The sequence below is a fragment of the Massilia rhizosphaerae genome, assembly GCF_016093545.1.
Classification (GTDB): domain Bacteria; phylum Pseudomonadota; class Gammaproteobacteria; order Burkholderiales; family Burkholderiaceae_D; genus Telluria; species Telluria rhizosphaerae.
Genome location: NZ_JADKYX010000004.1, coordinates 284526 through 341957 on the forward strand (window position 1 = coordinate 284526; position 57432 = coordinate 341957).

The 57432-nt window shown below is 65.9% G+C and carries 52 protein-coding genes (2 of these 52 running past the window's edge); 41 read left to right on the forward strand and 11 right to left on the reverse strand.

Annotation, left to right across the window (positions count from 1 at the left end; all coding sequences use genetic code 11):
• From ISF28_RS09000 to ahpF, 5 genes are all read left to right on the forward strand, one after another.
• A protein-coding gene (locus tag ISF28_RS09000) for a CheR family methyltransferase (protein ID WP_198116822.1) crosses the window boundary here: on the forward strand, positions 1-501 show its 3' portion. It extends 330 nt beyond the left edge of the window; 501 of the gene's 831 nt are visible here — the last part of the coding sequence; its start codon lies off the left edge, out of view; its stop codon occupies positions 499-501.
• Positions 498-1112 (forward strand): chemotaxis protein CheB, encoded by a 615-nt coding sequence (locus ISF28_RS09005; RefSeq protein WP_198116823.1) that lies wholly within the window; start codon positions 498-500, stop codon positions 1110-1112. The genes ISF28_RS09000 and ISF28_RS09005 overlap by 4 nt, the downstream gene beginning before the upstream one ends.
• Entirely contained in the window at positions 1109-2326 is a 1218-nt protein-coding gene (locus ISF28_RS09010) for a hybrid sensor histidine kinase/response regulator (RefSeq protein WP_198116824.1), read from the forward strand. Before ISF28_RS09005 ends, ISF28_RS09010 begins: the two co-directional genes overlap by 4 nt.
• A gap of 109 nt (positions 2327-2435) precedes the next feature.
• Complete coding sequence (gene ahpC / locus ISF28_RS09015; RefSeq protein WP_198116825.1) at positions 2436-2999, forward strand: alkyl hydroperoxide reductase subunit C; 564 nt, start codon at positions 2436-2438, stop codon at positions 2997-2999.
• Between the two features lie 225 nt (positions 3000-3224).
• On the forward strand, positions 3225-4802 hold the full coding sequence (gene ahpF, locus ISF28_RS09020) for an alkyl hydroperoxide reductase subunit F (protein WP_198116826.1): 1578 nt from the start codon (positions 3225-3227) through the stop codon (positions 4800-4802).
• Between the two features lie 35 nt (positions 4803-4837).
• Here ahpF and ISF28_RS09025 read toward each other — a convergent pair whose 3' ends face one another.
• Positions 4838-5176, reverse strand: a complete 339-nt coding sequence (locus ISF28_RS09025; protein ID WP_198116827.1) for a type II toxin-antitoxin system RelE/ParE family toxin — start codon at positions 5174-5176, stop codon at positions 4838-4840.
• 3 nt (positions 5177-5179) lie between these two features.
• Positions 5180-5479, reverse strand: coding sequence for a type II toxin-antitoxin system Phd/YefM family antitoxin (locus tag ISF28_RS09030; protein ID WP_198116828.1), 300 nt, complete (start codon positions 5477-5479; stop codon positions 5180-5182).
• 78 nt (positions 5480-5557) lie between these two features.
• On the opposite strand from ISF28_RS09030, the gene yddG reads away from it, so the two are divergent.
• Positions 5558-6463 (forward strand): aromatic amino acid DMT transporter YddG, encoded by a 906-nt coding sequence (gene yddG / locus ISF28_RS09035; RefSeq protein WP_198116829.1) that lies wholly within the window; start codon positions 5558-5560, stop codon positions 6461-6463.
• Positions 6464-6479: 16 nt separating this feature from the next.
• Here the strand turns inward: yddG and ISF28_RS09040 are convergent, their stop codons facing one another.
• Together ISF28_RS09040 and ISF28_RS09045 are read right to left on the reverse strand one after the other, a co-directional pair.
• The gene (locus ISF28_RS09040) at positions 6480-7727 is read right to left on the reverse strand and encodes a glycoside hydrolase family 30 beta sandwich domain-containing protein (protein WP_198116830.1); all 1248 of its coding nucleotides are present in this window, start codon (positions 7725-7727) and stop codon (positions 6480-6482) included.
• A 402-nt stretch (positions 7728-8129) separates the two neighbouring features.
• Entirely contained in the window at positions 8130-8576 is a 447-nt protein-coding gene (locus ISF28_RS09045) for a response regulator (RefSeq protein WP_198116831.1), read from the reverse strand.
• A gap of 549 nt (positions 8577-9125) precedes the next feature.
• Here ISF28_RS09045 and ISF28_RS09050 point away from each other — a divergent pair.
• The 6 genes from ISF28_RS09050 to ISF28_RS09075 all read left to right on the forward strand — a co-directional run bounded on the left by ISF28_RS09050 (position 9126) and on the right by ISF28_RS09075 (position 17851).
• The gene (locus ISF28_RS09050; protein ID WP_198116832.1) at positions 9126-10850 is read left to right on the forward strand and encodes a RecQ family ATP-dependent DNA helicase; all 1725 of its coding nucleotides are present in this window, start codon (positions 9126-9128) and stop codon (positions 10848-10850) included.
• 18 nt (positions 10851-10868) lie between these two features.
• Positions 10869-11909 carry a ligase-associated DNA damage response exonuclease gene (locus tag ISF28_RS09055; RefSeq protein ID WP_198116833.1) on the forward strand — a complete coding sequence of 347 codons (1041 nt, stop codon included), beginning with the start codon at positions 10869-10871 and terminating at the stop codon, positions 11907-11909.
• Positions 11902-13536: an ATP-dependent DNA ligase gene (locus ISF28_RS09060; RefSeq protein ID WP_198116834.1), complete on the forward strand. Its 1635-nt coding sequence runs from the start codon at positions 11902-11904 to the stop codon at positions 13534-13536. Before ISF28_RS09055 ends, ISF28_RS09060 begins: the two co-directional genes overlap by 8 nt.
• The gene (locus ISF28_RS09065) at positions 13533-16031 is read left to right on the forward strand and encodes a ligase-associated DNA damage response DEXH box helicase (protein ID WP_198116835.1); all 2499 of its coding nucleotides are present in this window, start codon (positions 13533-13535) and stop codon (positions 16029-16031) included. Before ISF28_RS09060 ends, ISF28_RS09065 begins: the two co-directional genes overlap by 4 nt.
• Positions 16028-16687, forward strand: a complete 660-nt coding sequence (pdeM, locus tag ISF28_RS09070; protein WP_198116836.1) for a ligase-associated DNA damage response endonuclease PdeM — start codon at positions 16028-16030, stop codon at positions 16685-16687. The genes ISF28_RS09065 and pdeM overlap by 4 nt, the downstream gene beginning before the upstream one ends.
• 69 nt (positions 16688-16756) lie before the next feature.
• Positions 16757-17851: a glycine zipper 2TM domain-containing protein gene (locus ISF28_RS09075; protein ID WP_198116837.1), complete on the forward strand. Its 1095-nt coding sequence runs from the start codon at positions 16757-16759 to the stop codon at positions 17849-17851.
• A gap of 81 nt (positions 17852-17932) precedes the next feature.
• Here the strand turns inward: ISF28_RS09075 and ISF28_RS09080 are convergent, their stop codons facing one another.
• The 3 genes from ISF28_RS09080 to ISF28_RS09090 all read right to left on the reverse strand — a co-directional run bounded on the left by ISF28_RS09080 (position 17933) and on the right by ISF28_RS09090 (position 20379).
• Positions 17933-18727: a Crp/Fnr family transcriptional regulator gene (locus ISF28_RS09080; RefSeq protein WP_198116991.1), complete on the reverse strand. Its 795-nt coding sequence runs from the start codon at positions 18725-18727 to the stop codon at positions 17933-17935.
• A 413-nt stretch (positions 18728-19140) separates the two neighbouring features.
• On the reverse strand, positions 19141-19785 hold the full coding sequence (locus tag ISF28_RS09085; protein WP_036232923.1) for a response regulator: 645 nt from the start codon (positions 19783-19785) through the stop codon (positions 19141-19143).
• A gap of 129 nt (positions 19786-19914) precedes the next feature.
• Entirely contained in the window at positions 19915-20379 is a 465-nt protein-coding gene (locus tag ISF28_RS09090; protein ID WP_198116838.1) for a universal stress protein, read from the reverse strand.
• Positions 20380-20748: 369 nt separating this feature from the next.
• Between ISF28_RS09090 and ISF28_RS09095 the strand changes: the two genes are divergently transcribed.
• The 20 genes from ISF28_RS09095 (at position 20749) to ISF28_RS09190 (ending at position 43548) form a co-directional block, all read left to right on the forward strand.
• Positions 20749-21624: a protein phosphatase CheZ gene (locus ISF28_RS09095; protein WP_198116839.1), complete on the forward strand. Its 876-nt coding sequence runs from the start codon at positions 20749-20751 to the stop codon at positions 21622-21624.
• On the forward strand, positions 21624-23531 hold the full coding sequence (locus tag ISF28_RS09100) for a chemotaxis protein CheA (protein ID WP_198116840.1): 1908 nt from the start codon (positions 21624-21626) through the stop codon (positions 23529-23531). Before ISF28_RS09095 ends, ISF28_RS09100 begins: the two co-directional genes overlap by 1 nt.
• A gap of 226 nt (positions 23532-23757) precedes the next feature.
• A complete protein-coding gene (leuC, locus tag ISF28_RS09105; RefSeq protein WP_198116841.1) occupies positions 23758-25158 on the forward strand; it encodes a 3-isopropylmalate dehydratase large subunit in 1401 nt (466 codons plus the stop codon).
• A gap of 62 nt (positions 25159-25220) precedes the next feature.
• The gene (locus ISF28_RS09110) at positions 25221-25343 is read left to right on the forward strand and encodes an entericidin A/B family lipoprotein (RefSeq protein ID WP_082577193.1); all 123 of its coding nucleotides are present in this window, start codon (positions 25221-25223) and stop codon (positions 25341-25343) included.
• Positions 25344-25345: 2 nt separating this feature from the next.
• Positions 25346-25993 (forward strand): 3-isopropylmalate dehydratase small subunit, encoded by a 648-nt coding sequence (gene leuD / locus ISF28_RS09115; RefSeq protein ID WP_198116842.1) that lies wholly within the window; start codon positions 25346-25348, stop codon positions 25991-25993.
• 12 nt (positions 25994-26005) lie between these two features.
• Positions 26006-27076, forward strand: coding sequence for a 3-isopropylmalate dehydrogenase (leuB, locus tag ISF28_RS09120; protein WP_198116843.1), 1071 nt, complete (start codon positions 26006-26008; stop codon positions 27074-27076).
• Positions 27077-27174: 98 nt separating this feature from the next.
• Positions 27175-28299: an aspartate-semialdehyde dehydrogenase gene (asd, locus tag ISF28_RS09125; protein WP_198116844.1), complete on the forward strand. Its 1125-nt coding sequence runs from the start codon at positions 27175-27177 to the stop codon at positions 28297-28299.
• 269 nt (positions 28300-28568) lie between these two features.
• Positions 28569-31607 carry a motility hub landmark protein FimV gene (locus tag ISF28_RS09130; RefSeq protein WP_198116845.1) on the forward strand — a complete coding sequence of 1013 codons (3039 nt, stop codon included), beginning with the start codon at positions 28569-28571 and terminating at the stop codon, positions 31605-31607.
• A 12-nt stretch (positions 31608-31619) separates the two neighbouring features.
• Positions 31620-32417 (forward strand): tRNA pseudouridine(38-40) synthase TruA, encoded by a 798-nt coding sequence (gene truA / locus ISF28_RS09135; RefSeq protein WP_198116846.1) that lies wholly within the window; start codon positions 31620-31622, stop codon positions 32415-32417.
• Positions 32418-32601: 184 nt separating this feature from the next.
• Entirely contained in the window at positions 32602-33297 is a 696-nt protein-coding gene (locus ISF28_RS09140; RefSeq protein ID WP_198116847.1) for a phosphoribosylanthranilate isomerase, read from the forward strand.
• Entirely contained in the window at positions 33278-34522 is a 1245-nt protein-coding gene (gene trpB, locus ISF28_RS09145; protein ID WP_198116848.1) for a tryptophan synthase subunit beta, read from the forward strand. Before ISF28_RS09140 ends, trpB begins: the two co-directional genes overlap by 20 nt.
• A gap of 41 nt (positions 34523-34563) precedes the next feature.
• Positions 34564-35361, forward strand: a complete 798-nt coding sequence (gene trpA, locus ISF28_RS09150; RefSeq protein ID WP_198116849.1) for a tryptophan synthase subunit alpha — start codon at positions 34564-34566, stop codon at positions 35359-35361.
• A gap of 280 nt (positions 35362-35641) precedes the next feature.
• Positions 35642-35923, forward strand: a complete 282-nt coding sequence (locus ISF28_RS09155; protein WP_198116850.1) for a hypothetical protein — start codon at positions 35642-35644, stop codon at positions 35921-35923.
• A gap of 161 nt (positions 35924-36084) precedes the next feature.
• On the forward strand, positions 36085-36957 hold the full coding sequence (gene accD, locus ISF28_RS09160; protein ID WP_198116851.1) for an acetyl-CoA carboxylase, carboxyltransferase subunit beta: 873 nt from the start codon (positions 36085-36087) through the stop codon (positions 36955-36957).
• 86 nt (positions 36958-37043) lie between these two features.
• Positions 37044-38342 (forward strand): bifunctional tetrahydrofolate synthase/dihydrofolate synthase, encoded by a 1299-nt coding sequence (folC, locus tag ISF28_RS09165; protein WP_198116852.1) that lies wholly within the window; start codon positions 37044-37046, stop codon positions 38340-38342.
• A gap of 11 nt (positions 38343-38353) precedes the next feature.
• Positions 38354-39295: an SPOR domain-containing protein gene (locus ISF28_RS09170; protein ID WP_198116853.1), complete on the forward strand. Its 942-nt coding sequence runs from the start codon at positions 38354-38356 to the stop codon at positions 39293-39295.
• 19 nt (positions 39296-39314) lie between these two features.
• Complete coding sequence (locus tag ISF28_RS09175) at positions 39315-39803, forward strand: CvpA family protein (protein WP_198116854.1); 489 nt, start codon at positions 39315-39317, stop codon at positions 39801-39803.
• A 36-nt stretch (positions 39804-39839) separates the two neighbouring features.
• Positions 39840-41363: an amidophosphoribosyltransferase gene (gene purF / locus ISF28_RS09180; RefSeq protein ID WP_198116855.1), complete on the forward strand. Its 1524-nt coding sequence runs from the start codon at positions 39840-39842 to the stop codon at positions 41361-41363.
• A gap of 31 nt (positions 41364-41394) precedes the next feature.
• Positions 41395-42636: a cystathionine gamma-synthase family protein gene (locus ISF28_RS09185; RefSeq protein WP_198116856.1), complete on the forward strand. Its 1242-nt coding sequence runs from the start codon at positions 41395-41397 to the stop codon at positions 42634-42636.
• 126 nt (positions 42637-42762) lie between these two features.
• Positions 42763-43548, forward strand: coding sequence for a tetratricopeptide repeat protein (locus ISF28_RS09190; protein WP_198116857.1), 786 nt, complete (start codon positions 42763-42765; stop codon positions 43546-43548).
• Positions 43549-43569: 21 nt separating this feature from the next.
• Here ISF28_RS09190 and ISF28_RS09195 read toward each other — a convergent pair whose 3' ends face one another.
• Positions 43570-44274 carry a hypothetical protein gene (locus ISF28_RS09195; RefSeq protein WP_198116858.1) on the reverse strand — a complete coding sequence of 235 codons (705 nt, stop codon included), beginning with the start codon at positions 44272-44274 and terminating at the stop codon, positions 43570-43572.
• Positions 44275-44430: 156 nt separating this feature from the next.
• On the opposite strand from ISF28_RS09195, the gene ISF28_RS09200 reads away from it, so the two are divergent.
• Positions 44431-45066, forward strand: a complete 636-nt coding sequence (locus ISF28_RS09200) for a class I SAM-dependent rRNA methyltransferase (protein ID WP_198116859.1) — start codon at positions 44431-44433, stop codon at positions 45064-45066.
• A 64-nt stretch (positions 45067-45130) separates the two neighbouring features.
• Here the strand turns inward: ISF28_RS09200 and lexA are convergent, their stop codons facing one another.
• Positions 45131-45787: a transcriptional repressor LexA gene (gene lexA, locus ISF28_RS09205; protein WP_198116860.1), complete on the reverse strand. Its 657-nt coding sequence runs from the start codon at positions 45785-45787 to the stop codon at positions 45131-45133.
• Positions 45788-46007: 220 nt separating this feature from the next.
• On the opposite strand from lexA, the gene rpsF reads away from it, so the two are divergent.
• The 8 genes from rpsF (at position 46008) to pulA (ending at position 54326) form a co-directional block, all read left to right on the forward strand.
• Positions 46008-46391 carry a 30S ribosomal protein S6 gene (gene rpsF, locus ISF28_RS09210; protein ID WP_036232978.1) on the forward strand — a complete coding sequence of 128 codons (384 nt, stop codon included), beginning with the start codon at positions 46008-46010 and terminating at the stop codon, positions 46389-46391.
• A 37-nt stretch (positions 46392-46428) separates the two neighbouring features.
• Positions 46429-46719 (forward strand): primosomal replication protein N, encoded by a 291-nt coding sequence (gene priB / locus ISF28_RS09215; RefSeq protein ID WP_198116861.1) that lies wholly within the window; start codon positions 46429-46431, stop codon positions 46717-46719.
• A gap of 42 nt (positions 46720-46761) precedes the next feature.
• Positions 46762-47052 carry a 30S ribosomal protein S18 gene (gene rpsR / locus ISF28_RS09220; protein WP_020656854.1) on the forward strand — a complete coding sequence of 97 codons (291 nt, stop codon included), beginning with the start codon at positions 46762-46764 and terminating at the stop codon, positions 47050-47052.
• A gap of 45 nt (positions 47053-47097) precedes the next feature.
• Positions 47098-47550 carry a 50S ribosomal protein L9 gene (gene rplI / locus ISF28_RS09225; RefSeq protein ID WP_198116862.1) on the forward strand — a complete coding sequence of 151 codons (453 nt, stop codon included), beginning with the start codon at positions 47098-47100 and terminating at the stop codon, positions 47548-47550.
• A 110-nt stretch (positions 47551-47660) separates the two neighbouring features.
• Entirely contained in the window at positions 47661-49046 is a 1386-nt protein-coding gene (locus tag ISF28_RS09230; protein ID WP_198116863.1) for a replicative DNA helicase, read from the forward strand.
• A 97-nt stretch (positions 49047-49143) separates the two neighbouring features.
• Positions 49144-49770 (forward strand): DUF47 domain-containing protein, encoded by a 627-nt coding sequence (locus ISF28_RS09235; protein WP_056440441.1) that lies wholly within the window; start codon positions 49144-49146, stop codon positions 49768-49770.
• Between the two features lie 22 nt (positions 49771-49792).
• On the forward strand, positions 49793-50803 hold the full coding sequence (locus ISF28_RS09240) for an inorganic phosphate transporter (protein ID WP_198116864.1): 1011 nt from the start codon (positions 49793-49795) through the stop codon (positions 50801-50803).
• A gap of 442 nt (positions 50804-51245) precedes the next feature.
• Positions 51246-54326: a pullulanase-type alpha-1,6-glucosidase gene (gene pulA, locus ISF28_RS09245; RefSeq protein WP_229518960.1), complete on the forward strand. Its 3081-nt coding sequence runs from the start codon at positions 51246-51248 to the stop codon at positions 54324-54326.
• Between the two features lie 42 nt (positions 54327-54368).
• Here the strand turns inward: pulA and ISF28_RS09250 are convergent, their stop codons facing one another.
• Together ISF28_RS09250 and ISF28_RS09255 are read right to left on the reverse strand one after the other, a co-directional pair.
• Entirely contained in the window at positions 54369-56765 is a 2397-nt protein-coding gene (locus ISF28_RS09250; RefSeq protein ID WP_229518961.1) for a GspE/PulE family protein, read from the reverse strand.
• A protein-coding gene (locus ISF28_RS09255; protein ID WP_198116866.1) for an MBL fold metallo-hydrolase crosses the window boundary here: on the reverse strand, positions 56762-57432 show its 3' portion. It continues 232 nt past the right edge of the window; only the last 671 of its 903 coding nucleotides appear in the window; its start codon lies beyond the right edge, outside the window; it ends in the stop codon at positions 56762-56764. The genes ISF28_RS09250 and ISF28_RS09255 overlap by 4 nt, the downstream gene beginning before the upstream one ends.

Below are 57432 nucleotides of genomic sequence, written 5' to 3' on the forward strand. Positions count from 1 at the left end.
AGCACGGGCGAAGAAGTGTATTCGCTCGCGATCCTGCTGCACGAGGAGGGCTTGCTGGAGCGCACGCAGATGTACGCGACCGACATCAATCCGGATGCGCTGGAAGCGGCGCGGCGCGGCGTGATGCCGCTGGAAAAAATGCGCGCGTACACCGAGAATTACCAGAAGGCGGGCGGCATGCGCGCATTTTCCGACTATTACACGGCCGCGTACGGCGGCGCGCTGTTCGACCGCGCCCTGACCGAGAACGTCACGTTCGCGGACCACAGCCTGGCCACGGACAGCGTGTTCGCGGAAACGCATTTCATCAGCTGCCGCAACGTGATGATCTACTTTAACCGGCGCCTGCAGAACCGCGTGCTGGGCCTGTTCCACGACTCGCTGTGCCACCGCGGCTTCCTGGGCCTCGGCAGCAAGGAAAGCATCGACTTTTCCACGTACGCCCAACGCTTCGAGCCGCTCGCGCGGCGCGAGCGCATCTTCCGCAAGGGGGCCGCATGACAGCCGCCGCCGAGACGCTCAGGACGGCCCTGCGCGGGCGCCGCTTCGAGGCCGTCGTGATCGGCGGCTCGGCCGGTGGCGTCGACGCCCTCGTCGCCTTGCTGCCGGCGCTGCCGGCCGGCTATGCCTTGCCCGTGTTCTGCATCCTGCACCTGCCGGGCGACCGCGACAGCCGCCTGGCCGAGTTATTCGACGAGCGCCTGCCCGTGCCCGTGAAGGAAGCGGCCGACAAGGAAGAGATCGCGCCGGGTACCGTGTATTTCGCCGGTCCCGGCTACCACCTGTCCGTCGAGCGCGATCGCACTTTCTCGCTCAGCTGCGAGCCGCCGGTCCACTTCGCGCGGCCGGCCATCGACGTGCTGCTGGAGTCCAGCGCGGACACCTATGGCCCGGCCCTGGCCGCCATCCTGCTCACGGGCGCCAACGAGGACGGCGCCGACGGCATGGCGACCGTCCGCGCCCGCGGCGGCTTCACCGTCGTGCAGGACCCGCTCGATGCCCAGGTGCCCACGATGCCCGCGGCCGCCATCCGCCGTTGCAAGCCGAACCTGATACTGCCTCTGGCGCGCATCCACGCCTTGTTGCCCATGTTGGAGATGAATGAACCATGAGCGCACACGACCCTAGCAAACTGCTGATCGTCGACGACCTGCCGGAAAACCTGCGCGCCCTCGACGCCCTGATCCGCGACGACCAGCGCCTCGTGTTCCAGGCCCAGTCCGGCGAGGAAGCCCTGTCCCTGATGCTCGAACACGAGTTCGCGCTGGCCATCCTGGACGTCCAGATGCCGAGCATGGACGGTTTCGAACTGGCCGAGCTGATGCGCTCGACCTCGCGCACGCGCAACATCCCGATCGTGTTCGTGTCGGCCGCCGGCCGCGAGCTGAACTATGCCTTCAAGGGGTACGAGACGGGCGCCGTCGATTTCCTGTACAAGCCGCTGGACCCGGACGCGGTGCGCAGCAAGGTCCAGGTATTCGTCACGCTGGACCAGCAGCGGCGCGAGATGCGGCGCCAGATGGAGGCGCTGGAGGCGGCGCGGCGCGAGCAGGAAGTGCTGCTGGGCGAGCTGAACGCGACGCAGGCCGAGCTGCAGCGCTCGCTGCGCATGCGCGACGAATTCATGTCCCTCGTCGCGCACGAGCTGCGCACGCCGCTCAACACGCTGTTCCTGGAAACCCAGATGCGCAGCCTGCAACTGAAGCGCGGCAATCTCCCCGCATTCAATCCGGAGCAGATGAGCAGCATGATCAAGCGCGACGAGCGCCAGATCAAGGCCATGATCCGCCTCATCGACGACATGCTGGACGTGTCGCGCATGAAGAGCGGGACCCTGTCCATCCGGCCGGGCAAGGTCGAGCTGATGGCCTTGCTGGAGCGCGTGGTGAACGATTTGTCGCTGCAGGCCGCCGCGGCCAATGCCAACGTCGAGCTGGCGCCGCATCAGCCCGTCGAAGGCTATTGGGACGAATTTCGCATCGAGCAGGTCGTCGTCAACCTGCTGACCAATGCGCTGCGCTACGGTGGCGGCGGGGCGGTGGAGGTCAGCGTGCACGACGAAGGCTGCAACGTCCGCATCGCCGTGCGCGACCACGGCAAGGGCATCGCGCCCGATTACATCGATCGCATCTTCGAACCGTACGAGCGGGGCACGAAAAGCGGCGAGCCGAAGGGCCTCGGCCTGGGCCTGTACATCTCGCGCCAGCTCGCGATGTCGCACGGCGGCCAGCTGACGGTCGAGAGCACGCCGGGGCAGGGCGCCTGCTTCAGCCTCATCCTGCCGTGCACGGAAGCGGCCCTGCAGCCGGCTGCGGCACCCGCGTGACGATAGCTAAAATTAATTAATAAAATCTGTTCAATCAATTTCACATGGCTCGGTGTGCGAGGTATAGTACGCACCTGAGCTTTTTTTAACCCCGAAAGAGGAGTACTGCATGTCCATCATCAACACCGAAATCAAGCCGTTCAAAGCAACCGCTTACCACGCAGGCAAGTTCATCGACCTGACCGAAGCCGATTTCAAAGGCACGTGGTCGGTCCTGATGTTCTACCCGGCGGACTTCACCTTCGTCTGCCCGACCGAACTGGAAGACCTGGCTGCTTTCCAGCCGGAGTTCGACAAGATGGGCGTGAAAGTCTATGGCGTGTCGACCGACACCCACTTCGCCCACAAGGCATGGCACGACACGTCGGAAGCGATCAAGAAGGTCAACTACCCGCTGATCGGCGATCCGACCGGCCTGCTGTCGCGCAATTTCGAAGTCATGATCGAAGAAGAAGGCCTGGCCCTGCGCGGCACCTTCGTGATCAATCCGGAAGGCCAGATCAAGGTCATGGAAGTGCACGACAATGGCATCGGCCGTGATGCGTCGGAACTGCTGCGCAAGGTCAAGGCAGCCCAGTACGTCGCAGCGCACCCGGGCGAAGTCTGCCCGGCCAAGTGGACCGAAGGCGCCGCAACGCTGAAGCCGTCGCTGGACCTGGTCGGCAAGATCTGATCTGGTTGCAACCGTAATACCGTAGCGCCGTAGTACCAGGCGCGGACCGCGAGGGGCGGTCCGCGCCCGCCCCCTCCCCACGAGCCCGCGTGACCCGGGCCCGCCACCGCAAGACAGGCGATCTAACCAGTCGATCTGCCGGTCCAGATTCACTATTTAGATTTCATGTTGCATCCGCATGTGCGCTGCATCGGCCTGAACACGACTGAACGAAAGGATACGATCATGCTCGAACAAGACCTGAAAAACCAACTCGCCGGCTACCTGCAACGCGTCCAGCAACCGTTCGAGATCCATGCTTCGCTCGACGACAGCGACACCTCCCGGCAGATGCTCGACCTGTTGCAGACCATCCAGGGCCTGCGCGCCGACAAGATCACGCTGCGCACGGACGGCACCGACGCCCGCAAGCCGTCGTTCACCCTGCAACGCGCCGGGACCGGCACGAGCCTGCGCTTCGCCGGCCTGCCGCTGGGCCACGAATTCACGTCGCTCGTGCTGGCGCTGCTGTGGACGGGCGGCCACCCGCCGAAGGTCGAGCAGGACGTCATCGACACCATCAAGGGGCTCGACGGCGATTACGAATTCGACGTCTACATGTCGCTGACCTGCCATAACTGCCCGGACGTCGTGCAGGCGCTGTCGTTGATGGCCATCCTGAATCCGCGGGTGAAGACGACCGTGATCGAAGGCGGCGCGTTCCAGGCCGAAGTCGATGCGCGCAAGGTGATGGCCGTGCCGATGGTGTTCCTGAACGGCGAGATGTTCGGCTCGGGCCGCATGATGATCGAAGAGATCGTCGCCAGGCTGGACAAGGGCGCCGGCGCCCGCGACGCCGCCAAGCTGAACGCGAAGGACCCGTACGACGTGCTGATCGTCGGCGGCGGCCCGTCGGGCGCGGCGGCGGCCGTGTATGCGGCCCGCAAGGGCATCCGCACCGGCATCGCGACGGAACGCTTCGGCGGCCAGGTGAACGACACGATGTCGATCGAGAACTACATCTCCGTGCTGGAAACGGACGGACCGAAGTTCGCGGCCGCGCTGGAAGCCCAGGTGCGCCATTACGGCGTCGAGATCATGACGCAGCAGGCCGCGGCGAAGATCATCCCGCCGTCGCGCCCGGGCGAACTGGTCGAGGTGCAGTTCGCGAACGGCGGCTCGCTGAAGTCGAGCACCGTCATCCTGTCGACGGGCGCGCGCTGGAGGAACGTGAACGTGCCGGGCGAGCAGGAATACAAGAACGCCGGCGTGAACTACTGCCCGCACTGCGACGGCCCGCTGTACAAGGGCAAGCGCGTGGCCGTCATCGGCGGCGGCAACTCGGGCGTGGAAGCGGCGATCGATCTGGCCGGCATCGTCGAACACGTGACCTTGCTGGAATTCGCGCCGCAGCTGAAGGCGGACGCGGTGCTCGTCAACAAGGTCGAGAGCCTGGCCAACGTGACGATCCACGTGAACGCGCAGACGACGGAAATCACCGGCGACGGCAGCAAGGTGAACGGCATCAAGTTCAAGGACCGCATCAGCGGCGAGGAACATCACGTGCTGCTTTCCGGCGTGTTCGTCCAGATCGGCCTCGTGCCGAACACCGAGTTCCTGAAGGGGACGGTGGAACTGTCGCGCTTCGGCGAGATCGTCGTGGACGCGCACGGCCGCACCAACGTGCCGGGCGTGTTCGCGGCGGGCGACGCGACGACGACGCCGTTCAAGCAGATCGTGATCGCGGCGGGCGAGGGGGCGAAGGCGGCGTTGTCCGCGTTCGATTACCTGATCCGGATGCCGGTCGCGGTGGAAGCGGCGTAAGCTGCATGGTCCGGGCGGCGCGCCGCCCGGTATCGTCACGTGGCGCGAATGATGCGCCGGTAGAGCAGGGACTGGAAATCCTGCGTGCTGCCGAACACCATGTGGACCGTTATCTTCCGTTTGTCTTCGTCGACGTCGTACAGGAATTTGGTGTGGCGTTCGTGCGAATAAATCCGGTAGTTCGTCTTGCCGAGCGCCAGCAGTTCCGGCACGACGACGCCCATATGGGGTTGCGTCGCCAGCAAGTCCAGCTTTTCGGTGATGGCGGCGTAGCTTTCCCGGGCTGTGTCCTCCCCCCACTTGTGCATCACGTACAGCGTGTTTTCGATGATGTCTTCCTTGGCCGAGTCCAGGATGTCGACAGCGTAGGGCATGGATTACCCGGCTTTCTTCTTCCGTGCCGCGCCCCCGAAGATGGCCGCTTCCATGTCGCGCTTGGCCTGCTCCAGAGGGGTCACCTTGCCGGCGGCCTTTTCCTTCTCGCCCAGATTCACCAGTTTCAGCAGGGCATTCGTTTCCTGCGAACGGTAGTATTCTTCGAAGCTCACGCACACGAAAGCCGGGAGCCCGTTCTGGGTGATGACGACGGCCCCTGCCTCTTCCTGCAACTCCCTGGCGACATCGGCCGTGTTGGTCTTGAGGTAAGAAATCGGGCGAAAACGCTTGGCAACTTCCATGGCGGCTCCCTGTCGGGCTTGATGCTAAATTAGGACAGAATTCAGTGTATGCTTATCAGTCCTACAGGTCAACCGACAATGAAAAACACGAACAAGGCCACGCTGATCGGACTGACGGCCGTCCTGCTGTGGAGTGCCGTCGTGGGCCTGATCCGCGGCGTCAGCGACCGCCTGGGCCCGACGGGGGGCGCCGCCTCGATGTACAGCGTGGCGTCCGTGTTCCTGCTGCTGTCCGTGGGACCCGTGACACTGCGCGAATTCCCGCGCCGCTATCTGATCTGGGGCAGCCTGCTGTTCGTCAGCTACGAGCTGTGCCTGGCGCTGTCCATCGGCTATGCCGACACGGCGCGCCAGGCCATCGAGGTCGGCATGGTCAACTACCTGTGGCCGACGTTCACCATCGTCGCCGCCATCCTGTTCAACCGCCAGAAGGCCAATCTCCTGATCGTGCCGGGGTTCGTGCTGTCCATCGTCGGCATCTGCCGGGTGCTGGGCGGGGCGCAGGGCTTCGATCCCGTCGGCATGCTGCACAACGTGCGCAATAATCCGCTCAGCTATGGCCTGGCGTTCGCCGGTGCCGTGATCTGGGCCGCGTATTGCACGGTGACGGCGCGGCTCGCGGGCGGCAAGAACGGCGTGACCTGGTTCTTCGTCCTCGTGGCCGTCACGCTGTGGATCAAGTACCTGCTGCAGGGCGGCGGGCGCATGGCGTTCAGCGTGGACGCCGTCGTCTACCTGCTGCTGGCGGGCGCCGCGATGGGATTCGGCTACGGCGCGTGGAATGTCGGCATCCTGCACGGCAACGTGACGATCCTGGCCGGCGCCTCCTACTTCATTCCCGTGCTGTCCGCGGCACTGTCGGCGATGCTGCTGCGCGTGCCGCTGTCGCTGCCCTTCTGGGAGGGCGCGGCAATGGTGTGCGGCGGTGCGCTCCTCTGCTGGTTGGCGACGCGCCCCGGGCGCACCCGGCAAGCCGCCACCTAGGAGCGCTTTCCGATTTTTATTGGCTGACGAACGTGTTGATGCTGCCCGGATCGATGTACGCGGTCGCGACCCCGCCCGAGACAGTGTACTGGCCCGCATAGCCGTCGTTGTCGACCGACGTGGTGCGGTACTTCGTGAAGGCGGGGGCGGCGCTGCCGACCTGCAGCTGGAGCAGGCGCTGGGACGTGCCGTTGTTGATCGCGACCACGACCAGCTTCCCGGCGCTGCTCTTGAACGCCGTGACGTAGACGTCGGCGTACGGCTTTTCCGTCGCCGCGATGCGCACGTAGCCGGGACGCACGTATTTCGCGAACTGCGCCATGATGTAGCCGCGCTTGCTGACGTTGCCGTCCTCGGTCAACAGGCCGTACGAGCGGCGGATGTACCACCAGACGTAGGCGTTGTAGTTGGCGACCATGCTGTTGTGCAGTTCCAGCGCCACCGGCATCGCCTTCGTCCAGTCGTTCGCGTCGGACGTGCTGTCGGTGTAATGCTCCGTCATCCACACTTCCTTGCCCTTGGACCGCGCCAGCGGATAGTCGCTCGGGCTCACGCCGTACAAGTGGCCGGCGACGATGTCGAATTGCGGCGCGGCCGTCGCGCTGTTCAGGATCGGGTCCGTCAAGGTCTTGCTGAAGTTGAAGGACTCGGTCGCGATCACCTTGTACGTGCCGAAACGCGAACCCTGGCCGGCCAGGAAGTTGATGAATTCGGTCGAATTCCACAGGCAGCTCTCGTAGGTGCCCGGGTCGAAGTCCGGCTCGTTCTGGATCGAGATGCCGTAGAGCGCCGCGCCGCCGGCCTGCATGGCGCCGGCGAAATTCAGCAGGTGCGTGGCGTAGTCGCCATAGTGGCTCGTGGACAGCCGCCCGGAGATGAGGCTGTTGTTGGTCTTCATGCTTGCCGGCGGGGTCCACGGCGTCGCGAACAGGATGGCGCCCTTCGCCTTGGCGAGCTGCGCCGACGCCAGTTGCAGGGACCACTTGCTCGGATCCGGATCGATGCGCATGCGCATGATGGTCAGGCCGATCTGGCCGGGCCCCGTGCCGAAAGCGGCGTCGACCTGGGCGCCGGTCAGTTCGGGGGCCCAGCCGGCCCCGCCGAAGCCGCCGAAGCCGCGGATGGTCTGGTATGTGGTGCCTGGGTTGACGGCGACCGTCTGCGCCGACGCACAGGGGGCAAAAGCGGCAGAGGCGGCAAGGGCGCCGAGGAAGAGCGTCGTCGACGCGACGCGGCGGGTGGTGCGCGAAAAAGCATGGGGCATGAACGTCTCCGTGGTTCGGTGGGTGGCCCGGGCGCGGGCGGCCCGGGAGTTCACTGCGTGTGCTGCTTTTGCTGCGGCCCCGGTCCGGGATCGCCGGCGGGACGGGACGCGTGACGCCCGTGCCGCCGGGTGGGGCGCGAGGTCACGTCGGAAATCGGATTGCCGCGTACGCGGTCAGCGCGGGGGAAGGCAGGGCGTCGCAATCGGCGCCGGAACGGGCCGGCGGTGCGGGGCGGTGCGATACGGCATGTCTCCTCCGTGGATGGTGGGGAACCGCATTATTGTTGTTCACTGTTATTTCACAATTTTATGTTTGCGATAACAGTTTGGTTGCGCCTATCTTATGCCCCGGCTCATGCGGGATCAAACCAAAGATTATTAGCGACCATTCATTTATTGTATTTATGCTGAGCGGGCGGCCATCGCATCGCGCGCGTGGCGCCGCCGCTGGCCGTCGCGCCGCTCGTAGCGAACGGCGGGCGGCACCGGCCGCGCACCCATGCCGTCCAGGCCGAATTCCAGCGCGTGGCGCAAGCCGCGGACGGTGGCCGGCTTGGTGACGGTGGCGCTGAATGCGCGGTACAGCGGCGGGAACGGCTCCTCGTCGTCCAGCAGGAGGATCGTGGGGGTGTCGGGCGCGAGGCGGGAGAGTTCGCCCGGCAGGGCGCGGCGATCGCCGGCGGCGTGCGCGCTGGCGGTGAGGATCACGTCGAAGTGCAGCGCTCGCGTGGCGTTCAACGCCGCCTGGGCCGTCGTCGTCTCGGCCACGAGATAGCCGAGCGACTTGAGCAGCGCGGCACTGTGGCGGCGCGCGGCCGGGTCATCGTCGAATAACAGAGCGTACTTCATGGATGAGTCCTCCTGCCTCAGGTATGGCGGCCCCTTTCGTATTGTTCAACTGCTAATTTGTAACAAATATGCAACCGCTGCGGCAGCGTGTGCTGAGACGGATCAGGCGGGGAGTGATGGACGCACAGAGGCGAGCCGGCACACTGCCGGCCGCACGCTGTTCAGGCGGGCAGAGACATCCGATTGCGCCAACGCGGCGCGGCGGGGCGGCTCTGCGGCATCAATGGAAGAGCAGCAGCGGCGCTCCGACGAGCGCGTCGGTTTCGCACAGCAGCCATGTCGCGACTCCGGTGAGGGCGATATAGGCCAGGGTCCAGGCTGTCGGGAAGATGCGGATCATGATGACCTCCGAAGGCGCATGTCTGTCGAGTTGATGTCATCTTAGATCATGTGCTTCAGGGAAACTATCGGCTGGCAATCCGTCGTGTTGTAGGATTACACCTCGTCGTGTGTCGGGGTGGTCGTGGTAGCTCGTCGTAGCGATCCTACGGCGGCTGTAGGTTGCGTCCTATGGCGCATGGCCGTGCTCAGGCTTAGAGTGGGTTTATCATGACGACCCACGATCCCCGCCTTCTCCATAAAGGTGTGCTTGCGGTCCGCCGCAACACCATCCGCCGCCTGCTGCACACCGTGTTCGGCATCGACCACCTGCGCGACGGCCAGCAACGCGTGATCGACAGCGTCCTCGACGGCAGGGACACGCTGGCGATCATGCCCACCGGCAGCGGCAAGTCGCTGTGCTACCAGATCCCCGCCCGCATCCTCGATGGCATGACGGTCGTCGTCTCGCCGCTGATCTCGCTGATGAAGGACCAGCTGGAAAAGCTCGAGGCACTCGGCATTCGCGCCGAGCAGGTCAACAGCAGCCTGTCGGCCGATGAGGAGAGGGCGGCGCTGGCCGCCGTGCGCGAGGGCCGCTGCGAGATCGTGTTCTGCACGCCCGAGCGCCTCGCCATGCCCGAATTCGTCGACGTGCTCAAGGGCGTGAAGATCGATCTCGTCGTCGTCGACGAAGCCCATTGCATCTCGCAATGGGGCCACGACTTCCGCCCGGCCTATCTCGAGATGGCCGGCGCGATCGAGGCGCTGGGCCGCCCGCCCGTGCTGGCGCTGACGGCCACGGCGACCGAGGACGTCATCGAGGACATCGGCCGCCAGCTCCTCGGCCAGCATCGCCATCCGCGCATGCACGTCATCAACACGGGCATCTACCGGCCGAACCTGCAATACGGCGTCGTCCAGGTGACGAACCACGACGAGAAGCTGCGGGAGGCGCTGCGCCTCGTGCGTGAAACGAAGGGCACGGGCATCGTCTACGCGGCCACCGTCAAGGCGGCCGAGGAGATGCACCAGGTGCTGGTGGACGCGGGCGAATCCGTCGCGCTGTACCACGGCAAGCTGCACGCCGCCGAGCGCAAGGCCAACCAGGACCTGTTCATGAACGGGGAGCGCCGCGTGATGGTGGCGACGAACGCGTTCGGCATGGGCATCGACAAGGCGGACACGCGCTTCGTCATCCATTTGCAGATCCCCGCGAACCTGGAAGCGTATTACCAGGAATCCGGCCGCGCGGGCCGCGACGGCAAGGACGCCCGCTGCACCCTGCTGTTCCTGCAGGACGACAAGCGGGTGCAGCAGTTCTTCCTCGTGAAGCACTATCCGGCGGCGGACGAGATCCGCGCCGTGTACGAGGCCGTGCGCGCGCTGGCAGAAAACGAGGGCGCGACGCCGGAGCGCGTGGACGAGGTGATCGGTGACTTGGGCGGACCGCACCTGAAGGTCTGCCTGAAACTGCTGAAGGACGCGAAGCTGTTGCGCCAGAACCGCAAGCTCGCGTACGTCATCGGCAGCGCGGCGCCGGACGGCAAGCTGTTCGCGGCGATGGCCGAGGTGTACCGCCAGAAGCAGGAACGCGACAGGGAAGCGCTGGAACAGATGGTATCGTATGCCGTCAGCGGTTTCTGCCGCTGGAAGCTGCTGCTCGATTACTTCGGCGACGAGGTCGAAGGCTTCGAGAAGTGCTGCCGCTGCGACAACTGCCTGAATCCGCCGGCCGCCGTGCTGACGGAGGAAATCGACATCCGCGACGACGAATTCGACCGCGAAGAGGAAGACGAGGCGAGCGCCGGCCCCGCCTTCGACACCGGCGCGCGCGTGACGGTGCCCAAGTATGGCGAAGGCGTCGTGCTGTCCGTCGCGGGGGACCAGGTCCACATCGAATTCCCGGACGGCGAACAGCGCGCCTTCGTCGCCGAATTCGTCACGCCCGCTTGACAGGAGGGCACCGACCGCATGGGAGACATGGTCGTCGTACGCAAGGAGGGCCTGTACTGTGTGCCGGGCCAGTTCTACATCGACCCGTGGCGGCCGGTGGACCGGGCCGTCATCACCCATGCGCACGGCGACCATGCGCGCTGGGGCAGCAAGCACTATCTCGCGTCGAACCAGAGCGTCGGCATCCTGAAGTCGCGCCTCGGCCAGGACATCGACATCGAGGGCCTGGACTACGGCGCGCGCATCGTCCACAACGGCGTGACGGTCTCGCTGCACCCGGCCGGCCACGTGCTGGGGTCGAGCCAGGTCCGCATGGAGTACCAGGGCGAAGTGTGGGTCGCGTCGGGCGACTACAAGGTCGAGCCGGACGCCACCTGCGCGCCGTTCGAGGCCGTGCGCTGCCACACCTTCATCACGGAATCCACGTTCGGGCTGCCGATCTACCGCTGGGATCCGCAGCAGGACGTATTCGACGACATCAACCGCTGGTGGCGCCGCAATGCCGGCGAAGGCCGCACGAGCGTCCTGTATGCCTACGCGTTCGGCAAGGCGCAGCGGCTGCTGTGCGGGCTCGATCCGACCATCGGTCCCATCGTCTGCCACGGCGCCGTCGAGCCGTTGAACCGCATCTACCGCGCGGGCGGGGTGGCCCTGCCGCACACGCGGCTCGTCAGCGAAACGGACAAGGCGGACCTGAAGACGGCGCTCGTGCTGGCGCCGCCGTCGGCCTCGGGCTCGCCGTGGACGCGCCGCTTCGGCGATTATTCCGACGCCTTCGCCAGCGGCTGGATGCTGCTGCGCGGCGCGCGCCGCCGGCGCGGCGTCGACCGCGGCTTCGTGCTGTCCGACCATGCCGACTGGCCCGGCCTGATGGATGCGATCCACGCCACCGACGCGCACCAGGTCATCGTCACGCACGGCTCGATTCCCGTGATGGTGCGCTGGCTGTGCCAGATCGGCCTCGATGCGAAGGCGTTCGACACGGAGTACGGCGAGGAGGACGACGAAGCCGTGACGGCGACGCCGGGCGAGCCCGTGGAGGAGGCGAAGGATGCGTGAATTCGCCCGCCTGTACGCCGAACTCGACGAAACCACCGCCACCAACCGCAAGCTTGAGGCGCTGCAGAATTACTTCGCCAGCGCCGCCCCGGAAAACGCCGCGTGGGCCGTGTACTTCCTCGCGGGCGGCAAGCCGCGCCAGGCCGTGCCGAGCAAGTTGATGCGCCAGTACGCGATCGAATACGCGGGCCTGGACGACTGGCTGTTCGACGAATCGTATGCGGCCGTGGGCGACATGGCCGAGACCATCGCCCACATCCTGCCGCCGCCCAAGCGTCACGGCGACGTGGGCCTCGCCGCCTGGATGGAAGATCGCATCGGGCCCTTGCGCGGCGCCGATCCGGGCACGATCCGCGCGGCCCTGTTCTCGTACTGGGACGAGCTGACGTGGCGCGAACGCTTCCTGTTCGTGAAGCTGATCGGCGGCGGCTTTCGCGTCGGCGTGTCGAAGCTGCTCGTCACGCGCGCGCTGGCATCCATCGCCGCGGTGGATTCGAAGTTGATCGCGCAGCGCCTGATGGGCTGGACGGACGGCCGCGTCAAGCCGACGGCGGCCGGCTTCCTGCAACTGATCGCGGCGCAAACCGACGACGAGCACAAGCTGCGCGGCGGCCAGCCGTATCCGTTTTTTCTCGCGCACCAGTTGCAGGGCGACCCCGCCGCTGCTTTAGGCGATATGGGACACTGGCAGGTCGAGTGGAAGTACGACGGCATCCGCGCCCAGCTCGTGCGGCGCGGCGGCCAGAACTACCTGTGGTCGCGCGGCGAGGACCTGATCACGGAACGCTTTCCGGAGCTCGCCGGCCTCGTCCTGCCGGAGGGGACCGTCGTCGACGGCGAGGTGCTGATCTGGACGCAAGGCGACGCGCCGGCGCCGTTCGCCGACCTGCAGAAGCGCATCGGCCGCAAGACCTTGTCCGCCAAGCTGCTGGCCGAATTGCCGGCCGTGCTGCTCGCCTACGACCTGCTGGAACTGGACGGCGTCGACACGCGCGCGCTGCCCCAGCACGAGCGGCGCGCGCTGCTGGAGACGCTCGTCACGGGCGCCGCCCAGCCGCAGCTGCGGATATCTCCGCTGGTGACGGCCGACAGCTGGGACGACCTCGGCAAGCTGCGCGCGGAATCGCGGGCGCGCGGCGTCGAAGGCATGATGCTCAAGGCACGGAATGCGCAGTACGGCGTGGGCCGCACGAAGGACGTCGGTACATGGTGGAAGTGGAAGATCGATCCGTATGCCGTCGACGCGGTGCTGATCTATGCGCAGGCGGGCAGCGGCCGGCGCGCGTCGCTGTACACGGATTACACGTTCGCCGTGTGGGACGGCGAGGGCGAGGCGCGCCGGCTGGTGCCGTTCGCGAAAGCCTATTCCGGCCTGACGGACGCGGAGATCGCCCAGGTCGACAGCACGATCCGCAAGACGACGATCGAGAAGTTCGGACCCGTGCGCTCCGTGCGGCCGACGATGGTGTTCGAGATCGGCTTCGAGGGCATCGCCTTGTCGACCCGCCACAAGGCCGGCATCGCCGTGCGCTTCCCGCGCATCCTGCGCCGGCGCGACGACAAGACGGTCGAGCAGGCGGATACGCTCGATACCTTGAAAGGCTTGCTGGGAGCCGTGACGCCATGACGAAGACGCAGGCGGAAGCGGCCGTCGACGCCTGGTTCGCGGCACGCCGCTGGAAAGTCTTCCCGTTCCAGCGCGCCGTGTGGAAGGCCGCGCTGGCCGGCGAATCGGGCCTGCTGCACGCGAACACGGGCGCGGGCAAGACGTATGCCGTGTGGTTCGCCGCGCTGCTGCGGGGCGCCAGCCGCACCCGGCGCGCCAACAGGAGCCACGGCGTGGGCCTGCGCCTGCTGTGGATCACGCCGATGCGCGCGCTGGCGGCGGACACGCAGCGTTCGCTGGAAACGTCGGCGGCCGAACTGGGCGCCGCGAGCCCCGACGTCATCGGCACGTGGACCATCGGCGCGCGCACGGGCGACACGGGCGCGGCCGAGCGCGCGCGCCAGTCGAAGGCGCTGCCCGGCACATTGATCACGACGCCGGAAAGCCTGTCGCTGCTGCTGTCGCACGCGGCCGCGCGCGACCAGTTCAAGCACCTGGACATGATCGTCATCGACGAGTGGCACGAGCTGATGGGCAGCAAGCGCGGCGTGCAGGTGCAACTGGCGCTGGCGCGGCTGCGGCGCTGGAATCCGGGGCTCGTCGTGTGGGGCCTGTCGGCGACGATGGGCAATCTGGGGGAGGCGCGCGCCGTGCTGCTGGGCGATCCGGACGCCGGCGTGCTCGTCGAAGGCGACCTGAAAAAACAGATCGTCGTCGACTGCCTCGTGCCGGACAACGTGGCGCGCTTTCCGTGGGCGGGCCACCTGGGCCTGCAGATGCTGCAGCCGGTCATCCGCGAGATCGAGAACCACGAGGCGACCCTGATTTTCACGAACACGCGCTCGCAATCGGAGCTGTGGTACCAGAACCTGATCGAGGCGCGGCCGGATTGGGCCGGCCTCGTCGCGCTGCACCACGGCTCGCTCGACCGCGTCGTGCGCGAATGGGTCGAGACGGGCCTGAAGCGCGGCGACCTGAAGGCCGTCGTGTGCACGGCGAGCCTCGACCTCGGCGTCGATTTTCTGCCCGTCGAGCGCGTGCTGCAGGTCGGCAGCGCCAAGGGCATCGCGCGCCTGCTGCAGCGGGCGGGCCGCAGCGGGCACGCGCCGGGCCGCATCTCGCGCGTGACGCTCGTGCCCACGAACAGCCTCGAATTGCTGGAAGCGGCCGGCGCGAAACGGGCCGTGGCCACGCGCCGCATCGAGGCGCGGCAGGTGCCGAACAAGCCGTTCGACGTGCTCGTGCAGCACCTCGTCACCGTCGCGCTGGGCGGCGGCTTCCGGTCCGGGGACCTGTACGAGGAGGTGCAAGGCGCGTGGTCGTACCGGCACCTGACGGCCGAGGAATGGCAATGGGCGCTGGATTTCGTCGCGCGCGGCGGCCAGAGCCTGACGATCTATCCCGAGTACAAGCGCGTGCTGCCGGACGAGGAAGGCGTCTACCGCGTGCCCGACGTGAAGATCGGCCGGCGCCACCGCATGGGCATCGGCACGATCGTGTCGGACGCGCAGATGCAGGTGAAGTACGTGAGCGGCGGCCGCATCGGCAGCGTGGAGGAATCGTTCATCGGGCGCATGAAGCCGGGCGACCGTTTCCTGTTCTCCGGCCGCGTCCTGGAACTCGTGCGCGTGCACGAGATGACGGCGTTCGTGAAGCGCTCGGACTCCACGCGCGGCGCCGTGAGCCGCTGGCAGGGCACCAAGATGCCGCTGTCGTCGGAGCTCGCGCACGCGGCGCTGGAAGAGCTGAAGCTGGCGCGCGAAGGCGTGTACGACGGGCCGGAGATGCAGGCGCTGCGGCCCCTGCTGGAGATCCAGGGGCGCTGGTCGGCGCTGCCCGGCAACGACCTGCTGGTGGTGGAGAGCATGAAGAGCCGCGAAGGGTATCACCTGTTCGTCTACCCGTTCGCGGGCCGCGCCGTGCACACGGGGCTCGCGTCGCTGTTCGCGTTCCGCGTGGGGCGGATCATGCCCAGCACGTTTTCCGTCGCCGTCAACGACTACGGGTTCGAATTGCTGGCGCCGGAGGCCGTCGACTGGGCGACCGTGTTCGCGGCGGAGACGGGGGCCGACGTCGGCCTGTTCGACACGTCGCGCCTGCTGGAGGACGTGCTGGACAGCCTGAACGCGACGCAGTTGTCGCAGCAGCGCTTCCGCGAAGTGGCGCGCATCGCGGGGCTCGTGTTCCAGGGCTATCCGGGCCAGCCCAAATCGCTGCGCCAGGTGCAGGCGTCGTCGTCGCTGTTCTTCGAAGTCTTCCGCAAGCACGACAGCGGCAACCTGCTGCTCACGCAGGCCGAGCGCGAGGTGCTGGAGCAGGAGCTGGAGCTCACCCGGCTGCGCGACACGCTCGTCGAGCTGCATGGGCGCCGCGTCGCCTTCCGCGAGGTCAAGCGCGCCACGCCGTTTGGCTTTCCGCTGATGGTCGAGCGCTTCCGCGAAAAGGTCAGCACGGAAAAGCTGGCGGACCGCGTCGCGCGCATGGTGCGGGAACTGGAAAAGGCGGCCGAGGCATGACTCCCGCCGGCAGCGTGACCGTCGAAGCCGCCGGCGAACGGCTGGTGCTGCTGGCGCAGAAGGCCGTCTTCTGGCCGCGCGAACGACTGCTGGCCATCGCCGACATCCACTTCGGCAAGGCGGCCGCGTTCCGCGCGCTCGGCATCCCCGTGCCGCGCGGGACGACGAGCGAGAACCTCGACGCGCTCGACGCCCTGATCGATGCGACGGGCGCGAACCACGTGCTGTTCCTGGGCGATTTTTTGCATGCGCGCGCGGCGCACGTGGCCGGCACCCAGGCCGCGATGCTGGCGTGGCGCCGGCGCCGCTGCGATCTCATTCTCACGCTCGTGCGGGGCAACCACGACAAGCATGCGGGCGACCCGGCCGAGCTCCTTGCCATCGACCTCGTCGACGAGCCCTGGACGGTCGGACCGTTATCCTTCTGCCACCACCCGGACCTTGACGCGCCCGGCTATGTGTTGGCGGGCCACGTCCACCCAGTTTATGTCTTGGCGACACGTTTCGATGCGCTGCGGCTGCCGTGTTTCGTCCTAGGGCCGCGTCGGATGATCCTGCCGTCGTTCGGATCTTTTACCGGTGGGCACGTCGTGCATCCGGGGCCGGACGAGCGTATCTACGTTACTTCGGGGGAAGCCGTGCACAGCGTACGCTAACGCACCGAGCCCGGCGGGACCGCGGGCGTAAGCTGGTTTTATCGACAACAAGACCCGTCGGAGGACCCCATGGCAACAACCCGACAGACTTTGGCTGCGGCCGTGGTGGCCGCGCTGCCTCTGCTCTCGATGACCGTGACGACGCCCGTGCTCGCGCAGAACCACCCGCGCGCGGCCCGGCTGGCGCCGCGTATCGACGGTTTCAACGTGGACGAAGTGCGCCGCCTGGAGCCGGGCACCGAATTGAACTTCGAGCTGTACGGCACGCCGGGCGGCTATGCCACGTTGCGCATCGACGGCGCCACGCGCAACCTGACGATGACCGAAACGTCGCCGGGCACGTACCAGGGCACGTACACGATCGGCACGCACGACCGCATCGGTCCCGCCAGCACCGTCACCGCGAACCTGCGCGCGAACGACATGGTGACGACCCGGCTGCTGGCCGAATCGATCGTGCGCGGCCCCGACCGCGTCGACCGCACCGCGTCCAACATGCCGCATGTCGACCGTTTCGACGTGCGCGGCAGCGACGACCTGGGGCCGGGCAACGAGCTGAAATTCACCGTGCACGGCACGCCGGGCGCCAAGGTCGAAGTGCAGATCGCCGGCACGCGCGGCATCTTTTTCCTGCCGGAAGTGCGGCCGGGCGAATACAGCGGCCTGTACACGATCCGCCGCGGCGACCAGATCGCACCGGACGCGCCCGTCACGGCCACGATCCGCGCCAACGGCCGTTACTCGACGGCCTCGCTGGGACAACCGCTGATTGCGGGCGGCAATGGGCAGGGCATCCGGCCGCCGGGCAGCCAGCCGCGTGTGGCGCGCTACTGCACGAATTGCGCGACGGTGGAAGCCGTCAACGTCGTGCAGGTCGGCGGCGACGGCAACTACCTGGGCACGGGCGCCGGCGCCGTCGTGGGCGGATTGATCGGCAACCAGGTGGGCAGCGGCAGCGGACGTACGGCCGCCACCGTGGCCGGCGCCGTGGGCGGTGCGATCGCGGGCCGCGAGATCGAGCGCAATGCCCACACGAGCCAGCGCTACGAAGTGGTCGTGCGCTACGCGAACGGCGCCACGCAAACCATCCCGTACGAAAACAATCCGGGCTTCCGCGTCGGCGACCGGGTGAAGGTCAGCGATGGCGTGCTGATCCGCGACTGAGCCTCGCCGTCAAACATCAAAGCCGGCTTCCGTACGGGAACCGGCTTTCGTCGTTGGAGGCGGGAATCGGAGGCGGGGTGCTCAGACCGTGGCCAGCACCTGGCCGTCGCCGGAGGTGTCCGCTTCGGCCTTGTGCTTGGCGGCCTGCTTGGCGCGCGAGCGCGACGGCGGCAGACGGCGCAGCGTCTTGAGGGCTTCCGGATCCTTGATGCCGATGGTGCGCTGGTCGACCGTGATCAGGCCGATTTCATTGAAAGCGGACAAGGTACGGCTCACGGTCTCGAGCGTCAGGCCGAGATAGCTGCCGATCTCATGGCGCGTCATGCGCAGGTTGAACAACTTGCTGGAATAACCCATCGCGGCGAAGCGGTCCGCCAGCGAGATCAGGAAGCGGGCCACGCGGGCTTCCGCCGACAGGGCGCCCAGCATGCCGATCATGGCCTGTTCGCGCACCAGTTCGCGGCTCATCACGCCATACATCAGGTTCTCGAGCTCGGCGTGCACGCGGCCGAGGGCCGTCAGTTTCTTGAACGGGACCAGGATCAGGTCGCAGTCGGACAGGGCGACCGCTTCCGACGCGTAATGGCGCGTGTGGATGCCGTCGACGCCGAGCATGTCGCCCTTCATCGGGAAGCTGAGCACCTGTTCGTTGCCGAATTCGTCGATCAGCACGGTCTTCAGGAAACCGGAGTTGACGATGTACAGCGTGTCGAACGCCTGGCCGATGGTGTGCACGCGCTGCCCGGTCTTGAACTGGACGTGCTGGAACAACAGTTCTTCCGTGTTCATCGAGACGGCGGCCGGGATGTGGAGCAGGTCGCAGACCTCTTTCAAGTTCGACCAGAGACGGCCCTGGCGCTGGCGTCCGGCTTCCATCTGTGACGAGTGCAGGGTCGACGGCGAGGCGTTGCGTTGTTCTGAAGTTAGCGGGGACTGCATACTCATCTCCAGGTTTAGGATTTCAAAGAAGCAAGCTGCGGTCCGGTGATGCCGGTGCGGTGACGGAGCACGGGGCTGACAGGATACGGATATGGACCGCAGGCAAGTCGAAACGCTGAAGTCAGTATGCCAACACGAGTCCGGCATTAATATCAGCAACGGCTGAATGTGCAGTAGGAGGGAGCGTCAGACTGTAGGAATTTTCTTACTGCCAGTCCGGTCGTCAGAGGGGAATACGAATGAAGCAGGGGTAGGATTACGAGTGGAGACGACGCTGTGCCCGTTCAGGAAAATTCCCTGGCCGGGCACAAATCATGTCGTGAGAATGTCAAATTTGTTTCGTGGCCCGGTCAGGCTTTCATCGGCGCGAGCAGGCGATGCGCAACCGCATACTGGACCATTTCCGACAGGGAGGTCATGCCCATTTTCTGCATGATGCGGGTCTTGTGGGTACTGACCGTCTTCACGGACAGGTGCAGGTTGTTGGCGATCTCGGTGATCGATTTGCCGCCCACGAGGAGGGAGAAGACCTCGAATTCGCGATCCGAGAGTTGCTTGTGCAGCAGTTGTTCGTTCGGCGCCATGATGTTCAGCGCCAACTGTTCGGCCACCTCCGTGCTGATGTAGGGCCGGCCGGACGCCACCTTGCGGATCGCGCCGACGAGCTGGGTGCCCGCGCTTTCCTTGGTGAGGTAACCCTGGGCCCCGGCGCGGATGGCGCGCACGGCGTACTGCTCTTCCTCGTGCATCGTCAGGATCAGGATGGCGAGCTTGGGCGCTTCGCTGCGTACCTGGCGGATCAGGTCGACGCCGCTGCGGCCCGGCATGGACAGGTCCAGCAGCAGCAGGTCGAAGCCGCCCTGGCGCACCAGCGACAGCACTTCGAAGCCGTTGATGGCCTCCCCGACGATCTCGATGTCGAGCGCGCCGTCGAGGATACGCTTGAGACCTTCGCGCATGATCGTGTGGTCGTCGGCGATGACAATGCGAATCATAAGATGTCCCCAAGGGATCAATTGTAAAATGGAAGGTAAAAAGATATCACAGGGGCAACACTTCCGTTGCCTTTTTTTTGGACAATGCCTGCTGTCCGATGCGCGCGGGCGCGACTTCCGGTAAGGCGTTCAGGTGCCGGGCTCCCGGATCAGCCGGTGCACGAGCACGGGCTTGCTCGTATGCGACAGCACCTTGTTGGTAACGCTACCTAGCAGCAACTGCCCCCAGCCGCTGCGGCCATGCGAGCCCATGAAAATCAGGTCGCACTGTTGCTGTTCCGCCACGTCGACGATCTTGAGCGCCGGTGTGTCGGAAAAAGCCGTCATGCAAGCATGCCTGAGGCTGCAGCCCTCCGCCGAGCGCATGATCGATCCCATGTACTCTTCGCCCAGCCGTTGCATCTGGAGGGCGTATTCCTCCTCGCTGGGATACGCGGGTGGCACGATCTCGACATAGACCGGGTACTGGTACTCGGGTGCAACGAACAGGGCCAGCACCTCGGCGCCCATCTGTTGTGCGAATTTGACGCCGGCGCATGCGGTGTGCTGCGATACGGTGGAGCCGTCGGTGGTGATCAGAATCTTCTGGTACATGGTGAGCCCTCCCTCACGTCACGCTACCTTCTCATTGTAGTTCGCGTTTCACATCTTGGCAGAACGTAAATGCTTGATCTTGCTCAGTGATATGCTCAGCTATTCGCCGGCGGATACCGAATGTCATAAATTCACCGGCGATAAAAAAATACAACAGATACTTTGCGAAATTATTCAGAAATCGCTGTAAAAGATTGTCGCCAGGCCAAGATTACCCGCGAATCGACAACGCGGGCATTTCCGAAGATTTACCTACGGCAACCACACTGATACACTCGTCGGAAATTCTTACCGTCAGTGTAATGACGGTAGCCGTACCGCACACAGCAAAGATCATCGCGACACTTAAATTATGGAGAAGCAGGGACTATGACCGACGCCGCTGACGATTTCGACGCATTATTCGAGGAAGTGGCAGCGCAGCGTGCCAGCGCACCCGCAGCCGCTCCGACTCCCGCAGCAGCGCCCGAGCCCGCCGCCGGCGGCGACAGCGGCGATTCGGACGACCTGGAGGCCCTGTTCGACCAGGTCGCAGCCACCAACGCACCCGCTCCGGCCGTCGTGTCCGCGCCGGCCGCGCCGGCCGCGCCGGCCGCCAGCGTGCCGGCCCCGGCCGAGGAAGAGCACGAAAAAGGCATGTACGAGCGCCTGGGCGGCATCGTGCGCCTGTTGCACGACTCGCTGCGCGAGCTCGGCTACGACAAGGCGCTGACCGAGGCGTCGTCCCAGATCGTGGATGCGCAGGACCGCCTGGAATACGTCGCCACCCTGACCGAACAAGCCGCCAACAAGGTGCTGAACACGCTGGACGACGGTATGCCGGCCCAGGATCTGCTGTCCAAGCAGGCCAAGGACATGGAAAACCGCTGGGACGACCTGTTCGCCGGCAAGCTGTCGATCGAGCAGTTCAAGGCCCTGGCCGGCGATTCGAAGCAGTTCGCCCAGCTCGTGTCGGAAGCGACGGAAGCGGAAAAGGCGCGCCTGCTCGAGATCATGATGGCCCAGGACTTCCAGGACATCACCGGCCAGCTGATCAAGAAAGTGGTCGTGATCACCAAGACGGTCGAGAACGAGCTGACCCAGCTGCTCAAGGACAGCGCGCCGCCGGACGTCAAGGAAAAGCTGGCGCAGAAGCAGCAGGCCGCGCAGGAACAGCCGCAGCCGCTCATGCAGGGTCCGTCGGTGCCGTCCGCGGCGCTCGACCAGGACAGTGTCGATGATCTTCTTGCCGATCTGGGATTCTAATGGATGAAATGCTCAAGGATTTCGTCGTCGAGGCGATGGATCTTGCAGCGAATGTCGAAGAGCATCTGCTGCACCTCGAACGCGATCCCAACAACAAGGAAACGCTGAATGCGGTGTTCCGCTCGTTCCACACCATCAAGGGTGGCGCGGGTTTCATGGGGCTGCCGGCGCTCGTCGCCGCCTGCCACCTGACGGAAAACCTGTTCGACGCGCTGCGCACCGGCGCGGCCCCCGTCACGCCCGGCGCGATCGAAGCGTCGCTGCAGGCGTCCGGCTTCGTGGCCGACCAGCTGAGCGACCTGAACAACGGCGCCACGCCGGACCAGCTGCCGCAGATGCCGGCGGACCTCGAGCGCATGCTCAAGGACGCCATCGCCGGCAACGATGCCGCACCCGCGCCGAAGGCCGCGCCCGCGCCGGCAGCGGCTGCGCCGGCACCGGCCGCGGCGCCGGCGCCCGTCGTCGCAGCGGTTCCGGCCGCCGCGCCGGGCGCCGACGGTCTCGACTGGGAAGCGATGTTCATGGCGGTCGTCCCGGCGGGCACGTACACGCCGGCCGAGGCGTCGTCCGACGCACCGGCCGCGGCCGTCGAGGCGGCTGCCGTGGCCACTGCTGCGCCGCCACAGGCCGCGCCGCATGACGCTGCCGCGGCCGCGGGCGGCAAGCCGGGCTGGGACGGCGTCGAGCGCCGCACCGAGAACAAGCCGGCCAGCACCGGTCCCGCCAAGGACGAGAGCATCCGTATCGACGCGGTCAAGCTGGACGCGCTGCTGGAAGTGGCCGGCGAATCCGTGCAGGCCGCGAACCAGGCCGCCGTGCTGCTCGAGCGCCTGTCGCAGTTCAAGTTCGAAGGCCAGGCCGCCACGCTGATGGCCACCTTGACCGAGACGCTGGAACGCGCGTCGCGCTATTCGGCCGAGCTGCAGCGCGCCACGCTGGCGACCCGCATGCAGCCGGTCGGCCGCCTGTTCCAGAAGTTCCCGCGCCTCGTACGCGAGCTGGCGAAGGACCTGGGCAAGGACGTCGAGCTGACCATCGAAGGCGCCGAAACGGAAGTCGACCGCGTCGTCGTGGACAGCCTGTACGACCCGCTCGTGCACATGCTGCGCAACGCGCTGGACCACGGCGTCGAATCGCCGCAGGACCGCGTCGCCAATGGCAAGCCGGCCAAGGCGTTCATCCTGCTGAAGGCGTGGCAGGAAGCGAACAGCGTCATGATCGTGCTGCAGGACGACGGCCGCGGCATGGATCCGGCCAAGCTGCGCAAGAAGGCGATCGAGAAGGGCCTCATCTCCGACAACCAGGCATCGAGCGACGACGAGGCGTACCAGCTCGTGTTCCTGCCGGGCTTCTCGACCAAGGAAGTGGCGTCGTCGGTCTCGGGCCGCGGCGTGGGCATGGACGTGGTCAAGACGGCCGTCGAGAAGAACCGCGGCGCGATCCGCATCGACTCGAACCTGGGCCGTGGCACGAAGTTCTCGATCCGCCTGCCGATCGAACTGTCGATCGTGCCGACCATGCTCGTGTCGACGTCGGGCGCGCAGCTGGCGCTGCCGATGGCCGTCGTCGAGCGCGTCGTCGAGCTGCCGGAGACCTTCATGCAGGTCGGCGGCGCCCCGGTGCTGAAGGACCAGGGTCGTCCGCTGCCGGTGCGTTCGCTGGCGCTGTCGCTCGGCTACGAGGCCTGCACGGAACGCGTGGGCATCGTCATCAACGCCCCGCAGCCGTACATCATCGCGGTGGAAGCCGTCGACGGCACGGCCGATCTGGTGATCAAGCCGATGACGGCGCTGAGCGTCGAGGGCATCACCGGCACGGCGCGCTCGGCGGAAGGTTCGCTCGTGCTGGTCGTCGGCCTGTCGTTCCTGATGGACGGTTGCCGTTCCACCGTGAGACTGGCCGCGTAAAAGGCTTGCTGCATTTTTGCTACAAAGCTACGAAAAGCCTGCGCAGGAAATGCGCAGGCTTTTTTTATTTGTATGCCTGGATATCGGTCCGAACAAAATTTTCATATGGACGAGTTCATTGGAATAATTGTGCTCGAAGGACCTTGCTTCCGCATTGCACAAATATGGCATAATCAAAGACCATGCCCGCATGAAGCGGTCGTTTTAATGGATTTCGCACCTCATTATGTTAAAAACGCTCTACGACAAACTTTGGGATTCGCATGTCGTGCGTGCCGATGCCGATGGCACCACCGTGCTGTATATCGACCGTCACCTGGTCCACGAAGTCACCAGCCCGCAGGCGTTCGAAGGCCTGCGCGAAGCGCATCGTCCGCTATGGCGCACTTCGGCCAATCTTGCCGTAGCCGACCACAACGTGCCGACCACCGACCGCTCGCACGGTATCGCCGATCCCACCTCACGCCTGCAGGTCGAAACGCTGGACGGCAATGCGAAGGCCTTCGGCCTCACGTACTTCAACATGAACGACAAGCGCCAGGGCATCGTGCACGTGATCGGCCCGGAGCAGGGCGCGACCTTGCCGGGCATGACCGTCGTGTGCGGCGACTCGCACACGTCGACGCACGGCGCGTTCGGCGCGCTGGCGCACGGCATCGGCACGTCGGAAGTCGAGCACGTGCTGGCCACCCAGACGCTGCTGGCCAAGAAATCCAAGTCGATGCTGGTGCAGGTCGACGGCGAGCTGCCGCCGGGCGTCACCGCCAAGGACATCGTGCTGGCCGTGATCGGCAAGATCGGCACGGCGGGCGGCACGGGCTACGCCATCGAATTCGGCGGCTCGACGATCCGCGCGCTGTCGATGGAAGGCCGCATGACCGTCTGTAACATGGCGATCGAGGCGGGCGCGCGCGCCGGCATGGTCGCCGTCGACGACACGACGATCAACTACGTCAAGGGCCGTCCGTTCGCGCCCGCCGGCCCGCAGTGGGAACAGGCCGTCGCCTATTGGCGCACCCTGCACTCGGATCCGGGCGCGCAATTCGACCTCGTCGTGCAGTTGAATGCCGCGGAGATCCGCCCGCAGGTCACGTGGGGCACGTCACCCGAGCAGGTGACGACGATCGACGGCCGCGTGCCCGATCCGGACAAGGAAAAGGATCCGGTCAAGCGCGATGCGATGGAAAAGGCCCTGGTCTACATGGACCTGAAGCCGAACACCGCGATGGAAGACATCCGCATCGACAAGGTGTTCATCGGCTCCTGCACCAACTCGCGCATCGAAGACCTGCGCGCCGCCGCCGCCGTCGTGCGCGGCCGCCAGCGCGCGTCGAACGTGAAGCTGGCGATGGTGGTGCCGGGCTCCGGCCTCGTGAAGGAACAGGCGGAACGCGAAGGCCTGGATGCGATCTTCAAGGCCGCCGGCTTCGAATGGCGCGAGCCGGGCTGCTCGATGTGCCTGGCGATGAACGCCGACCGCCTGGATCCGGGCGAGCGCTGCGCGTCGACGTCGAACCGCAACTTCGAAGGCCGCCAGGGCCAGGGCGGCCGCACGCACCTGGTGTCGCCGGCGATGGCCGCGGCGGCCGGGATTGCCGGTCATTTCGTGGATGTTCGTAAAATCTGATAATTCGGGGTCAGAGCACGAATTTTTCAGGTGTGCTCTGACCCCGACTGACCATAACTGATATGAAAAAGATCATAGCTCTCGCACTCATCGCAATCGCTGCAGCAGGCTGCAACACCATCTCCGGCGTCGGCAAGGACGTGCAGAAGGTCGGCCAGGTCATCACGGGCGCCGGCGGTAAATAATCATGGATAAATTCATCGTACATGAAGGACTGGTGGTCCCGCTCGACCGGGCCAACGTCGACACCGACGCCATCATTCCGAAGCAGTTCCTCAAGTCGATCCGCCGCACCGGCTTCGGCCCCAACCTGTTCGACGAGTGGCGTTATCTCGACCACGGCGAGCCGGGCATGGACAACAGCAAGCGTCCGGTCAATCCCGACTTCGTGCTGAACGAGCCGCGCTACGCCGGCGCGTCGATCCTCCTGACCCGCAAGAACTTCGGCTGCGGCTCGTCGCGCGAGCACGCGCCGTGGGCCCTGCAGCAATACGGCTTCCGCGCCATCGTCGCGCCGAGCTTCGCCGACATCTTCTTCAACAACTGCTTCAAGGGCGGCCTGCTGCCGATCGTGCTGGACGAAGCCAAGGTCGACCAGCTGATGAATGAAGTGAAGGCGTTCCCCGGCTACAAGCTCGTCGTCGACCTCGAGAAGCAGACCGTGGGCACGCCGGACGGCCGCCTCGCGTTCGGCTTCGCCATCGACGACTTCCGCAAGTACTGCCTGCTGAACGGCCTGGACGACATCGGCCTCACGTTGCGCCACGCGGACGAGATCCGCGCCTTCGAAGAACGGCATTTAGCAGCACAACCCTGGCTCGCCAACACCATCTGAACGAGAACGAGAATGAAGATTGCAATCCTGCCGGGCGACGGCATCGGTCCCGAAATCACCGCGCAAGCCGTCAAGGTGCTGAACGCGCTGGGCGAATCGTTTGAACTTGAAAGCGCGGAGGTCGGCGGCGCCGGCTATGCCGCGCACGGGCATCCGCTGCCGCAAGGCACGCTGGCGCTGGCGAAAGCCGCCGACGCCGTGCTGCTGGGCGCCGTCGGCGATTTCAAATATGACTCGCTGGAGCGCTCGCTGCGTCCGGAGCAGGCCATCCTGGGATTGCGCCGCGAACTGGGCCTGTTCGCCAACCTGCGTCCCGCGATCCTGTATCCGGAACTGGCCGGCGCCTCCACCTTGAAGCCGGAAGTGGTCTCGGGCCTGGACATCCTGATCATCCGCGAGCTGACGGGCGACGTCTATTTCGGCAAGCCGCGCGGCGTGCGCGAATGCCCGGACGGTCCGTTCGCGGGCCAGCGCGAAGGCTTCGACACGATGCGCTATGCGGAAGGCGAGATCCGCCGCATCGCCCACGTCGCGTTCCAGGCCGCGCGCAAGCGCAACCGCCGCCTGACGAGCATCGACAAGGCCAACGTGCTGGAGACCTTCCAGTTCTGGCGCGACATCGTCACCGACGTGCACAAGGAATACCAGGACGTCGAGCTCGAACACATGTACATCGATAACGCCGCGATGCAGCTCGTGCGCGCGCCGAAGAAGTTCGACGTGCTCGTCACCGGCAACATGTTCGGCGACATCCTGTCGGACGAAGCGGCGATGCTGACCGGTTCGATCGGCATGCTGCCGTCGGCGTCGCTGGACGTCAACAACAAGGGCCTGTACGAACCGTCGCACGGTTCGGCGCCGGACATCGCGGGCAAGGGCATCGCCAATCCGCTGGCGACCATCCTGTCCGCCGCGATGATGCTGCGCTTCACGCTGGGCAAGGCCGAGCAGGCCGACCGCATCGAAAACGCGGTCAAGAAGGTGCTGGCCCAGGGCCTGCGCACGCCGGACATCTACGAAGAAGGCACGACGAAGGTCGGCACCGAGCAGATGGGTGAGGCGGTCGTCAACGCATTGGCTTGAGTTAGCGTTAGCTGTAGGGTGGGCACCTCGTGCCCACCAAATGCAAGCAATCAGGAATACGCCGACTGGGGCGGAATAACTTTAAGCGAGGGATCAAAATGAAATTAGTAGGTCTGGTTGGTTGGCGCGGCATGGTCGGTTCGGTCCTCATGCAGCGCATGCAGGACGAGGGCGATTTCGCCCACATCGAGCCGGTGTTCTTCACGACGTCGAATCCCGGCGGCGACGCCCCGAAGATGGCGAAAAACGAAACCAAGCTGAAAAGCGCAACCGACATTGCCGAACTGTCGAAATGCGAGATCATCATCTCGTGCCAGGGCGGCGACTACACGACCGAAGTGTTCCCGAAACTGCGCGCCAGCGGCTGGAACGGCTACTGGATCGACGCCGCGTCCACGCTGCGCATGGAGGACGACGCCGTCATCGTGCTCGACCCGGTCAACCTGAACGTCATCAAGGACGCCATGGTGCGCGGCGTGAAGAATTTCATCGGCGGTAACTGCACCGTGTCGTGCATGCTGATGGGCCTGGGCGGCCTGTTCAAGCACGACCTGGTCGACTGGATGACGTCGATGACGTACCAGGCCGCGTCCGGCGGCGGCGCCCAGCACATGCGCGAACTGCTCACGCAATTCGGCACGATCAACGCGTCCGTCAAGAACCTGCTGGACGATCCGGCATCGGCGATCCTGGAGATCGACCGCGGCGTGCTGGCCACCCAGCACGGTCTGTCGGCCGAGGAAACCAAGCAGTTCGGCGTGCCGCTGGCCGGCAACCTGATCCCCTGGATCGACAAGGACCTGGGCAACGGCCAGTCGAAGGAAGAGTGGAAGGGCGGCGCCGAGACCAACAAGATCCTCGGCCGCAACGCAGCCGGCAACAATGTGATCCCGGTCGACGGCCTGTGCGTCCGCATCGGCGCGATGCGCTGCCACTCGCAGGCGCTGACCATCAAGCTGAAGAAGGACGTGCCGCTGGACGAGATCAACGACATCATCGCGAACGACAACCAGTGGGTGAAATTCGTGCCGAACACGCGCGAAGCGTCGGTGCGCGACCTGACCCCGGCTGCCGTCACGGGCAGCCTGACGATCCCGGTCGGCCGCGTGCGCAAGATGTCGATGGGCCCGGAATACATCTCCGCGTTCACCGTCGGCGACCAGTTGCTGTGGGGCGCCGCCGAGCCGCTGCGCCGCATGTTGCGCATCGTCCTGGACAAGTGATGTAATCTGTCACCTGCGGGCGGAATGAAAAGGGCGGCCCGGGTCGCCCTTTTTCATTCCGCCGACCGCGACGGCTTATCCTCCGTACATGACGAATTGACACCGAACCATCCAAAAAACATCACAAGTCTGAATAGACCGTCTACATATCTCAGACTCGCTGAATGTTTCTCCCCGCAGAACTTGCATGCCACAGTGCATGATGATATGTTGCTGAGACCTCCGGGCATGGTCGCACGCCCCCGTCAACCCACTCCGCTTTCGAATCTATGCATGTCACTCACCGCTTTCCGATGAAGTCGTCCGCGTTGAAAAAGCTCACCGCGGCGGTCGCAAGTGCGCTGGTCCTGACGTCCGCGGCGCATGCGGCCGGCCTCGGCAAGCTCACGGTGTTGTCCGCGCTCGGCCAGCCGCTGCGCGCCGAGATCGAATTGACGGCGGTGTCCGGGGACGAATCGTCCGGACTCACGGCCAAGCTGGCGTCGCCGGATGCGTTCAAGGCCGCCAACATCGATTTCAATCCCGCCCTGCTGTCGCTGCGCTTCAACGTCGAGCAGCGCGGCGGGCGCCAGTTCATCCGCGTCAGCTCCACGCAGCCGCTGAACGAGCCGTTCGTCGACATGCTGCTGGAACTGTCGTGGAACAACGGCCGCCTCGTGCGCGAATACACGTTCCTGCTCGACCCGGCCGAACTGCGCGCGACGCAGTCGGCCCAGGTCGCGGCCGGCGAGGCGCGGCCCGCACCGCGCCCGCAAGCCGCGGCGCCGGCACCCGCGCAGCCGCGCCCCGGTGAGGCGCCGCGCGCCGCGCCCGCACCGCGCGGCCGCGTGCATCCCGCCACGGAAGGCGAGGGTGCGCAGACCGCCGCCGCGCCGTCGACATACCACGTCAAGCCGGGCGACAGCCTGGGCCGCATCGCGACCCAGCTCAAGCCCGTCGACGTCTCGCTCGACATGATGCTCGTCGCGCTGTACCGCGCGAACCCCGAGGCCTTCATCGACAAGAACATGAACCGCCTCAAGTCGGGCCGCATCCTGCGCGTGCCGTCGGCCGACGTCGTGCGCGCCACCGACGACGCCGAGGCGCATGGCGTCGTCGTCGCCCACGCGGCCGACTTCAACGCCTACCGCAACAAGCTGGCGGGCCAGGTGGGCGCGTCCGAGCCCGTCAAGACCCCGCAGGCGGGGCAGAGCGCGGCCGGCAAGATCACGGCCAAGGTCGAGGAACGCCCGACTGCCGCCAACGAATCCGTGGACAAGCTGCGCCTGTCGAAGGCCGCGCCGCAGGCGCCCGCCGGCAAGGGCGCGACGATGAGCGCCGAGGACCGCATCGCCAAGGAAAAGGAATTGGCCGATGCGCAGTCGCGCGTGCGCGAGCTCGAACGCAATGTGAACGACCTCGAGAAGCTGGCCACGATCAAGAACAAGGCCGGCGCCGAAGCGGAAAAGAACGCGTCGACGCCGTCCGCCGCGCCCGCGAAACCGCCGGTCGCGGCCGCGCCGCATGCGCAGCCGGCGCCGAAGAAGCTGCCGACCATCAAACCCGCGGCCAAGCCCGCCGCTCCGCCGGAACCGGGCCTGATGGACTTCATCATGAACAACCTGGCGCTGGTCGGCGGCGGCGCGGCCGCGCTGCTGCTGGGCGGCCTGCTCGTCGCCCAGCGCCGCAAGCAGAAGACCGTCAAGCCGGTGGTGGAGCCGTCGATCCTCGGCGTGCCGACCGAGCCGGCGCACTCGATGTTCGCCGAGACGGGCGGGCAGAGCGTCGACACGAACAACAGCGTCTTCAATTCCAGCTTCGCGCCGTCGGCCAGCCAGCTCGACACGAACGAAGTGGATCCGGTGGCGGAAGCCGACGTCTACATCGCCTACGGCCGCGACGCCCAGGCCGAGGAAATCCTCAAGGAAGCCCTGCGCACGCATCCGGAACGCTATCCGGTGCGCCTGAAGCTGCTCGAGATCTATGCCGCCCGCAAGGACCAGCGCGCGTTCGAGGCGCAGGCCACGGAGCTCTACGCGATGACGCGCGGCCAGGGCGACGAGTGGGCGCAGGCCGCCGCGCTGGGCCTGTCCATCGACGCGCACAACCCGCTGTACGCGCACACCGCCGCGCCCACCGGCCCGGCGCCGAGCACCGAGGAGCTGGGCCAGCAGGCGTTGCTGTCGAAGGAACTGGACGACGTCTTCGGCGCGCCCGTCGCGGAGGCGCACCTCGCGGAGGCGCACCTCGCGGACACCCATGTCGCCGAGGAGCCGATCGATTTCAGCCAGCATTTCGCCGACGCGATGGCGACGGCCCAGCCGGCACCGGCGCCGGTGACGAATGCGCCGTCGACCGAGCCGGCGCCTGTCGAGGACGACCACGTGCTCGACTTCGACCTGGGCGGCCTGGCGTTCGAGCCGGTGGAGCCGGCGGCCGCGCCGCAGGCCGCACCGCAGGCCGCGCAGCCGGTCGCCGCCGCGGACGACGTGCCCGACCTGGAATTCGACATGAGCGCGTTCGAGGCGCCGACGGCCGCCCCGGCGCCGGTCGAACCGCTGGCCGCGCCGGCCGCCGAGCCGGAGAAGGCGGAGCACGACCCGCTCGACTTCGCGTTCGACATGGATTTCGCCGCCCCGGCCGCGAATCCGGTGCCGCAGCTGGAAGAGCACACGGAAGACGATCTGCTGGCTCCGGCCGCAGCCCCGGCCGAGGCAACGGCCGCCGCCGCCGACATCGAGATGGCCAACCTGGCGCGCGAATTCGACCTGCCCGACCTGCCGACGGAGCTGCAGGCCAGCCTGCCGCCCGAGCCGGAACCGCAGGCCGCGGCCGCCGAGCGCGATCCGATGTTCGATCTCGACGCGATGGATTTCGACATGGCGGAGACGCCGGCCGCGCCAAGCCCGGCCTCGATCCCGCCGGCCGCGCTGGACGAGCACCTGTTCGACATTCCGGCCACGCCGGCCCCGGCCGACGCGGCGTTCGCCGAGCCTGACCGGGTCACGCCTGACCGCATCGTGCTGGAACCGGCGGCGCCGCAGTTCGACATGGGCGGCTTCGACCTCGACCTGCCGGCCGACGGTTCGCTGCCGCTGCCGGAAGTGCAGGCGCTGTCCGAGCCGGCCTTCGCCGCGCCGGCCGAACCGGCCGAACCGGCCGCGCTGTCGGCGGCCCACATGGAGATGGAGACGAAGCTCGACCTGGCCATCGCCTACCAGGAAATCGGCGACAAGGAAGGGGCGCGTGAGCTGCTCGACGAAGTCATCCGCGGTGGCAACCCCGAGCAGGCGGCGCGCGCCAACTCGATGCGCGCGGCGCTGGCGTGAGGTAACGGGTCTTTGGCACGCATCGCTTTGGGTGTCCAGTACGTGGGCACCGCCTGGAACGGGTATCAGAAACAGCCATCGCGCGACACGGTCCAGGATCAGCTGGAAATCGCGCTCGAAAAATTCGCCTGCACGCCGCTCGCGACGACGTGCGCCGGCCGCACCGACGCCGGCGTGCACGCCATCGAGCAGGTCGTCCATTTCGACACGGACCTCGAGCGCGCGCCGCAATCGTGGGTGCGCGGCACCAACGCCTTCCTGCCCGAATCGATCGTCGTGCGCTGGGCCCACGTGGTCGCGCCGGACGCGGAAGGGCAGGACTTCCACGCGCGCTTTTCGGCCCGCTCGCGCACTTATCACTATGTGCTGTACAACCACGCCAACCCGTCCGCGCTGCTGGCCGGCCGCGCCGGCTGGGTGTTCCGCCCGCTCGACGTGGACCGCATGCGCAAAGCAGCCGCCCACCTGATCGGCACGCACGACTTCACGAGCTTCCGCGCGTCCGGCTGCCAGGCGAATTCGCCCGTCAAGCAGATGCACGAGATCGGGATCGAGCGCAACGGCGACGTGATCGTGTTCACGGTGCGCGCGTCCGCGTTCCTGCATCACATGGTGCGCAACATCGTCGGCTCGCTGATCTACGTGGGGACGGGGCGCAACGAGCCGGGCTGGATGGCCGAGGTGCTCGACGCGCGCTCGCGCGACGCCGCCGCGCCCACCTTCATGCCGGATGGGCTGTACCTTGCTACAATCGACTACGATCCGAAGTGGGGCTTGCCGCAGGAGCCGGTGGCCGCGCCTTGGCTATAGGAGTTAGCCTAGGGGTCAGAGCCCGAATTTGTTTTTGGGGGCTCTGACCCCGGTGTTCTGCCGCGACGTCTCCATAATTCGAAACCCAACAACCCAACAATTGGCTGAGCAACGGCTGGCGACTTCGGGGTCAGAGCCCCTGGAGAACCAAAATCGGGCTCTGACCCCTCGATAACCCCTCGATATGCCCCGTACCCGAATCAAGATCTGCGGCATCACCCGCACTGAAGACCTGCACGCCGCCGTCGCCGCCGGCGCCGACGCCCTCGGTTTCGTGTTCTACGCAAAGAGTCCCCGTTACGTCACCGCCAAGCGCTATGCGAACCTCGCGCGGGAACTGCCCCCGTTCGTGAACGCCGTCGCGTTGTTCGTCAACGCGACCGTGGACGAGGTCCGCGCCGTCGTCGCGGCCGGGCCGGTCGCGCTGCTGCAATTCCATGGCGACGAGTCGCCCGACCAGTGCGCGGCGCTGGCGGACGCCGTGCAACGCCCGTTCGTGCGGGCGTTCCGGGTAAAACCCGACACGACCGCCGCCGATTTGCTAGAATCGGAAGCTCAATACCGCGCCGCGTCGCCGTGGTTCTCGGGCCTCCTGCTCGACACCTACGTGGATGCCTATGGCGGCGCAGGAAAGGTTTTCGATTGGTCTCTTATTCCAAAAGAGCTCGCGCCTCGGGTCGTTTTGAGTGGTGGCTTGAGCGTACACAACGTGACTGGCGCGGTGGCGCAGGTACGTCCCTTCGCGGTCGACATCAGTAGCGGTGTCGAGGCGGCGAAGGGGATCAAGGATGCCCGCAAGATCGCCGCGTTCGTCGACGCGGTGCGGGCCGGCGATGCCACACTCGAAAGCCAGACACACCATGAAAGCCAATCAAGTTAACGGCGCCCAGGCGCTGTTCAAGACCCCCGACTACCACCTGCCGGACGCCACCGGCCACTTCGGCCCCTACGGCGGCTCGTTCGTCGCCGAGACGCTCAGCCACGCGCTGGCCGAGCTGAACGAAGCGTACGCCCGCTACAGCCAGGATCCCGAGTTCCTCGAAGAATTCCGCTACGAGCTGGCGCACTTCGTCGGCCGCCCGTCGCCCGTCTACCACGCCAAGCGCTGGTCGCAGCAGGGCGGCGGCGCGCAGATCTACTTCAAGCGCGAAGACCTGAACCACACGGGCGCCCACAAGATCAACAACGTGATCGGCCAGGCGCTGCTGGCCAGGCGCATGGGCAAGCCGCGCATCATCGCCGAGACGGGCGCCGGCCAGCACGGCGTCGCGACGGCCACGATCTGCGCCCGCTTCGGCCTCGAATGCGTGATCTACATGGGGAGCGAGGACGTCAAGCGCCAGGCGCAGAACGTCTACCGCATGAAACTGCTGGGCGCGACCGTCGTGCCGGTGGAATCGGGTTCGAAGACCTTGAAGGACGCGCTGAACGAAGCGATGCGCGACTGGGTCACGAACATCGAGAACACGTTCTACATCATCGGCACGGTCGCCGGTCCGCACCCGTATCCGATGATGGTGCGCGACTTCCAGTCCGTGATCGGCGAGGAATGCCGCGTGCAGATGCCGCAGATGACGGGCCGCCAGCCGGACTACGTCGTCGCCTGCATCGGCGGCGGCTCGAACGCGATGGGCATCTTCTATCCGTACATCGACGAGCCGGGCGTGAAGCTGGTGGGCGTCGAGGCGGCGGGCGAGGGCCTGGACTCCGGCAAGCACGCGGCTTCCTTGAGCGCCGGCCTGCCCGGCGTCCTGCACGGCAACCGCACCTACCTGCTGCAGGACGAGCACGGCCAGATCATCGAGACGCATTCCGTGTCGGCCGGCCTGGACTACCCGGGCGTCGGGCCGGAACACGCGTGGCTGAAGGACAGCCAGCGCGCGCAGTACGTGTCGATCACGGACGACGAGGCGCTGGCCGCCTTCCACGACTGCTGCCGCATCGAAGGCATCATCCCGGCGCTGGAATCGTCGCACGCGATCGCCTACGCGGCCAAGCTGGCGCCGACCTTGCCGGCCGACCAGATCATCCTGGTGAACCTGTCGGGCCGCGGCGACAAGGACATGCACACGGTGGCGCAACGGGCGGGACTCAACTTCGGCTGAGCCCCCATCCATCGTTCGCAACCACATTCAAGGAAAACAGCATGTCCCGTATCGCACACACCTTCGCCGCCCTGAAAGAGCAGGGCAAGACCGGTCTCGTCACCTTCATCACGGCCGGCGACCCGGCCCCGGAGCTGACCGTCCCGCTGCTGCACGCCCTCGTGGAAGGCGGCGCCGACGTCCTCGAGCTGGGCGTTCCGTTCTCCGACCCGATGGCGGAAGGACCCGTCATCCAGCGCGCCTGCGAGCGCGCCCTCACGTTCGGCGTCAGCATGACCGACGTGTTCGCCCAGGTCGCGGAATTCCGCAAGACGAATCAGCATACCCCGGTCGTGCTGATGGGTTACGCGAACCCCATCGAGCGCATGGGCCAGAGCGAATTCGTCCGCCGCGCCAGGGCCGCCGGTGCCGACGGCGCCATCGTCGTCGACTACCCGCCGGAAGAATGCGAGGCGTTCGCCGCCGAGATGAAGGCCGCCGACCTCGACCTGATCTTCCTGCTCGCCCCGACGTCGACCACGGAACGCGTGAAGCAGGTCGCGCGCTACGGCAGCGGCTTCTCGTACTACGTGTCGCTGAAGGGCGTGACGGGCGCGGGCGGCATCGACACGGCCGACGTGGCCAAGCGCGTGGCCGCGATCCGCGAGCACGTCAAGCTGCCGATCGGCGTGGGTTTCGGCATCCGCGACGCGCAGACGGCGAAATCGGTGGCGGCGGTGGCGGACGCTGTCGTCATCGGCAGCCGCATCATCCAGGAACTGGAAAACACGCCGAAGGAACAAGGCCCGGCGGCCGTGCGCGCCTTCGTCGCCGGCATCCGCGCCGCCCTGGACGCCTGAAATTCGGGGTCAGAGCATAAACTCGGGGTCAGAGCACTTTTTCGAGCAGTTGATTAGCGGATGCGCTTGATCCATCGGCCAGAGGACGTATAGCTGCGCTGTTGCGGAATCAATTGATCGACGGCGAATTTCGCGCCTTCGGAAAAATGTGCTCTGACCCCGAATCTGCATAAAAAAATGCTCGGACCCCGAATTGATATTGATGCGATCGATTTTCTTGGGGGAAATGGCGGGATAGAGTGGAGAGGCAGTTTTCCTCCACTTCACTCCGGCATCCACCATGAAAAAACAAATCGTGCAGGTTTCCGTCGTGCAGTCGGCCAAGGTCATGGCCGCTGTGTATCTTGTCACCGCCATCCCCATCGTCATCCTGGCGGGCCTGTTCATGTCGGCGGTGATGCCGGCGGGCGTCAGCATCGCCATGCTCGTCGTGATGCCGGTGGCGTATGCGATCGGCGCGTTCGTCGGCGTCGCTATCGGTGCGCTGATCTACAACCTGGTGGCGGCACGGATCGGGGGCTTCGAATTCACCACGGCGGAAGTCGGCGCGGCAGTCCGTTGACGCCGGCCGGGCCCAACCATGACCGGGACCATGCGTCCCGGTTTTCATTTGTGCTAGCGCAACTTTGTCAGGAAGGCAAGTAATTAACAGCAAGAATTCGACAATCCGTAATCGAGCGATTACACTACGCCCAATTCCAGAATTGCCGCAAAGGAGAGAACATGAGTTGGTTGGAAAAGCTGCTACCCCCCCGGATCCAGCGCTCCGATGCCGCCAAACGCCAGACCATGCCCGAAGGCCTGTGGGTCAAGTGCCCGTCGTGCGAGTCGGTGCTGTACCGCGCCGACCTGGAGTCGAACCTGCACGTTTGCCCGAAGTGCAGCCACCACATGCGGATCCGCGCCCGCGAGCGCCTCGACGCGCTGCTCGATGAAGGCGGCCGCTACGAGATCGGCCAGGACGTGCTGCCGGTCGATACCCTCAAGTTCAAGGACAGCAAAAAATACCCCGACCGCCTGAAGGACGCGATGGAAGCCACCGGCGAGACCGATTCGCTCGTCGTGCAGGGCGGTTCGATCATGAGCCTGCCGGTCGTGGTCGCCTGCTTCGCCTACGAATTCATGGCCGGCACGATGGGCTCCGTTAACGGCGAGCGCTTCGTGCGCGGCGCCCAGGTGGCGCTCGAGCAGAAGGTGCCGTTCATCTGCATTACCGCCAGCGGCGGCGCGCGCATGCAGGAAGGCCTGCTGTCGCTGATGCAGATGGCCAAGACCACCGCGATGCTGACCAAGCTGGCCGAGAAAAAGCTGCCGTTCATTAGCATCCTGACCGACCCGACGACGGGCGGCGTTTCGGCCTCGTTCGCGTTCATGGGCGACGTCGTGATGGCCGAGCCGAAAGCACTGATCGGCTTCGCCGGCCCGCGCGTGATCGAGAACACCGTGCGCGAAAAACTGCCGGAAGGCTTCCAGCGTTCCGAGTTCCTCGTGCAAAAAGGCGCCGTCGACATGATCGTCGACCGCCGCAAGATGCGCGAAGAAATCGCGCGCGTGCTCGCCCTGCTGCAAAGCCAGCCGGCCGACGTCATCGCCTGATTGTTTGATCGCGTACGGCCGGCGGCTCGCGCGAGCCCCCGGCCGTACGTGTTTTGCAGCGTCAGGCTTCATCCGGACCCCATCCCATGCACAACCTCCCGACCACCTTGCCCGACTGGCTGGCGCTGCTCGAGTCGCGCCATGCCGAAACCCATATCGACATGGGGCTGGACCGCGTACGCACCGTCAAGGAGCGCATGGGCCTGGCCTTCTCCTGCCCCGTGATCATGGTCGCGGGCACCAACGGCAAGGGGTCGACCTGCGCCATGCTGGAGGCCATGCTGCTGCAGGCCGGCTACAAGGTCGGCCTGTACATCAAGCCGCACTTCCTCGACTTCAACGAGCGCGCCCGCATCAACGGCGAGATGGCCGGCGACGCCGCGCTCATCGCCGCCTTCGATGAAGTGGAAGCGCGCCGCGGCGACATCGACCTCACGTATTTCGAATTCACGACGCTCGCCATCATGCATTTGCTGTCGACGTCCGGCGTCGACGTGGCGATCCTGGAAGTGGGCCTGGGCGGCCGCCTGGATGCCGTCAACGTGATCGACGCGGACGTGTCCATCGTCACGAGCATCGACATCGACCACAAGGATTATCTCGGCGACACGCGCGAGGAGATCGGCTTCGAGAAGGCCGGCATCTTCCGGCCCGGGAAGCCGGCGATCTGCAGCGATCCGCTGCCGCCGCAAGCGCTGATCGACCACGCCGAAAAGATCGGCGCCGACCTGTGGCTGCTGGGCCGCGACTTCAACTACCAGGGCGACAAGCAGCAGTGGGCGTACGGCGGCCGCAACCAGCGCCGCAATTCGCTCGCGTATCCGGCGCTGCGCGGCGCCAACCAGCTGCTGAACGCCTCCGCCGCGCTGGCCGCGCTGGAAGTGCTGCGCAACGTGCTGCCGGTGGGCGCGCAGGAAGTGCGCACGGGCCTCGCGCTCGTCGAGCTGCCGGGCCGCTTCCAGGTGCTGGCGGGCCGGCCGACGACGGTCCTCGACGTCGCCCACAACCCGCACGCGGCGGCGACGCTCGCCCAGAACCTGGGCAATATGGGGTTCCACCGCTTCACCTACGCCGTGTTCGGCATCATGCAGGACAAGGACATCGACGCCGTCGTCGCCCACCTGGCGCCCAATATCGACCACTGGTGCGTGGCGGCGCTGCCGTCGCCCCGTTCGGCCGACCCGGCGCTGCTGGCCGAGAAGCTGCGGGCATTGAAGCCGAGCGGCGCGAAAGACGACGAATTCTCCGTCAAAACGTTCGCGAATCCGGCCGAAGCATTCGCAGATGCAACAAGCAGGGCCGGACAGGATGATAGAATAGTGGTCTTTGGCTCGTTCTATACCGTGGCTGGCGTGATGGCGGCCCGTAAATCCTCTCTTCATTGACGTGACACCGCATGGGCTTGTTCTCCCGTAAAAGCAAGCAGGACCGCCTCGCCGAGGACAGTGGCCGCTTCTACAGCAAGGACGACGACGCCGCGATCGGCGAACGCGCCCGCGCCAAACGCGCGAGCAACGCCGGCGGTGCTGCGACGCGCCGCCCCGGCAACGACCCCATGCTCCCCGAAAAGAAGCGCGCCCGGCGCCGCCTCGTCGGCGCCATCGCGCTGGCGCTGGCCGCCGCCGTCGGCCTGCCGATGCTGCTCGATTCCGAACCCAAGCCTGCCGCCGGCGACATCGCGATCCAGATCCCCGCCAAGGACAAGGCGGCGCCGTTGCCGGTGCCGGCCGCGGACAAGGCCGTGGCGGCCGCCGACAGCGTCGACAAGGGCGAGGAAGTGATCGACGCGCCGCCGCCCGCGCCGGCAGCGAAGGCGCCCGTCGCCGCCGCGAAGCCCGAGCCCGAGCCCGTGGCCGCGCCGAAGGCGGAAGCGCCCAAGCCCGAGCCGAAACCGGAACCCAAGGTCGAGCACAAGCCCGAGCCCGTCAAGCCGGAACACAAGGACACGCCGAAGCCGGAGCACAAGGACGTGCCGAAGGCCGAGCACAAGGAGCCGAAGCCCGAGCCGCATCCGGCCGAGAAGCCCGTGAAGCCGCGCGACGACGCGGCGCGCGCGCTGGCCATCCTGGAAGGCAAGCCGGCCGCGAAGGAAAAACCGGCCGAGTCCGCGTCGCAGCGCTACGTGCTGCAAGTGGCCGCGCTGTCGAGCCAGGAAAAGGCGGCCGAGGTCCAGGCCAAGCTGCGCGAAGCGGGCATCTCGTCGTACACGCAAAAGACGAGCACGCCGGCCGGCGAATTGATCCGCGTACGGGTCGGCCCCATGAGCAAGGAAGAGGCCGAGAAAGTCCGCGCCAAACTGGGCCGCCTGGGCATGTCCGGCGCCATGACCCCGATTTGATGACTGCAGAAGCCGCGCCGTGACGATCTTCGACTACGTGGTGTTGTTCATCCTGGTCTCCTCGGTCGTCATCAGCACCATGCGCGGCCTGGTCAAGGAAATCCTGTCGCTTGCCGGCTGGGTGGCGGCCTTCATCGTGGCCAACGCCTTCGGCGCGAAGCTGGCGCCCATGCTACCATCCGTGATTCCGGGCGAAGCCTTGCGGCTGATCGTTGCCTTCATTGCATTGTTCCTCGGCGTGCGCGTGCTGATGGGTCTCCTGGCCCTCGCGATCGGCGCACTGATCGAGGCCTCCGGCCTGACCCTGGCCGACCGCGGCCTCGGCGGCCTGTTCGGTCTGGGCCGGGGCATTGTGATCGTGCTGGCCGGCGTCATATTGTGTGGGATGACTTCCATTCCCCAACAGGATTTCTGGAAAGACGCGCTGCTCTCGCCCATGGCGGAAACGGGCGCGCGCACGGTCAAACCTTTCCTGCCCGCGGCCTTCGCGCGGCATGTGCAGTTCTAGTTTCTTTGTTTAGCTGTCCAAGTTTAGGAGCACACCATGTGTGGCATCGTCGGCGTCGTTTCGCAAGCCCCCGTCAACCAGCTGTTGTATGACGCATTGCTGCTGCTGCAGCACCGCGGCCAGGATGCGGCGGGGATTGCAACCAATCACAGCAGCATGTTCTCGATGTACAAGGCCAACGGCCTCGTGCGTGACGTTTTCCGCACGCGCAACATGCGTTCGCTGCAAGGCAATTCCGGCATCGGCCACTGCCGCTATCCGACCGCCGGCTCGTCCAGCGAAGAAGAAGCGCAGCCGTTCTACGTGAACGCCCCGTTCGGCATCACCCTGGCGCACAACGGCAACCTGACGAACCAGGAACAGCTCAAGGAAGAACTGTTTCGCAACGACCGCCGCCACGTCAACACGAACTCCGACTCGGAAGTGCTGCTGAACGTGCTGGCCCACGAGATCGCCCAGGCGGCCGACGGCTACTCTCTCGAGCCGGACGCCGTGTTCAAGGCCGTCGCGCAGGTGCACCGCCGCGTGCGCGGCGCCTACGCCGTCATCGCCCAGATCGCCGGCCATGGCCTGCTGGCGTTCCGCGACCCGTTCGGCATCCGTCCGCTGTGCATCGGCATCAACGACACGGAGAACGGCCCCGAATACCTGCTCGCCAGCGAATCCGTCGCGCTGGAAGGCCTGGGCTTCCGCTTCATGCGCGACATCGCCCCGGGCGAAGCCGTCTGGGTCGACGCCGACCGCCAGCTGCATACGCGCCAGTGCGCCGAGAACCCGACGCTGAATCCGTGCGCGTTCGAATACGTGTACCTGGCGCGTCCGGACTCCGTGATCGACGGCGCCTCCGTGTACGCCACGCGCCTGCGCATGGGCGAATACCTGGCCGAGAAGATCCGCAAGGAGATCCCGGTCGAAGAGATCGACGTCGTGATGCCGATCCCCGATTCGTCGCGTCCGGCCGCCATCCAGCTCGCGCTGAAGCTGGGCGTGGAATACCGCGAAGGCTTCATCAAGAACCGCTACGTCGGCCGCACGTTCATCATGCCGGGCCAGGCGATGCGCAGGAAGTCGGTGCGCCAGAAGCTGAACGCGATCCCGTCCGAGTTCAAGGACAAGAACGTGCTGCTCGTCGACGACTCCATCGTGCGCGGCACGACGAGCCGCGAGATCGTGCAGATGGCGCGCGAATCGGGCGCCCGCAAGGTGTTCTTCGCGTCGGCCGCGCCGCCGGTGCTGTACCCGAACGTGTACGGCATCGACATGCCCACGCGCGACGAACTGATCGCCCACGGCCGCACGGTCGAGGAAGTGTGCCGCGAGATCACGGCTGACCGTCTCGTCTACCAGGACCTGGACGCGCTGAAGAAATCGATCTCGGACGTCAACCCCGCGCTGACGAGCGTGGAAGCGTCGTGCTTCGACGGCGTCTACATCACGGGCGACGTCACGCCGGCGTATCTCGACCAGCTCGAGAGCGTGCGTCATAAATCGTCGGGCAAGTCGTCGGAAGACCTCGTGCGCACGCAGTTGAACTTGAATCCGCCCGTCGCCGCCGAATAATTCGTATCACGGCCCATCATCCCAAAAGACCATGAGCGACAAACCCAACTACGGCTTCACCACCACCATCCTGCACAACGATCGGCGCAAGCCGATCGAGCACAACTCGCTGCACAAGCCGATCCACACGTCGGTCGCCTTCGGCTACTCGGACGCGCGCCAGCTGGCCTCCGTCTTCCAGGGCAAGGAACCGGGCTTCCGCTACGGCCGCCAGGGCAACCCGACCGTCTCCGCGCTGGAAGACAAGATCAGCAAGATGGAAGACGGCGTCGCCTCGCTGTGCTTCGCCACCGGCATGGCCGCGATCGGCGCGCTCGCGCAGGCGCTGCTGCGCGCGGGCGACCACGTCGTGTCGTCCTCGTTCCTGTTCGGGAATACCAACAGCCTGTGGAACACGGTGGCCGCGCAGGGCACGGAGGTGTCGTTCGTCGACGCGACCGACGTCGCCAACGTCGAAGCGGCATTGAAGCCGAACACGCGCATGGTGTTCGTCGAGACGATCGCCAATCCGCGCACGCAGATCGCCGACCTGGCCCGTATCGGCGAGTTGTGCCGCGCGCGCGGCATCCTGTACGTCGTCGACAACACGATGACGACGCCCTACCTGTTCCGCCCGAAGACGGTCGGCGCGGGCCTCGTCGTGAACGCGCTGACCAAGTCGATCGGCGGCCACGGCATGGCGCTGGGCGGCGCGCTGACGGACACCGGCCTGTTCGACTGGACCACCTACCCGAACATCGCCGACAACTTCCGCCGCCAGCCGCCGGCCGCGCAGGGCATGGCCCAGCTGCGCGCGAAATCGCTGCGCGACTTCGGCGCGTCGCTGGCGCCGGAGGCTGCGCACCACATCGCGGTCGGCGCGGAAACGCTGGCGCTGCGCATGGACCGCACCTGCGCGAACGCGCTGGCGCTGGCGCGCATGCTGGAAGCCGATGACCGCGTCGCGGCCGTCCATTACCCGGGCCTCGCATCGCATCCGCAGCACCAGCTGGCATCCGAACAGTTCCGCGCGTACGGTTCGCTGTTCAGCTTCGAGCTGAAAGAGGGCATCGACTGCTTCGATTACCTGAACCGCCTGAAGGTCGGCATCCCCGCCAGCAACCTGGGAGACACGCGCACGCTTGTCATCCCGGTCGCGCACACGATCTTCTTCGAGATGGGCCCGGCGCGCCGCGCCAGCATGGGCATCGCGGAATCGCTGATCCGCGTATCGGCCGGCATCGAGGACACGGCCGACCTGCTGGCCGATTTCGGCGGCGCGCTGAACCCTTGACGCTGTCGTAAAGCGGCGTAAAGCCGGAAGGGCGGGTTGCCCTTCCGGTTGAGTACGCGGCGCGCTGCGGTTATGATCGTCGTGTTGCCATCCCTCCATACGTAGACTACGTAGAATCGCACGCCCATGAAGACTGTCCTGTTTTGCGCCGCACTGCTGTGCGGTGGTGCCGCGCTGGCCGCGACGCCTGTCGCCAAATCCTCCGCCAAGGCCGCCGCGAAGCCGGCCGCCGGCGGATCGTCCGCCGAGCTCGCCGAGGCGGATGCGCTGTTCGCCAAGAAGTCGTATCCGGAAGCCCTGCAGAAATACACGAAGCTGGCGAACGCCGGCAACGTCATGGCCCAGCAGCACTTGGGCGAGATGTATTTCTACGGCGAGGCCGGCAGCATCGACATGGACCAGGCCGCGCAATGGTTCCAGAAGGCGGCAGCCAAGGGCAATGCCGTCGCCATCGCGTCGCTGGCACTGATGAAACAGCGCGAGGCGCGCCGCGCCGACCTCGACTACTGGATCTCGAAATACGACGGCTCCGACGTGCGGACGGACGAATACCGCTGCCCGTCGCCGCGTTTCCCGACCATGTCCAAGGTCAACGAGGAAATCGATTATTACGGCGGCAAGATGAAGGCGTGGGAGGCATGCCACAACCGCTGGGTGAAACACCTGAACGCGTCGCTGCCGCTGACCAAGCGCATCCCGGACGACATCACCAAGCTGTTCACGAAGGATGAGTCGGACAAGGCGACCGCGCACTTGAAAGAAGTGGCCGAACGCCTGGCCGAAGATACGAAGATCGCCGGCCGGATGGTCATTGCGGATTTCGACGCGTGGCGTGCGGGGACCGAGGCCTACGTCAAGGAGCACAACGAGATGGTCAAGAACGCGCCGCCGCGCGATCCCGACGACAAGTGATGTGGCAGCCGGGGCGGTGAGCTAGCGCGGGCATGTCGTGTTCATGGGCGCGCTGCCGTCGGCCGGATAGGTGCGGCAGAACGAGCCCAACGGTGTGACGATGCGGTACACGCGCGTATTGCCGTCCGCGGCCGTCGTGATATCGTCGATGTGCGCCGACTGGAACAAGCGGCCGCCCGCCGCGTGGGCGGCGTCGAACCGGCGGTCGAGTTCTTCCTGCATGCGCGGGCGGAAGCGTTGCGGCGCGCCGGGCGCATGGTTCAGTTCGCGGGCAATCACGGCCGCATCGCGGGTGGCGGCCGCCAGGATGTCCGCGCGAGTTGGAGGCGGCGCGTCCGCCGGTGTGGCCGGCGCCGGTGCGGGCTGCGGTGTGGGCTGCGGTGCGGCGGGGAGCGCCGGTGCGTCGGGACGCGACGGCTGCGGCGCTTGCGCAACTGGCTTGCGCGCGGGCCGGCGCGCGGGCGGCGCCGCGCTGGGTGCGGGCGCTGTGGAAGCGCTGGGCGGCGCGACGCGCGTCTTGGCCGGAACGAGCGTCAGCCGGAGTGGCGCGGTATAGCGACTCCGGGACGGGTGCCGGGGAACGGGCGGCGCTTTGAGCAGGGCCAACCACAGCAGGTGCGCCGCCGCGGAGACGAACACGGCAAGCGCAAGCCTTGCCTGCGGGCGCATGAAGTCCGCTGTCGTCGACGGCGCGCCGGGCAGCTTGATCCTGGGGTGGTACGGCACAGGGCTCCTTTACGGTCACGGCACCGCAAGCCGGCGCACCGGGATCATACCTAAAAAGCATCGTTGCTTTCTCACCAAAACTTGCTTTCGCCGGTCGGATCCGTGAGGAAGCGAAGCCTTGCTGTATCATCCGGCTTCCGAAAACGAAGCCTGCATATGCTCATCATCACCATCAAACAGGGCAAGGAAAAAAGCCTGCTGTCCGGCGATCCCTGGATTTATCTGTCAGCCATCGACCGGGTCGAGGGGCGGCCCCAGGAGCGCAGCAAGGCCGGGGCCACGGCGGTCGTGCAATCGTCGGCGCGTCAGTTTCTGGCGCGCGCGGCATATAACGCGAAGTCGCAGATCGCGGCCCGGGTCTGGACCCTGCGCGAGGACGAGCCGGTCGATCACGCCATGCTCAAGCGTCGCGTGCAGGCCGCGGTCGCGCGGCGTGCCGTTGCCGTGCGCGGCGCCGATCCGCAAGCCCTGGTCCTGGTGATCGATGGCGAAAAAGACGGCTTGCCGGGGCTCCTGGTGCACAGCTATGGCGGCACCGGCGGTTACCTGGTGTGCCAGTTCAATGCGGCCGGCGTCGACGCGTGGAAGGTGACCATCGTGCAGGCGCTGCGCGCGGCGACGGGTTGCCCCAATGTATTTGAACGCAGCGACGAACTATTGCGGAAAGGCGAGGGGCTGCCCGTCATCTGGCGTGCCCTGGCCGGCGACGCGCCGCCGCAGCGCCTGATGGTGCGCGATGGCGGCCGCTTGCTGCCGACCGATATCCGCACGGGTTTTATCTATCCGCGCTGAGCGGAAGATGAAACGACAAGGCCCGCATTGCGCGGGCCGGCGTGCAGCGCCATGCGGCGAACGATCAGTGCCAGGACCGCATCAGCCCGACCGCGAGACCTTCCAGCGCGAACTCGTCCGAGCTCGGGTCGACGGTGATGACGGAAAAGTCCGGGTTCTCCGGCAGCAGCTCGATCGTGGAGCCGGTCTTGCGGTAGCGCTTGACCGTCACTTCGTCGCCGATGCGGGCGACGACGATCTGGCCGTTCTTCGCGCTGTCGATCTTCTTGACGGCCAGGAAATCGCCGTCGCAGATGCCGGCGTCGCGCATCGACCAGCCTTTGACTTTCAGCAGGAAGTCGGGCTTGCTGGAGAACATCGTCGGGTCGACGGAGTAGGTCGCTTCGACGTGCTCCTGGGCCAGGATGGGCGAGCCGGCGGCCACGCGGCCGACGAGCGGCAGCGACATCAGGTTCGGCGGGATCGGCGGCACGAAGGCCGGCACGGCGGCCGCCTTGGATTCGGCCGCCTGGCCGACGAGGCGGATACCGCGCGAGGTGCCAGGTGAAATTTCGATCGCGCCCTTGCGGGCCAGGGCTTGCAGGTGTTCCTCGGCCGCGTTGGCCGAGCGGAAGCCAAGCTCCTGGGCGATTTCGGCGCGGGTCGGCGGGAAGCCCGTGTTGTCGATGGCTTCCTTGATCAGGTTGAGGATCTGTTCTTGCCGTGCGGTGAGCTTTAGCATGTTTGTCTTGGTTGGTACGGGATCAGACTGTATTTTTGTACAGTATTGCGCCGCGCGCAAGGGGATTCCAGGTTTTTTTTGCGCCGCGGCCCCAATCTTTTGCGCCGCAGCAAAGATGGCGCGCTTGACGTTTTTGCTGTTATAATGTCGGGCTTTCCCTTCCCACACTCGTCTTGACGCCGAGGTGGGCATTTGTTTAAACGTCCTTAAGGAGTGTTTCATGCGTCATTATGAAATCGTGTTTATCGTCCACCCGGACCAGAGCGAACAGGTCCCGGCGATGATCGAACGCTACAAGACCACGGTCACCTCGCGCGGCGGCAACATCCACCGCGTCGAAGATTGGGGCCGTCGTCAAATGGCTTACCAGATCCAGAAGCTGCCGAAGGCACACTACATCTGCATGAACATCGAGTGCGACAACGAGACCCTGGTCGAGCTGGAAACCGCATTCAAATTCAATGATGCCGTGCTGCGTCACCTGACCGTGAAGATGAAGAAGGCAGAAACCGCACCGTCGCCGATGATGAAGTCGGTCCAGCGCGAAGACGCAGCCAAGAGCCACCGCGCCGAGCAGGCCGCCGCTCCGGCCGCTGCCGCCTAAATCTCGCGGGAGCACCGAGCTTAGTTGATACTGCTAAGTGAACGAGCTGTCGCTGGTCGCAAGCATCACGGAACGCGACACCTTGCGCTACACCCCGGCCGGCATCCCCATCGTGGGCGGCGTCCTGCAACACGGATCGACGCAGACGGAAGCGAGGATGGACAGGCAGGTCGAATTCGAGATTGCCGCGGTTGCCGCGGGCGAGATTTCGGGACGGTTTGCCACCGCCGAGTTGGGCGCGATGTACCGCTTCACGGGATTCCTGGCCAGGAAAAGCCGTCACAGCAAGAGCTTGGTGTTTCACATCATTGATTTCAGTGCCGCATAAGAAAATGCGGGCACGTTTTTAGATAGATACAGGAGCCTCAAAATGGCATTCGGTAAAAAGTTCGACAAAAACAAAGCTAAGCTCAAAGAGAAGCGCAAACAGCAGAACCCGCTGTTCAAGCGCAAGAAATTCTGCCGCTTCACCGCCGCAGGCGTGGAACAGGTTGACTACAAAGACGTCGACACCCTGAAGGATTTCGTCCAGGAAAACGGCAAGATCATGCCGGCTCGCCTGACCGGCACCAAGGCGCACTACCAGCGTCAAGTGGACACCGCCATCAAGCGCGCCCGTTACCTGGCTCTGCTGCCGTACACCGACCTGCACAACGCTTAATAGTCGGTCGCGACATCAAGCATAGTCAGATTACTGGAGAAAAAAATGCAAGTTATCCTTCTGGAAAAAGTCGTCAACGTCGGCAACCTGGGCGACGTCGTCAAGGTCAAGGACGGTTACGCACGTAACTTCCTGATCCCGCAAAAAATGGCTCGTCGTGCAACGCAAGCTGCCGTGGCCGAATTCGAAGTCAAGCGCGCCGAACTGGAAAAAGTAGCTGCCGAGAAACTGGCCGCTGCACAAGGCCAAGGCGAAAAGCTGAGCGGCATGACCGTCACCATCGCGCAGAAAGCCGGCGTCGACGGCCGTCTGTTCGGTTCCGTGACCAACTTCGACATCGCCGAAGCCCTGTCCAAGCAAGGTTTCGCCGTCGAGAAGGCGCAAGTGCGCATGCCGACCGGCCCGCTGAAAACCACCGGCGAGCACCCGGTGTCGGTCGCTCTGCACACCGACGTCGTGGTGGAAATCACCATCGCTGTCGTGGGCGAAGCTGCCTAAGACACATTCTGTTGTCAGAATGAGAAAAGCCGGGGATCCCCCGGCTTTTTTGTTTTTGGAAACTCACCAATGATTTCAGTGCCGGATCGGGAACGGGTATAATGCCGGCCATGAACACCTCAGCAGACCCGCAGATCGAGTCGCTCCGCATCCCCCCGCATTCCATCGAAGCAGAACAGTCCGTCATCGGCGGCCTGCTGCGCGACAACGCGGCGTGGGACCGTATCGCCGACTTCATGCATGCGGAGGATTTTTACCGCTACGACCACCGGATCATCTTCGAACAGATGGTCCGCCTGATCAATGCTGGCAAGCCTGCCGACGTGATCACCGTGTACGAGGCGCTCGTCCAGCTCGGCAAGGCCGAGGACGTCGGCGGCCTGCAGTACCTCAACGCGATGGCGCAGAATACGCCATCCGCCGCCAACATCCGCCGTTATGCCGAGATCGTCCGCGATCGTGGCGTGCTGCGCCAACTCATCACCGTCGCCGACGAAGTGTCCGGCAAGGCCTTCAATCCGCAAGGCGCCGAGGTCAAGCAGATTCTCGACGAGGCCGAATCGCGCATCTTCGCGATCGCGGAGCAGGGCGCCCGCGGCGCCCAGGGCTGGCTGCCCGTGCAACCGCTGCTGACCCAGGTGGTCGAGCGTGTCGACGAGCTGTACAGCCGCGACAACCAGGGCGAGATCACCGGCGTCCCGACGGGCTTCGTCGACCTCGACAAGATGACGTCCGGCCTGCAGCCGGGCGACCTCGTCATCGTCGCCGGCCGTCCTTCGATGGGCAAGACGGCGTTCTCCGTCAACATCGGCGAGAGCGTCGCCGTCGATGCTGGCCTGCCGGTCGCGATCTTCTCGATGGAGATGGGCGGCGTGCAGCTGGCGATGCGTATGCTCGGCTCCATCGGCCAGCTCGACCAGCACCGCCTGCGTACCGGCAAGCTGCTGGACGAGGACTGGCCGCGCCTGACGCATGCGATCCAGAAGATGAACGATGCGCAGATTTTCATCGACGAGACGCCGGCGCTGAACCCGATCGAGATGCGCGCGCGGGCCCGCCGCCTGGCGCGCCAGTGCGGCAAGCTGGGGCTGATCATCGTCGACTACCTGCAGCTGATGCAGGGTTCCAAGCCGGGCGACAACCGGGCGTCCGAGATCTCGGAGATCTCGCGTAGCCTGAAGGGCCTGGCGAAGGAGCTGGGGTGCCCCGTGATCGCGTTGTCCCAGCTGAACCGCTCGCTGGAACAACGCCCGAACAAGCGCCCCGTGATGTCCGACCTGCGCGAATCGGGCGCTATCGAGCAGGATGCGGACGTCATCATCTTCCTGTATCGTGATGAAGTTTACAACCCGGACTCGCCCGATAAAGGTACGGCCGAAATCATCATCGGCAAACAGCGTAATGGCCCGATCGGCGCCATTCGACTGACCTGGATGGGCATGTACACCAAGTTCGGTAATTACAGCGGCAACCTCGGTATCTACCAAGGCGATTAAAGCCGATAGCTGTCAAGGATCGCGGCGCCCGGCCACCTCGTGGGACGGGCGCTGCGATTTTCCAAGAAGTCCCAAGAGAAAACCCAACGGAGAACCTATGTTTGGACGCCTGATGCCCACGGAGGGCAAATTTTTCGACCTGTTCAACCAGCACGCCGCGTTGTGCGTGAAGGGTGCACAAGAGATGGTCGGCCTGATGACCAACTTCGACGACCTGGAAAACCGCACGCACGCCGTGGAGAGCATCGAAAAACAGGCGGACAAGGTCACCTACGCGTGCGTCGACCTGCTGCACAAGACGTTCATCACGCCGCTGGACCGCGACGACATCCACAAGCTGATCACCCGCATGGACGACATCCTCGACATGATGGAGGACGCCGCCCAGACCATCTCGCTGTACGACCTGCACGCCGTCACGCCGGAAGCGAAGCGCCTGGCCGAGCTGTGCCTGGCCTGCTGCGAAAAGGTCCAGCAGGCCGTCGGCATGCTGCACAACATGGACAATGCCCAGAAGATGGTCGCCATCTGCGAAGAGATCGACCGCCTGGAATCGGACGCCGACCACGTGATGCGCGCCGCCATGTCCAAGCTGTTCCGCGACGAACCGGACGTGCGCAACCTGATCAAGATGAAGGCGATCTACGAGATTCTCGAAACCGTCACCGACCGCTGCGAAGACGTTGCCAACATCATCGAAGGCATCATCGTCGAGAACGCGTAACGACCGGGACGACAAGAACAATATGAATTCTATTCACATCAGCATTTATGTGCTGGGCCTGCTCGTCTTTTTAGCGCTGATCTTCGACTTCATGAACGGCTTCCACGATGCCGCCAACGCGATCGCGACGGTGGTGTCGACCGGGGTGCTGCGTCCGCAAACCGCGGTCGCGATGTCCGCGCTGTTCAACTTCGTCGCCATCTTCACCGTGGGCCTGCACGTCGCCTCCACGGTGGGCAAGGGGACCGTCGACCCGGCCCTCGTCGACCACTACGTCGTGTTCGGCGCGCTCGTCGGGGCCATCATCTGGAACGTCATCACCTGGTACTACGGCATCCCGTCGTCGTCGTCACACGCGCTGATCGGCGGCCTGGTCGGCGCCGCCGTCGCCAAGGGCGGCACCGGCGCGCTGAAGGGCGACGGCCTGATCAAGACCGTCGAATGGATCCTGCTGTCGCCGCTGCTGGGCTTCATTCTCGGCTCGATCGTGATGCTGGCCGTGTCCTGGATCTTCGTGAAGACGCCGCCGCGCAAGGTCGACACGTGGTTCCGCCGCCTGCAACTGCTGTCGGCCGCGTCGTACAGCCTGGGCCACGGCGGCAACGACGCCCAGAAGACCATCGGCGTCATCTGGATGCTCCTGATCGCGGCCGGCAGCGTCGCCAAGGACGCCGCCGCGCCGCCGCTGTGGGTCGTGATCGGCTGCTACACCGCGATGAGCATGGGCACGCTGTTCGGCGGTTGGCGCATCGTGCGCACGATGGGCCAGAAGATCACCAAGCTCAAGCCGGTCGGCGGCTTCTGCGCGGAAGCGGGCGGCGCCATCACGCTGTTCATCGCGAGCAGCATCGGCGTGCCGGTGTCGACGACGCACACGATCACGGGCGCCATCGTCGGCGTCGGCTCGGCGCAGAAGGCGTCGGCCGTGCGCTGGGGCGTGGCCGGCAACATCGTGTGGGCCTGGATTTTCACCATTCCCGCATCGGCCTTCATGGCCGCGATCGCGTGGTGGCTGGGGACGCACATCCTGTAAGCGCGCACCGCGCCAACAAGCAAGCAGGGCTGCGGCCCTGCTTTTTTTATTTCGGGGTTAATTCGGGGTCAGAGCATATTTTCTCGAGAATTCGGGGTCAGGACACATTTTCAAAAGATGCGCATCCGCGACAGGTTCTTCCGCCGGCGTACGTTTTCGTTGGTTCGTGAGCGCGAACTCGTCGAAAGTTACCGCTGAGCCATATCCACAAAAAGTGCTCTGACCCCGAATTTATGCTCTGACCCCGAATTTACTGACCCCGAATTTAGCGTTTGCGCCACAGTCGGCTGTTTTCTTTTCATTTTTGATAACCGACGTAGTAATATTACATACGATCGTCGGCCAGCGTTGCCGTCCGGGCTGCGCCCGTCGGTCAGAAAAAGAATGAAGAGGGGACATTATGTTATTCAGACGTAGTTTGACTTCATGGCTGGGTCTCGCCATGGCCGCTTGCGCCAGCCTGTTGCTGGCCGGTTGCGGCGCCGGCGATACGGGCCAGCAAGCCACGCAATCCGGCACCCGCCTGCTGGCAACCAGCACCACCGCGGCCACGCCCGTCGCGCCGGGATCCATTCGCATGCACTTCCACCGGGTCCAGAACGATGCGGCACAGTGGGGCGTGTATTCCTGGGACGGCCCGCAGCATCCCAGCTCGGCGTGGATCGCCGACCGCTTCATGTTCACCAACAGCGACGGCTTCGGCGGTTACGTCGACATTCCGCTGGCCGACGGCAAGAGCGCGATCTGGTTCCTCGTCACCGACGGCAACGGCACGAAGAACTGCGGCGCCGACCAGCACGCGGACCTGAACGCGGACGTGGCCACGAAAGGCCAGGAGGTCTGGATGCTGGAGGGCGACTGCACCGTGTACGCGAGCCAGCCCGCCCTCAGCTACGGCAACCTGGCGTTCGCCAACGCGCACTGGCTGTCGGCCACCACGCTGGCGTGGCCCGGCGCACCCGCTGGCGGCAGCTATAAACTGTTCTACGCTGCGAACGGCGGCCTGGCGCCGACGCCGGACGGCGCCGTCGGCCTGTCGGGCGCGGACAGCGCCTTCGACCTGACCGTGAGCGCGCTGCCGGACGCGATTCGCCAGAAATACCCGCACCTGGCCGGCGCCACGGGCCTGCGCCTGGCGGACGCCGACGCCGCCAAGGTCGCGGCCATGGTCAGCGGCCAGTTCGCCATCGCCCAGTACGACGGCGCAGGCAACCTCGTGCAGGTGACGTCGCTGCAGACGGCCGGCCTGCTGGACGACCTGTACGCGGCCAAGGCGGCACAGGCGCAGCTGGGCGTCACGTTCGACCATGGTGGTATGGCGACGTTCCGCGTGTGGGCGCCGACGGCGAAATCCGTGGCGCTGAACCTGTATGCAAGCGCCAACGCGGCCACCGGCACGACGGTCCCGATGACGCTCGACGCGGCCAGCGGCGTGTGGCGCTACACGTCCTCCGATCCGTCCCTCGCGAACCGCGCCTACTACACGTACACCGTGCAGGTGCTGTCGCGCTGGGCCGACAACAAGATCGTGACGAATACCGTCACCGATCCGTATTCGCTGAGCCTCTCGGCCAACAGCGCGCGCAGCTTCGCCGCGAACCTCGACAGCCCGCAACTGAAGCCGGCCGGCTGGGACGACCAGCGCATTCCGAAGCTCGACGCGCCCACCGACATCGCGCTGTACGAGCTGCACATCCGCGACTTCTCGGCATCCGATGCCACCGTGCCCGCCGCCCACCGCGGCAAATACCTCGCCTTCACCGACGGGGATTCGGACGGCATGCGCCACCTGAAATCGCTGCAGCAAGCCGGCATGACGCACGTGCACCTGCTGCCGAGCTTCGACTACGCCAGCGTCAACGAGAAGGGCTGCGTGACCCCGTCCATCCCGAATGCCGGCGCCGATTCGACGGCGCAGCAGGCGGCCGTCGCGGCCGTGGCGGACGCCGACTGCTTCAACTGGGGCTACGATCCGGTCCACTACGACGCGCCGGAAGGCAGTTATGCGACCGACGCCGACGATGGCGCCGTGCGCGTGCGCGAGTTCCGCGCGATGGTGCAGGCGCTGCACGAAGCCGGCCTGCGCGTGACGATGGACGTCGTGTACAACCACACGAGCCAGTCGCAGCAAGGTCCGCTGTCGGTCCTCGACCGCATCGTGCCGACGTATTACTACCGCCTGGGCAGCGACGGCCACATCCTGAACGACAGCTGCTGCGCCGACACCGCGCAGGAAAACGCCATGATGGGCAAGCTGATGATCGATTCGGTGTCGCTGTGGGCCCGCCAGTACAAGGTCGACAGCTTCCGCTTCGACATCATGGGCTTCACGCCGCTGGACCTGCTCAAGCGCCTGCAGGCGAGCGTCGACCAGGCCGCGGGCCGCGACATCTACCTGTACGGCGAGGCGTGGAACTTCGGCAGCGTCGCCAATGACGCCCGCTTCGTGCAGGCGCGCCAGGCCAACATGGCGGGCACCGGCATCGGTTCGTTCAACGACCGCATGCGCGACGCCGTGCGCGGCGGCGGCTGCTGCGACGGCGGCCAGTGGCTGATTAGCCAGCAGGGCTTCATCAACGGCGCGTACCTCGACCCGAACGCGCTGTCGACGCAGACCCGCGACGACGCGCTGCGCCTGGCGGACCTCGTGCGCGTGGCGCTGTCCGGCACCCTGCGCGACTACCGCTTCACCGACCGCTTCGGCAACGTGCGCACGAGCGCCCAGATCGACTACTTCGGCCAGCAGGCCGGCTTCGCGGCCAATCCGGCCGAGACGATCAACTACATCGAGGCGCACGACAACCAGACGCTGTTCGACATCGATGCGTACAAGCTGCCGCAATCGACGCCGCTGGCCGACCGCGTGCGCGTGCAGACGTTGGGCGCCGCCATCAACGTGCTGGCGCAGGGCATCCCGTTCTTCCACGCCGGCCAGGAAATCCTGCGCTCGAAATCGCTCGATCGCGACAGCTACAACGCGGGCGACTGGTTCAACAAGCTCGATTACAGCTACGCGTCGAACAACTTCGGCGTCGGCCTGCCGATGGCGGGCAGCAACCAGGACAACTGGTCCCTGATGGCGCCGATCCTCACGAATCCGCTGATCAAGCCGGACACGCGCGCGATCCTGGCGGCGAAGCACGCGTTCGAGGACTTCCTCGCGATCCGGGCCGACAGCTCGCTGTTCCGCCTGCGCACGGCGCAGGACGTGATCGACCGCCTGAAGTTCTACAACGTGGGGCCGAACCAGGTGCCGGGCCTTATCGCGATGAGCATAGCCGGCACGCAACCGGGCCGCTATCCGGGCGCGCGGTACAAGCGCGTCGTCGTCGTGTTCAACGTCGACAAGGCGGCGCAAACGATCGCGATCCCCGAGCTCAGGGGGCACAAGCTCCAGTTGCACCGCATCCAGCGCAACGGCAGCGACGACGTCGTGAAGGCGTCGACGTTCGATGCGGGCAGCGGCACGTTCGCGATCCCGGCGCGCACGGCGGCCGTGTTCGTGCAGAACGCGAACGATTGATGCGGACGTAGGACGACGGGGGCCGCCGTCTGCGTCAACGCTTCATTTGATGCAGACGGCGCGCACCATCTTGATGTCGGTGACGCCGTCCAGGATCTTTTCGATGCCGTCCATTTTCAGGGTCAGCATGCCGTCTTCCAGCGCGGCCGCGAGCAGCTCGGCCACGCGCGCGTGCTCGGTCAGGAGGCGCTTGACGCGCTCGCTGCCCAGCATCAGCTCATGCAGCCCCACGCGTCCGCGGTATCCCTTGTTGCATTCGGCGCAGCCGACCGCGCGGTACAGCGTGAAGCGGCCTTCGGCGTCCCCGTGGCGTGCGCGCCAGCCGGCGAGAACGTCCGCGCGCGCGGCCTCCGGATCGGCCACGTAGGCCGCCTGGGCGCGCAATTCCTCGCAATATTCGTCGAGCAGCGCTTCCACTTCGGCGTCGTCGGGGTGGTAGGCCTCGCGGCACGCGGTGCACAGGCGGCGCGCCAGGCGCTGCGCGAGGATGCCCAGCAGGGCGTCGGCAAAATTGAACGGGTCCATCCCCATGTCGAGCAGGCGCACGACGGATTCCGGCGCGCTGTTCGTGTGCAGCGTCGAGAACACTAGGTGGCCCGTCAGCGACGCTTCGATGCCGGTGCTGACTGTCTCGCGGTCGCGCATCTCGCCGACCATGATCACGTCCGGGTCGGCGCGCAGGAAGGCGCGCATGACGGTCGCGAAATCGAGGCCGGTCTTGCGGTTGACCTGCACCTGGCGCAGGCCCTTCTGGGTGATCTCGACCGGATCCTCGGCCGTCCAGATCTTCGTCTCCGGCGTGTTCAGGTGGGCCAGGATCGAGTGCAGGGTCGTCGTCTTGCCCGAGCCAGTCGGCCCGCACACGAAGAACAGCCCGTACGGTTTGCCGACGGCGGATTTCAGGCGGTCCAGGTTGTGCGGCAGGACGCCCAGCTTGTCGAGCGGGATCGGCTCGCCGGCCTGCAGGATGCGCATCACGATGTCCTCGACGCCGCCGCTGGACGGGATCGTCGCCACGCGCAGCTCGATGTCGAGCGGGCCGTACTTGCGGAAGCGGATCTTGCCGTCCTGCGGCTTGCGCCGCTCGGAGATGTCGAGGTCGCACATGATTTTCACGCGCGCGACGAGGGCGTTGCGGTAGCTGGCCGGGATCTCGATGTACGGCACGAGTACGCCGTCCTTGCGGAAGCGCACGCCCGTCTTGCCGCGCCCCGGCTGCGGTTCGATGTGGATGTCGGACGCGCCCTGGCGGTACGCGTCGACGATGATCCGGTTGAGCAGCTTGACCAGTTCGTTCTCGACGGCGGCCGAGACGTCGGTCCCGCCGCCTTCCGCGTCCTCGTCCGGATCGCCGTCCTCGTCCAGGTGCGACAGCAGTTCGCCGACGCTCGCGTCGTCGACGACCGGGCCGCCGAAGAACTGGGCGACGGTCAGGCGCAGGTCGTGCCGGGTCGTCACGCGCCAGGCGAAGCGCGCGCGCTTGAACACCTGCGCCGCGATGTGGCTGGCGGCCACGCGTTCCGGGTCCAGCGCCATCAGCACGAGACCGTCGGGACCGTCCTCCAGCGGCAACCAGCCGTGTTCGAGCGCGTACTGCTGCTTCAGGTTGCGCAGCAGCTCGACGGGTTTCACGCGCTCGGCGCGGAACGGTTCGTACGGCAGGCCGGTGGTGTCGGACAGCGCCTGCCCGAGCTGCGCGGGCTTGAGGCGGAAGTCGGCCAGCAGGACGTCTTCGATGTCGGCGTCGCGCTCGCGCGCGAGGCGCGTGGCCTGCTCCAGTTCCTGCGGCGTCAACAGGGCCTGCGCCACGAGGCCGTCGTAGCGGCCGCGCGGCAGCGGCGCACGCAGGCGCTGGCTGAGCGCGACGGACAAGGTCTCGCACAACTGCTTCACGCCCTCCAGGCACAGTGGCGGGAACGGGCCGCCCGCGCGGTGGTTGATGAACTGGACGACGCCCAGCAGGGCGCCGCCCGGTTCGGCCGACGGCGCGACGAGCGGCGCGACCAGCATCTCGCGCGTGCGGTAGCCGGTTTTCTGGTCGACGCCGCGCTGGAAACGCAGATTGGGCGCCAGGCGCCGCAGCTCGGCCTCGTCGTAGACGTCGGCGATGTTGACGGTCTGGCGCGTCTGGCCGACGAAGCCGGCGACGGAGTTGGGGCCGATCGGCAGCTTCAACTCGCGGAACGACGACAGGCCGGTCTTGACCTTGGCGATGAGGGCGTCCTGCTCGGGCGTCACGACGTACAAGGTGAAGCGGTCGCTGTCGAACAGGTCGCAGAAATCCAGGCCCAGGTCGAGCATGATCTGGTCCAGGTTGGCGGTGGCGTGGATGCGCGTGGAGATCGCCTGCAGCCGGCGCTGGAAGTCGAGGCGGCGCTCCGTGTCGCCGGTGGCGCGCCGGTCGCCCTTGCGCTGGTCGACGAAATCCGCGCTCATCATAACGTCACTTCCAGGCCTTCGTATGCGAGTTTCACGACCAGGCCGTCCAGGCGGTCGTGCCAGCGCGCGAGCGCCTGTGCGAACACGGCTTCCAGCTCGTCGTCGGAGCGGGTCGGCTCGTGGTGGGTGCAGTACAGGCTGCGCGCCCCGACCTTGAGCGCCAGCGCGATGGCGGCGTCGAACGTGCCGTGGCCCCAGCCCTGCTTGGCCGGGTATTCCTCGCGCGTGTACGAGCAGTCGGCGATCAGGGCGTCGACGCCTTCCATGGCGCGTTCGATCTCCTGCTCGCGCCGTTCGATCTCGAGCTGCGCCGCGGCGTGTTCCGCGCTGCCGGGCGCCTGCGGATTGAAGAACGGTTCATGGTCGCCCGTGAAGAACACGGCGCGGCCGTTGCATTCGACGCGGTAGCCGAGGTTCGTGACGGGATGGTGCATCACGACGTTGTGCACCACCACGTCGCCCACCGCGTGCGGCACGCCGACGTCCAGCGTGCGGTAGTCGATGACGGCGTCCATGTGTTCTTCGCTGACGGGAAAGTAGCTGTTCTGCAGCTGCACGCCCATCACGTGCTCGATGCCCTGGCCCGTGACATGGTCGTGGGCGCCGTGCAGGCAGACGCGCGAGCCTTTCACGAACAGCGGCGTGAAGAAGGGCAGGCCGTGGATGT

Coding starts and splice junctions, on each gene's coding strand:
- ISF28_RS09100 (WP_198116840.1), top strand. CDS start 21,624: ATGGATGAAATGCTCAAGGATTTCGTCGTCGAGGCGATGGATCTTGCA.
- ISF28_RS09060 (WP_198116834.1), top strand. CDS start 11,902: ATGCGTGAATTCGCCCGCCTGTACGCCGAACTCGACGAAACCACCGCC.
- ISF28_RS09250 (WP_229518961.1), bottom strand. CDS start 56,765: ATGATGAGCGCGGATTTCGTCGACCAGCGCAAGGGCGACCGGCGCGCC.
- ISF28_RS09235 (WP_056440441.1), top strand. CDS start 49,144: ATGTTTGGACGCCTGATGCCCACGGAGGGCAAATTTTTCGACCTGTTC.
- ISF28_RS09005 (WP_198116823.1), top strand. CDS start 498: ATGACAGCCGCCGCCGAGACGCTCAGGACGGCCCTGCGCGGGCGCCGC.
- ISF28_RS09095 (WP_198116839.1), top strand. CDS start 20,749: ATGACCGACGCCGCTGACGATTTCGACGCATTATTCGAGGAAGTGGCA.
- yddG (WP_198116829.1), top strand. CDS start 5,558: ATGAAAAACACGAACAAGGCCACGCTGATCGGACTGACGGCCGTCCTG.
- ahpC (WP_198116825.1), top strand. CDS start 2,436: ATGTCCATCATCAACACCGAAATCAAGCCGTTCAAAGCAACCGCTTAC.
- accD (WP_198116851.1), top strand. CDS start 36,085: ATGAGTTGGTTGGAAAAGCTGCTACCCCCCCGGATCCAGCGCTCCGAT.
- ISF28_RS09050 (WP_198116832.1), top strand. CDS start 9,126: ATGACGACCCACGATCCCCGCCTTCTCCATAAAGGTGTGCTTGCGGTC.
- ISF28_RS09045 (WP_198116831.1), bottom strand. CDS start 8,576: ATGAAGTACGCTCTGTTATTCGACGATGACCCGGCCGCGCGCCGCCAC.
- ISF28_RS09110 (WP_082577193.1), top strand. CDS start 25,221: ATGAAAAAGATCATAGCTCTCGCACTCATCGCAATCGCTGCAGCAGGC.
- ISF28_RS09090 (WP_198116838.1), bottom strand. CDS start 20,379: ATGTACCAGAAGATTCTGATCACCACCGACGGCTCCACCGTATCGCAG.
- ISF28_RS09240 (WP_198116864.1), top strand. CDS start 49,793: ATGAATTCTATTCACATCAGCATTTATGTGCTGGGCCTGCTCGTCTTT.
- ISF28_RS09085 (WP_036232923.1), bottom strand. CDS start 19,785: ATGATTCGCATTGTCATCGCCGACGACCACACGATCATGCGCGAAGGT.
- ISF28_RS09025 (WP_198116827.1), bottom strand. CDS start 5,176: ATGCCCTACGCTGTCGACATCCTGGACTCGGCCAAGGAAGACATCATC.
- ISF28_RS09185 (WP_198116856.1), top strand. CDS start 41,395: ATGAGCGACAAACCCAACTACGGCTTCACCACCACCATCCTGCACAAC.
- asd (WP_198116844.1), top strand. CDS start 27,175: ATGAAATTAGTAGGTCTGGTTGGTTGGCGCGGCATGGTCGGTTCGGTC.
- ISF28_RS09040 (WP_198116830.1), bottom strand. CDS start 7,727: ATGCCCCATGCTTTTTCGCGCACCACCCGCCGCGTCGCGTCGACGACG.
- leuC (WP_198116841.1), top strand. CDS start 23,758: ATGTTAAAAACGCTCTACGACAAACTTTGGGATTCGCATGTCGTGCGT.
- ISF28_RS09075 (WP_198116837.1), top strand. CDS start 16,757: ATGGCAACAACCCGACAGACTTTGGCTGCGGCCGTGGTGGCCGCGCTG.
- pdeM (WP_198116836.1), top strand. CDS start 16,028: ATGACTCCCGCCGGCAGCGTGACCGTCGAAGCCGCCGGCGAACGGCTG.
- purF (WP_198116855.1), top strand. CDS start 39,840: ATGTGTGGCATCGTCGGCGTCGTTTCGCAAGCCCCCGTCAACCAGCTG.
- leuB (WP_198116843.1), top strand. CDS start 26,006: ATGAAGATTGCAATCCTGCCGGGCGACGGCATCGGTCCCGAAATCACC.
- ISF28_RS09030 (WP_198116828.1), bottom strand. CDS start 5,479: ATGGAAGTTGCCAAGCGTTTTCGCCCGATTTCTTACCTCAAGACCAAC.
- ISF28_RS09230 (WP_198116863.1), top strand. CDS start 47,661: ATGAACACCTCAGCAGACCCGCAGATCGAGTCGCTCCGCATCCCCCCG.
- rpsR (WP_020656854.1), top strand. CDS start 46,762: ATGGCATTCGGTAAAAAGTTCGACAAAAACAAAGCTAAGCTCAAAGAG.
- ISF28_RS09065 (WP_198116835.1), top strand. CDS start 13,533: ATGACGAAGACGCAGGCGGAAGCGGCCGTCGACGCCTGGTTCGCGGCA.
- ISF28_RS09140 (WP_198116847.1), top strand. CDS start 32,602: ATGCCCCGTACCCGAATCAAGATCTGCGGCATCACCCGCACTGAAGAC.
- pulA (WP_229518960.1), top strand. CDS start 51,246: ATGGCCGCTTGCGCCAGCCTGTTGCTGGCCGGTTGCGGCGCCGGCGAT.
- leuD (WP_198116842.1), top strand. CDS start 25,346: ATGGATAAATTCATCGTACATGAAGGACTGGTGGTCCCGCTCGACCGG.
- rplI (WP_198116862.1), top strand. CDS start 47,098: ATGCAAGTTATCCTTCTGGAAAAAGTCGTCAACGTCGGCAACCTGGGC.
- ISF28_RS09200 (WP_198116859.1), top strand. CDS start 44,431: ATGCTCATCATCACCATCAAACAGGGCAAGGAAAAAAGCCTGCTGTCC.
- trpB (WP_198116848.1), top strand. CDS start 33,278: ATGAAAGCCAATCAAGTTAACGGCGCCCAGGCGCTGTTCAAGACCCCC.
- trpA (WP_198116849.1), top strand. CDS start 34,564: ATGTCCCGTATCGCACACACCTTCGCCGCCCTGAAAGAGCAGGGCAAG.
- ISF28_RS09010 (WP_198116824.1), top strand. CDS start 1,109: ATGAGCGCACACGACCCTAGCAAACTGCTGATCGTCGACGACCTGCCG.
- lexA (WP_198116860.1), bottom strand. CDS start 45,787: ATGCTAAAGCTCACCGCACGGCAAGAACAGATCCTCAACCTGATCAAG.
- ahpF (WP_198116826.1), top strand. CDS start 3,225: ATGCTCGAACAAGACCTGAAAAACCAACTCGCCGGCTACCTGCAACGC.
- ISF28_RS09155 (WP_198116850.1), top strand. CDS start 35,642: ATGAAAAAACAAATCGTGCAGGTTTCCGTCGTGCAGTCGGCCAAGGTC.
- ISF28_RS09080 (WP_198116991.1), bottom strand. CDS start 18,727: ATGGAAGCCGGACGCCAGCGCCAGGGCCGTCTCTGGTCGAACTTGAAA.
- rpsF (WP_036232978.1), top strand. CDS start 46,008: ATGCGTCATTATGAAATCGTGTTTATCGTCCACCCGGACCAGAGCGAA.
- ISF28_RS09190 (WP_198116857.1), top strand. CDS start 42,763: ATGAAGACTGTCCTGTTTTGCGCCGCACTGCTGTGCGGTGGTGCCGCG.
- folC (WP_198116852.1), top strand. CDS start 37,044: ATGCACAACCTCCCGACCACCTTGCCCGACTGGCTGGCGCTGCTCGAG.
- ISF28_RS09130 (WP_198116845.1), top strand. CDS start 28,569: ATGCATGTCACTCACCGCTTTCCGATGAAGTCGTCCGCGTTGAAAAAG.
- ISF28_RS09055 (WP_198116833.1), top strand. CDS start 10,869: ATGGGAGACATGGTCGTCGTACGCAAGGAGGGCCTGTACTGTGTGCCG.
- ISF28_RS09170 (WP_198116853.1), top strand. CDS start 38,354: ATGGGCTTGTTCTCCCGTAAAAGCAAGCAGGACCGCCTCGCCGAGGAC.